At 50.8% G+C, this 42,101-nt stretch carries 31 protein-coding genes and 3 tRNA genes; 23 read left to right on the top strand and 11 right to left on the bottom strand.

The window, feature by feature from the left end:
* Window positions 1-233 precede the first annotated feature (233 nt).
* From CHL74_RS09145 to CHL74_RS09130, 4 genes are all read right to left on the bottom strand, one after another.
* Window positions 234-2,345: a M6 family metalloprotease domain-containing protein gene (locus CHL74_RS09145; RefSeq protein WP_094880858.1), complete on the bottom strand. Its 2,112-nt coding sequence runs from the start codon at window positions 2,343-2,345 to the stop codon at window positions 234-236.
* A gap of 183 nt (window positions 2,346-2,528) precedes the next feature.
* Entirely contained in the window at window positions 2,529-3,446 is a 918-nt protein-coding gene (locus CHL74_RS09140; RefSeq protein WP_094880857.1) for a Calx-beta domain-containing protein, read from the bottom strand.
* A 37-nt stretch (window positions 3,447-3,483) separates the two neighbouring features.
* Window positions 3,484-5,025, bottom strand: a complete 1,542-nt coding sequence (locus tag CHL74_RS09135; protein ID WP_094880856.1) for a RagB/SusD family nutrient uptake outer membrane protein — start codon at window positions 5,023-5,025, stop codon at window positions 3,484-3,486.
* Window positions 5,026-5,055: 30 nt separating this feature from the next.
* Window positions 5,056-8,040 (bottom strand): SusC/RagA family TonB-linked outer membrane protein, encoded by a 2,985-nt coding sequence (locus CHL74_RS09130; protein WP_094880855.1) that lies wholly within the window; start codon window positions 8,038-8,040, stop codon window positions 5,056-5,058.
* A 659-nt stretch (window positions 8,041-8,699) separates the two neighbouring features.
* Here CHL74_RS09130 and CHL74_RS09125 point away from each other — a divergent pair.
* The 9 genes from CHL74_RS09125 to CHL74_RS09090 all read left to right on the top strand — a co-directional run bounded on the left by CHL74_RS09125 (window position 8,700) and on the right by CHL74_RS09090 (window position 18,664).
* Window positions 8,700-10,508, top strand: coding sequence for an AMP-dependent synthetase/ligase (locus tag CHL74_RS09125; protein ID WP_094880854.1), 1,809 nt, complete (start codon window positions 8,700-8,702; stop codon window positions 10,506-10,508).
* Window positions 10,509-10,585: 77 nt separating this feature from the next.
* A complete protein-coding gene (gene prfB / locus CHL74_RS09120) occupies window positions 10,586-11,707 on the top strand; it encodes a peptide chain release factor 2 (protein ID WP_094880853.1) in 1,122 nt (373 codons plus the stop codon).
* Between the two features lie 40 nt (window positions 11,708-11,747).
* Window positions 11,748-11,888 (top strand): hypothetical protein, encoded by a 141-nt coding sequence (locus CHL74_RS15800; protein ID WP_176452212.1) that lies wholly within the window; start codon window positions 11,748-11,750, stop codon window positions 11,886-11,888.
* Window positions 11,889-11,928: 40 nt separating this feature from the next.
* Window positions 11,929-12,426 carry a CYTH domain-containing protein gene (locus CHL74_RS09115; RefSeq protein WP_094880852.1) on the top strand — a complete coding sequence of 166 codons (498 nt, stop codon included), beginning with the start codon at window positions 11,929-11,931 and terminating at the stop codon, window positions 12,424-12,426.
* A 7-nt stretch (window positions 12,427-12,433) separates the two neighbouring features.
* On the top strand, window positions 12,434-13,672 hold the full coding sequence (locus CHL74_RS09110) for a CobW family GTP-binding protein (RefSeq protein ID WP_094880851.1): 1,239 nt from the start codon (window positions 12,434-12,436) through the stop codon (window positions 13,670-13,672).
* Window positions 13,673-13,713: 41 nt separating this feature from the next.
* On the top strand, window positions 13,714-14,463 hold the full coding sequence (locus CHL74_RS09105; protein ID WP_094880850.1) for a DUF3822 family protein: 750 nt from the start codon (window positions 13,714-13,716) through the stop codon (window positions 14,461-14,463).
* Between the two features lie 38 nt (window positions 14,464-14,501).
* The gene (rsmD, locus tag CHL74_RS09100) at window positions 14,502-15,050 is read left to right on the top strand and encodes a 16S rRNA (guanine(966)-N(2))-methyltransferase RsmD (RefSeq protein ID WP_094880849.1); all 549 of its coding nucleotides are present in this window, start codon (window positions 14,502-14,504) and stop codon (window positions 15,048-15,050) included.
* A 307-nt stretch (window positions 15,051-15,357) separates the two neighbouring features.
* Window positions 15,358-17,148 (top strand): M6 family metalloprotease domain-containing protein, encoded by a 1,791-nt coding sequence (locus tag CHL74_RS09095; RefSeq protein WP_094880848.1) that lies wholly within the window; start codon window positions 15,358-15,360, stop codon window positions 17,146-17,148.
* Window positions 17,149-17,350: 202 nt separating this feature from the next.
* A complete protein-coding gene (locus CHL74_RS09090) occupies window positions 17,351-18,664 on the top strand; it encodes an ATP-binding protein (RefSeq protein WP_094880847.1) in 1,314 nt (437 codons plus the stop codon).
* Here CHL74_RS09090 and CHL74_RS09085 read toward each other — a convergent pair.
* Window positions 18,636-18,884 carry a hypothetical protein gene (locus tag CHL74_RS09085; RefSeq protein WP_094880846.1) on the bottom strand — a complete coding sequence of 83 codons (249 nt, stop codon included), beginning with the start codon at window positions 18,882-18,884 and terminating at the stop codon, window positions 18,636-18,638. The genes CHL74_RS09090 and CHL74_RS09085 overlap by 29 nt on opposite strands.
* Before the next feature lie 330 nt (window positions 18,885-19,214).
* Here CHL74_RS09085 and CHL74_RS09080 point away from each other — a divergent pair, with 330 nt between their 5' ends.
* From CHL74_RS09080 to CHL74_RS09050, 7 genes are read left to right on the top strand one after another with little or no spacing between them, the layout of a single operon-like run.
* On the top strand, window positions 19,215-21,176 hold the full coding sequence (locus CHL74_RS09080) for a caspase family protein (RefSeq protein WP_094880845.1): 1,962 nt from the start codon (window positions 19,215-19,217) through the stop codon (window positions 21,174-21,176).
* Between the two features lie 37 nt (window positions 21,177-21,213).
* Window positions 21,214-22,128 (top strand): hypothetical protein, encoded by a 915-nt coding sequence (locus tag CHL74_RS09075; protein ID WP_094880844.1) that lies wholly within the window; start codon window positions 21,214-21,216, stop codon window positions 22,126-22,128.
* 32 nt (window positions 22,129-22,160) lie between these two features.
* Complete coding sequence (locus tag CHL74_RS09070) at window positions 22,161-24,230, top strand: WD40 repeat domain-containing protein (protein ID WP_094880843.1); 2,070 nt, start codon at window positions 22,161-22,163, stop codon at window positions 24,228-24,230.
* Between the two features lie 33 nt (window positions 24,231-24,263).
* Entirely contained in the window at window positions 24,264-24,980 is a 717-nt protein-coding gene (locus CHL74_RS09065) for a carboxypeptidase regulatory-like domain-containing protein (protein ID WP_094880842.1), read from the top strand.
* An 11-nt stretch (window positions 24,981-24,991) separates the two neighbouring features.
* Window positions 24,992-25,711 (top strand): carboxypeptidase-like regulatory domain-containing protein, encoded by a 720-nt coding sequence (locus CHL74_RS09060; protein ID WP_094880841.1) that lies wholly within the window; start codon window positions 24,992-24,994, stop codon window positions 25,709-25,711.
* 17 nt (window positions 25,712-25,728) lie between these two features.
* On the top strand, window positions 25,729-26,355 hold the full coding sequence (locus tag CHL74_RS09055) for a hypothetical protein (protein ID WP_094880860.1): 627 nt from the start codon (window positions 25,729-25,731) through the stop codon (window positions 26,353-26,355).
* Between the two features lie 28 nt (window positions 26,356-26,383).
* Entirely contained in the window at window positions 26,384-27,844 is a 1,461-nt protein-coding gene (locus CHL74_RS09050) for a hypothetical protein (protein WP_141241281.1), read from the top strand.
* On the opposite strand, the gene CHL74_RS09045 is transcribed toward CHL74_RS09050, so the two are convergent.
* Together CHL74_RS09045 and CHL74_RS09040 are read right to left on the bottom strand one after the other, a co-directional pair.
* The gene (locus tag CHL74_RS09045; protein WP_094880839.1) at window positions 27,831-29,390 is read right to left on the bottom strand and encodes an ATP-binding protein; all 1,560 of its coding nucleotides are present in this window, start codon (window positions 29,388-29,390) and stop codon (window positions 27,831-27,833) included. The genes CHL74_RS09050 and CHL74_RS09045 overlap by 14 nt on opposite strands.
* Before the next feature lie 143 nt (window positions 29,391-29,533).
* Window positions 29,534-29,615, bottom strand: a tRNA-Leu gene (locus CHL74_RS09040).
* 221 nt (window positions 29,616-29,836) lie between these two features.
* Between CHL74_RS09040 and CHL74_RS09035 the strand changes: the two genes are divergently transcribed.
* On the top strand, window positions 29,837-30,925 hold the full coding sequence (locus CHL74_RS09035; RefSeq protein WP_094880838.1) for a mannose-1-phosphate guanylyltransferase: 1,089 nt from the start codon (window positions 29,837-29,839) through the stop codon (window positions 30,923-30,925).
* Between the two features lie 153 nt (window positions 30,926-31,078).
* Here CHL74_RS09035 and CHL74_RS09030 read toward each other — a convergent pair whose 3' ends face one another.
* Together CHL74_RS09030 and CHL74_RS09025 are read right to left on the bottom strand one after the other, a co-directional pair.
* Window positions 31,079-31,675, bottom strand: coding sequence for a GNAT family N-acetyltransferase (locus tag CHL74_RS09030; RefSeq protein WP_094880837.1), 597 nt, complete (start codon window positions 31,673-31,675; stop codon window positions 31,079-31,081).
* Window positions 31,676-31,728: 53 nt separating this feature from the next.
* On the bottom strand, window positions 31,729-32,211 hold the full coding sequence (locus tag CHL74_RS09025; protein WP_094880836.1) for a hypothetical protein: 483 nt from the start codon (window positions 32,209-32,211) through the stop codon (window positions 31,729-31,731).
* Window positions 32,212-33,093: 882 nt separating this feature from the next.
* Between CHL74_RS09025 and CHL74_RS09020 the strand changes: the two genes are divergently transcribed.
* The 5 genes from CHL74_RS09020 (at window position 33,094) to ribD (ending at window position 40,232) form a co-directional block, all read left to right on the top strand.
* Window positions 33,094-34,890: an aminopeptidase P family protein gene (locus CHL74_RS09020; protein ID WP_094880835.1), complete on the top strand. Its 1,797-nt coding sequence runs from the start codon at window positions 33,094-33,096 to the stop codon at window positions 34,888-34,890.
* A 1,278-nt stretch (window positions 34,891-36,168) separates the two neighbouring features.
* On the top strand, window positions 36,169-36,711 hold the full coding sequence (rbr, locus tag CHL74_RS09010; protein WP_094880833.1) for a rubrerythrin: 543 nt from the start codon (window positions 36,169-36,171) through the stop codon (window positions 36,709-36,711).
* A 138-nt stretch (window positions 36,712-36,849) separates the two neighbouring features.
* Window positions 36,850-38,349, top strand: coding sequence for an alkaline phosphatase family protein (locus CHL74_RS09005; protein ID WP_094880832.1), 1,500 nt, complete (start codon window positions 36,850-36,852; stop codon window positions 38,347-38,349).
* Between the two features lie 252 nt (window positions 38,350-38,601).
* A complete protein-coding gene (locus tag CHL74_RS09000) occupies window positions 38,602-39,261 on the top strand; it encodes a hypothetical protein (protein ID WP_094880831.1) in 660 nt (219 codons plus the stop codon).
* A gap of 17 nt (window positions 39,262-39,278) precedes the next feature.
* A complete protein-coding gene (gene ribD, locus CHL74_RS08995) occupies window positions 39,279-40,232 on the top strand; it encodes a bifunctional diaminohydroxyphosphoribosylaminopyrimidine deaminase/5-amino-6-(5-phosphoribosylamino)uracil reductase RibD (protein ID WP_094880859.1) in 954 nt (317 codons plus the stop codon).
* Between the two features lie 141 nt (window positions 40,233-40,373).
* On the opposite strand, the gene trpS is transcribed toward ribD, so the two are convergent.
* Both trpS and CHL74_RS08985 read right to left on the bottom strand, forming a co-directional pair.
* Window positions 40,374-41,459, bottom strand: coding sequence for a tryptophan--tRNA ligase (gene trpS, locus CHL74_RS08990; protein ID WP_094880830.1), 1,086 nt, complete (start codon window positions 41,457-41,459; stop codon window positions 40,374-40,376).
* Window positions 41,460-41,566: 107 nt separating this feature from the next.
* Window positions 41,567-41,639 (bottom strand) — tRNA-Pro (locus CHL74_RS08985).
* 193 nt (window positions 41,640-41,832) lie between these two features.
* Here CHL74_RS08985 and CHL74_RS08980 point away from each other — a divergent pair.
* Window positions 41,833-41,905 (top strand) — tRNA-Phe (locus tag CHL74_RS08980).
* The last annotated feature ends 196 nt before the right edge of the window (window positions 41,906-42,101 follow it).

Genomic DNA, 42,101 nt, shown 5'->3' with positions numbered 1-42,101 from the left:
GGCATCACTCATGATATCGTTTGGAGGATGGGTGTCGAGAGCAACGCTCTCGTAAATCCCATTCGCCAAACGATATCATGAACCCGTAGGGTGTGCCAACAAAAGGCATGTGGATAAAGGTTTTTGTCAAAGCCCTGCCTAAATTGATTCCAACAAAAAAGGAGAATGGGCTGTGAGAGTTGTGTCTCTCATACAGCCCATTCTCCTTTTATTATAATATATCCTTTGTGATATTACTTCACAACCTTCTTGCCGTTAACGACGTAAACGCCCTGCGGGAGAACGTCGAACTCTGTGCCTACGTACACACCAGAGGTGGTGTAGATGCGGCCCTTTACGTTTGGCTTGTCAGCAGTAACACCGCTGATGCCAGTAGTAGCAGGAACAACAAGAACGTCGTCAAGGAAGTAACGCTTCTCGCCCTGGATGACGAGGCGAACCTTACCCTTACCCTTCAGAGTGGTCTTGAACTCAGTCCACTGGTTGTAGGTCATCGTGAATTCCTTCTGTCCGAGCTCGCCGTCACCCTCAACAGTGATGGTCAGCTTGGTGCCGTCAGAACCGTAAGGTGCACCCTTGAATGTCAAGACAGCGTCGTTAGCCTCGTCGAGGTTGATAAGCGGAGTCTTGATCTGTGCCTGGGTTGCTGATGTGTTACCAACACGAGCACACATGTAAGCACCCTTCATGAATGTGCCTTCCCAACCCGGAGTGCTGGGCAAGAACTCACCCATAGCGAACTTTTGAGCCAACTTCGGCGGGATGAAACCCTTCTCATCGTTACCACCAGTACCAGCGCAGCGGTCGAAGTTATCGCTGAGGAGAGTTCCCGCTACAATAGGACCACCATTGTTGTAGTTAGAGAACTTGAACGAAGCCACACCGTCCTCAACAGCCATATTGGTGATGCCGATGTTCATCTTATTGAAGCCATTGTTATCGTTGAAAGCCTCGCAATAAGGAGAAGTGGCGTTGGTAAGATTCTTCTTGCTACCCCAAGGCCAAGCGTCGCCTGACTCAGAGCTTGATGTGCGGTTATTATCGGCAGGTATCAGAACCATACGCTCGTGATCGTTCACGCCGCTAACGATACTGTTAGGACAGTTGCTTGACCATACATACGGAGAATAGTCGACGTGATTGATGAGGATACCGGGAGCTGCGATGGTAGCGTCCCATCCCTTCTGCTGACGGTTCTCTATGATGTAATACTCGTCGTTGTAGCTGGGGTTGTGATAGATGTAAGCATTGCCACCGTCAATGAGCGGCTTCATGTCAGTAACATCGCAGTCTTCATCGAGAACGATGGGGTCAATCCATCCTGCTGCGTAGCGCTCGTAAGCAGTGTAGCCGACAGGCTGGAAACCGTCACCGTTGTAGTTACCAGAACACATGAGGTCCCATGTTCCCATACCGTACTTGCCGCCGTAGTTGATATCGTAGAAGTCAGGATAGCCAAGGCAGTGAGAGAACTCGTGGCAGATGGTACCGATACCAGCCACATTGCCCTTGCTGTCCTTCAACTCATTGGAGCAAGCATATACGTAAACTGTAGTGCCGTCCTTGCCGAAAGCTGTGGGCTTGGAGAGCTGCGACTTGTGAGGCCAGACGGTATCTGTGCTACCACCAGTAGCCTGACCCTCACCAGCGTAGATTACGTAAACCTCTTCCACCTGACCGTCACCATCCCAGTCGTACTGCTGGAAGTTTACACCTGCGGCAGCTGCTGAAGCACAAGCGGCAGAAATCATACCCTGAGGATTGACGTCATAACGCTGGCCATTAATGTAATCATCCTTTCCGTATGTGGCATAAGGACCAAGTGTGTAAGGACCGACTACGTCGAAAGTGATGTTGAGCTTGCCAAGACTTTGTGCAGAGAAGTAGTCGCTGACAGAACCCTTGAAGTTGCCCTCGCTAAATCCCTTCTCGTTAGCAACGCGATTATAGAAAGCCTTCGGGTCTGACATAGAGAAACTCTGGTCGGAGAACTGAACGAGAATGATAAGACAACGCTTGTCGCCCTCATAATTGTTCATTGCACGACCCTTTGCCATTGCGCGGCGGGCATTCGTGACTGAAGCGCCAGCCTCCTTGCGAAGCTGAACAGCTGCCTGCTGAAGTGCAGGGAATTCAGCGGGAACGATGAAGTCGTCCTGCTGAACATAACGATTGCCATTGGCGTCCTGCCAATAGCTCAGAAACTCGTCGCCCTTGAGCTCCACCATAAGTGTGGTGCCGTTCTGAAGCTTGAGTTGCTTCCAGATGCCCTTCTTTGCAGGTACAGCAACAGCGCTGAGACCGGCAAGAGCACAGAAGCCGAGAGTAAGTAATCCTTTCTTCATTTTGTTATTTGTTTTGTAAAGTTGTCTAAAAATAATTTAAGAACTCTTTATGCCATCCTTTAGAACACGAAAAAGGAGAGAGGTGTTCTACCATAGGGCAGAACAACCTTGCTCTCCTTTTATACGTTTTATCTCAAAATGAGAATCAATGGCATAGTGCCTTTTCCTTTATTCAGATAATTATTACTTTCTGGTGAGGACGATGCCAGTTGTCTTACCCATATAACCTTTCAACGAGTTGTCACTCTTATCGTATACAGCATAAAGAATACCACCGTTAGGTTGGAAGGTTACAGTGTCAAAGTCTGAATTCCAGTTACCCATTAAAGGACTGGTGCTGCCAATATTGTCATTGGCAATCTTGATGTAACCAGTGAAGTCACCGAAGTTAAGGTCAGAAGCCAAATTGGTCTCACCAAGACAGTCAAATGCAACATAACCCTGACCAGAACCTTCATCGTAGTAGAAGTTGAGTCTTGCGCTACTTGTGGGAATTTCCAAGAGACCGCTCATATATAGGTAGTAACCATACTCGTAGTCGTAAGAGGGATTGTCACTGCCATCAGCAAGCTTCTTCTGGGGCTCAGTGATGGTCACATTCCAACTTACAGTTTTACCGTCATTGTCATAACCAGTGAGCTTCCACTTACCCTGAAGACGATCATACGGGTCCTTGTCGTTGTCCTTGATAGTAACGATACAGCTATTCTGAGCACCGATAGTAGCGCCCTTAGCCTCTACGATTTCGAACTCGAAAGTACGGTCATCGTTAATCTCCTTATCATCAACGGCTCTGTACTCTGCATAACCAGTTCCGTCAGAGATAGTGATGGTCTTGTCAGTTACGTAGTAGTGAACATCCTCCTTTGCAGGGTTGTTGCCAACTTCCTTAACTGCCAATGTAACATACACGTTGCCGTTGGTCTTGCCAGTAACCTTGATAGGCACTTTCACAGCTCCAGCACCTTCCTTAGCAGAGAATGTGGGGGTTTCCATCTCCACCACAACATCCTTGTTTGTGTTCTGCGTCTCTTTGTCATCGCTGCAAGAACCGAAGAAGGCAACAGCAGCTACGAGCAAAAATAACTTGAAGTATTTCATATTTGTTTAATTGCTAATAGTTATTAATGAACATTTATTAGTAGCCAGGATTCTGCTGACCCTTCAGGTTCGGGTTAGCGTCAAGCTCGGTCTTCGGGATAGGCCATGTGAAGCGATGGTCACCTGCGTCATAAGAGAGACCGCGTCCTGCCTTAACGACGAACTTGTTGAGTTCCGCGTTATCCTCGTGGTTGGCATTACGCTTGAAGCCAAGTCCGAGACGACGGAGGTCAGACCAACGCATACCCTCGCCGAGGAATTCCTTCTCACGCTCTGCATAGATGTCAGCGAGAAGCTCTGTTGTGTTGGTGTAGGTCTTAGCCTCATAACCGTCGATACGGTTGGCGCAGAACTCATTCAGACGTGAACCGGAAGCGCTGCCCGTACGAGCGTCAGCCTCGGCAGAGATAAGATACATTTCAGAGAGACGAAGCGGCTTCATCATATTGACGAAGTTGTTCTTCTCAGAAGTCTGCAATTCCGGGTTGCCAGGGTACTTGCTGAATACAAAAGCCTCGTAACCTGTTCCGTGGATGGTCAGATTATCGTAAATAGTGAAGAATGCTTCGAAGCGAACGTCACCGTCACCATAGAGGCTAAGAGTGCCGTATGTCGGGATGTACCAAGCAGATGTCTGGTTGTCGCTGAGGAACACACCACCGATAGATCCACCAAGCTCAGATGGAGCTTTCATGATAGGACGGAAGATAGCCTCTGTGCAATCATCTTTTGACCACATTTCTGCATAGTTACGAAGGTTAGCGAGAGTGTAGTTACCGTTGTTGATAACGTCCTCAGCCTTTGCCTTAGCTGTATTCCAGTCAGCAGTGAGAAGAGCCACACGAGCCTGAAGAGCCTCTACTGCGAAGCTTGAAAGATAAGCTGCGTTAGGCTGAAGGAGGTCCTGAACGTCCTTGTTGTCTGTAGCCTCATAAGCCTTGAGAGCTGTGTAAGCCTCAGAAAGGTCCTTATTGATGAAGTCGAATGTCTCCTTCAATGTAGAACGGCTCGGGTACTTTGTTATGTCGCTGGTAGGAGAGAATGTAGTAACGATGGGCAGACCAGAAGCCTGTGCCTCAGGACCAGCCTTGATCTGTGTATAAGGCTGGCAGAAGTGGTCAGCAAGCCAGAGGTACATGTAAGCACGTGTGAACTTTGCCTCACCCTTATAGCGCTCTATCTGCTGCTTTTCACTATCAGTAACACCAGGCTTTGCAGCGAACTCATCACACTTAGCGAGGATGGCGTTGCAAGTAGCGATAGCGGAATATGAGCCTGACCAGAAGCTGGTGATGTCGCCGTCGCTCGGCATGATAGAACCCTTAGAGAACATACCAATCTGGTTACCGTTCGAGATAAGACCGTCGAAGTGGTCCATCTGAATGTCAGTGGTATAAACCCATGAACCAGAGGTAACACTGCGGAGATTTCCGTAAAGTTGAATACGGAAAGCGCTAAGGTCCTTGATTGTCTCGATTGCGGTGGTCTCGTCGAGTGCGCCATACGGGGCCTTGTCCATGTCGCATGACGTAAAGGTCAACGCTCCGAGAAGCATCAATGATAAATATATCTTCTTCATTATTGTATCCTTTTTTTAATTTGAATGAAATTAGAATGTCAGCTCTGCACCGAACATGAACTGGCGAGTATTAGGATAGTTGAACTGAACCACGTTGATATCTGGCTCCGGATCGTATCCCTCGAATGAAGTAATGGTGAAGAGGTTTCGTGCGATACCGAATACCTTCACACCCTTGATGTAGCGAGTAGGAGCAAGCCACTTCTTCGGCAGGTCATACTGCACAGTAAGGGTCTTCATACGGAGAAACGAAGCGTTCTGAATCATCTTGTCGTCGAACTGAATGTCATATCCGTAAGCGGGGATGTCTGTCACCTGACCCGGTTTGGTCCAGATATTGAGCATCTCTACGCGCTGGTTCCATGTGGTAGCGAAGTTAGCGTTCTGGATGAAGTAGTCGTCGTTCTGCATCATCCACTTGTCAGCTGCCCATGCGAAGTCAGCGATAACGCTCAAGCCCTTCCATGTGAAGTTTGTGCCGAAACCACCAATCCAAGGTGCATAGCGGTTCTTGCCTGTAAATACGGCGTCGCGCTCCTCGTTGAAGATCTTAGTGATGTTGCCATCCTTGTCAAGCCACTGGGGTTCACCAGTACGGGGGTCAACACCTGCGTTACGTACAGAATAGAACTCACCGTAAGCGTGTCCGATCTTGAGGTTAAGACCTGTGTTAGCGAGCAGATACTCGTCACGACCCTGGAACAGCTCTGTAATCTTGTTCTTGTTGTAGCCTACGTTAGCAGTGAATGTCCAGTTGATATCCTTTGTAGCGATAAGCTGTACAGTAGCGGAAACCTCGAAACCAGTGTTAGTCATACCACCGATGTTACCAGCTCCTGAACTCAAACCAGTTGTGTATGAGTAAGGAATAGACATAAGCATATCGCTTGTCTTGTTGCGGTAGAAGTTGAAGTCAAGATCAAGACGACGGAAGAGGCTCATGTTAAGACCTACGTTGAACTTGCTAACGGTCTCCCATGTAAGCTGGTAGTTAGAAGCCTGTGCGATGCCGATAGAGGTATGACCGTTGTACATGCCACCCAGGCCGTAAAGACCGAAGTAACCGTATGTGCTGGCACCAGCGTCGTTACCGGTAGTACCGTAGTTGACACTCAGAGTAAGGTTGTCAAGCCACTTGACGGGAGCGAGGAAGCTTTCCTTCTTAGCATTCCACTTAGCACCTGCTGACCAGAATGTACCCCAACGATGATCGGGAGCGAACTTAGAGCTACCGTCGCGACGGAGTGAACCGTAAACGAAGTACTTCTCCTTGAAGTTATACTCTACGTTACCGAAGATAGAGTTAGCGACTGCCTCTGAACGTGAGTCACCCATATCAGCGGGGTCTGCCTTTGTACCAGCAGAGAGAAGCATGATGCGATCGTCAGTCTGACCAGTTGTGTAAGCGCTGAATGAGCGTGAACGCTGGATGCGTGTCTCCTCACCGACGAGGAGGTTTACGTAGTGCTGTCCAAAGTTGTGCTTCCACTCACCAGTGTGAGTAAGAGTGTATGCATAGTAGCGTGAGAAGCCGTCAGCGAGCGAACCAGACTGGCTTTCGATAATCTGACCCATAGGAGTAACCATTTCCTCGTGAGGAATGTTACCTGTCTCAGATGTTGAGTCGTAACCATAGAGTGACTGCTGAGCTGTGAAGGTAAGACCCTCCATCGGAGTGAACACCTCATTGATACCGATGTTGAGAGTTACCTGCTCACCGTCCTGCTTACGATACTTATCGAAGAATTCAGGTGTAGGCATGTCAGTGTAGAGCAAGCCGTAAGCCTTGCCGTCCTTTACGATATTGCCATTCTCGTCATAGTGATAGAAGTAAGGAGCATCGAAAGGCATTGCCTGACGAGCGAATACGAGCGGGTTGGCAGAATAGATACCAGATGAGCTGTTCTGCTCACGGTTAACGACGTAGCGCTGGTCACCGAAGTTAGAGTTGAAACCAACCTTGAAGAAACGGTTCAGACGAGCGTTGATACGTGCTGCGAGAGTGTTACGCTGCATACCAGAGCTCTGGATAAGACCCTCCTGCTCGTGGTGGTTGAATGAAAGATAGTAGTTAACTGAGTTACCACCACCCTGCATTGTAGCGTTGATGTCCGATGTAGGAGCCGAGCTTGAGAGCATCTCGTCACGCCAGTTAGTGTTGATGTGCTGAGCAGCCTTGCGGATAGCATCGCTCACGGGCTGACCGATGATGTCGCGGAACTTAACATACTGCTGTGAGCTCATCATGGTAACACCGTCAGAAGTCGGTGTAGAAATACCATACTGAGCCTTTACAACTACCTGTGCTGACTCGTTGTACTTACCATTACGTGATGTAATAACGATTACACCGTTGGCAGCACGCGAACCATAGATGGCTGTAGAAGCGGCGTCCTTGAGGACGGTAATGTTAGCAATGTCAGACGGGTTAAGAGTCTGGAAGAAGCTTGAGCTGATAGGAGCACCGTCGAGGATGAACAAAGGCTCGTTAGAAGAGTTCATCGAGTTAACACCACGCAGACGGATGCTTGCTGCTGCAGACGGGTCACCGCTTGAGGTCAAAACCGAAAGACCAGACACCTGACCTGCAAGAGCGTCGGTAAAGTTAGGAGTAGCGACAGTCTTCATCTTCTCACCGCTCACTGTAGAAACGGCGCCGACAACCGATCCGAGCTTCTTGGCCGAACCGTAACCGGTGATGATGACGTTCTCGAGCATGTGGCTGTCAGCATCGAGGATGACGGTCATCTTCGCAGATGCCTTCACCTTCTTAGTTGTCATACCAATGTAAGAGAACTCCAATTCTGCATTGGCGTTCTTCAGTTCAAGTGAGAAGTTACCGTCGATGTCAGTGATTGTACCGACTGCGTTGTTACCAACAACCTTGACAGTCGCGCCCATGATGGGTTCGCCGTCTTCAGAAGAGGTGACCGTACCAGTAACTCTTGTCTGTGCCATCGCCAGTCCTATACTTAGGAAAAGGCAGGCAAGAAAGGTCATGAGTCTTTTTTTCATAGAATCTCTCTCTTAATTAATGAAAATAATATTAATGTTTATTTTTGTTTCTGATTCAGCCAAACTACGGCATAAACGCATCACACCCTTTAGGCGCGATGTCGTCGGTCGTCATTGTGTGATTTGTCCAGCGAGTTGCGATTTACGCATTATCCTGAGTAGTTATTATTTTGTGTCTTTAATGATCCTTCATTTATTCACATCTTTTACGAAACCGTGCAAAATGTTATACAATTTGAATATTGTTTTGCAAATTTAGATGTTTTTTAGAAGTTGGCAAAATATTTACATATAAAAAATTAGCTGTGTTGTCATTTTTCTTCTAAATCGTATGAATATGAATAATTTTTACTGAATTTTGCAATTATTCTTCTCTATTTGTATATAAACTGTAGTTTTTAGTTTGTTAACGTTCACAATATGTTGTGTGCCCACACCAACAAATAGCATCAGTATTGTAAGGAATAACTTTGTCACAAAACACACCCTCATTAGTCGATAATTCGCTTCCGGTCAACAATAAAATGCGGCATTTATTTTGTGTTCTGACGTTTTTAATGTATTTTTGCAAAAAATAGAGATTTACCGCTAATGTATACACTAATCATACTAACACCTTAATATATATACATCAGTACTGTCTCAGAAAATCTAAAGTTATGCAAACAAGATGTCACTTGTCAGTTCTCGCCCTTAAGCAGGCAGAGAAGTATGGAGAGCGCGAAGCCTTCACGTATAAGGATTTCGGCGGTTCGGTGTGGAAGACCATGAGCTATAGCCGCTTCGCCACTCTTGTGAAGGAGGCCAGCAATGCCCTCCTCAATCTCGGAGCTAAGCCTCAGGACGCCATCGGCGTGTTCTCGCAGAACTGCATCCAATACCTCATCACCGACTTCGGTGCCTACGGCGTGCGTGTCATGTCCGTACCGTTCTACGCGACCTCTTCCGAGCAGCAGATACAATATATGATTAACGATGCGCAGATTCGCTTCCTCTTTGTCGGCGAGCAGGAGCAGTACGACAAGGCACACCGCATATTCCCGCTCTGCCATTCGCTGGAGCGTATCATCGTCTTCGACCGCAGCGTGCGCATCAGCTCGCACGACCCTGCAGCCCTCTACTTTGACGACTTCCTTAAGCTCGGTCAGGGACTGCCGCGCCAGACAGAAGTGGAGGCGCTTTACAAGCAAGCCAACAATGAAGATATATGCAACATCCTCTACACGTCCGGCACAACCGGCGAGTCGAAGGGCGTGGTGCTGACATACGGACAGTATGACGCAGCCTTGATAGCCAATGACGAGGCTGTACCCATTCGCGACAAGGACCGCATCATACAGTTCCTGCCCGTTACGCACATCTTCGAGCGAGGATGGTCATACCTCTGCTTCTCGGAAGGATCGCACATCATCATCAATACCGACCCGCACGAGATACAGCAGTCAATGCGTGAGACCCATCCCACCTGCATGTCGTCAGTGCCACGCTTCTGGGAGAAAGTTTATCAGGCAGTGAAGGACAAGATTGACCGTTCGAGCTCCATGCAGCAGAAGCTCTTCCGCCACGCCCTTGAGGTGTGCCGCCGCTACAACATAGACTGCAAGAGCCAGGGCCGCCGCCCGTCTCCGATATTAGCGATGGAATACAAGCTCATGGACAAGCTTGTCCTTCGTCTCGTCCGCAAGCAGATTGGCCTTGAGAACTCACACATCTTCCCGACAGCAGGAGCCACGGTTTCGCCGGAGGTGGAACGCTTCGTTCATTCTGTAGGCATCAATATGGTTGTGGGCTACGGTCTGACAGAGAGTCTTGCCACCGTATCGTGCGACCGCGACAATATGCCTTACACCATCGGATCAGTGGGACGCCCCATCAAGGGCATCGAGGTTAAGATCGACGACAACGACGAGATTCTGCTCAAGGGTCCGACCATCACACGTGGCTACTACAAACGCGACGCTGCAAACGCAGCCGCCTTCACCGAGGACGGATTCTTCCGCACGGGCGATGCCGGCTACATGAAGAACGGCGAGCTGTTCCTCACGGACCGCATCAAGGACCTCTTCAAGACCAGCAACGGCAAGTATATCGCTCCGCAGATGATTGAGTCGCTCGTCCTTGTGGATAAGTTCGTTGACCAGATAGCCATCATCGCCAACGAGCGCAAGTTTGTTTCGGCACTCATCGTACCGGAGTTCCGTTTGCTCGAAGACTGGGCGAAGGACAACGGCGTAGAAGTGGAATCAAGAGAGCAGCTTTGCCAGAATCCGAAGATAATAAAGATGATGACAGAGCGCATCCACACACTGCAGCAGCAGCTTGCTCCCTACGAGCAGATAAAGCGCTTCACGCTCATTGCACACCACTTCTCTATGGAGAGCGGCGAGCTTACCAACACGCTCAAGATTCGCCGACCCGTAATCTACAAGAACTTCAAGGAAGTGATTGACAAGATGTATGAGTGTTAGGCGGCATTCTGCCGCAATTAGGAATTAGGAGTTAGGAATTAGGAATTGATAGATAATTCAAAAATCAAAACTCAGAAATGATAACAGCCGATCAGCTAAAGGATGTGATGGAGCGCACTGAAGCACTCCATCATTATCTTAATATCGACAAGAAACGCGTGGAGTTCGAGGAAGAACAGCTCCGCACACAGGCTCCAGACTTCTGGGAAGACCAGAAGTACGCAGAGGAGCAGATGAAGAAAGTGAAGACGCTCGAGAAATGGATAAAGGGATACGAGAACGTGAAGCGTCTTGCAGACGAACTGCAGCTCGCTTTCGACTTCCATAAGGACGAACTCGTCACGGAAGAAGAGGTAGACGACGATTACGCCAAGGCTGTGAGCGCCATCGAAGACCTCGAGCTTATGAATATGCTCCGACAGAAGGAGGACCCCATGGACTGCGTCATGAAAATCAATTCAGGTGCCGGCGGCACGGAGAGCCAGGACTGGGCGCAGATGCTCATGCGTATGTATATGCGCTGGGCGGAGGCTCACGGATATAAGGTGACCATCAGCAACATTCAGGAAGGCGACGAGGCTGGCATCAAGAGCGTCACCATGGAGATAGAGGGCGGCGAGTATGCCTACGGATTCCTCAAGAGCGAGAACGGCGTACACCGTCTCGTCCGCGTATCGCCATTCAATGCCCAGGGCAAGCGAATGACTTCCTTCGCTTCCGTATTCGTATCGCCACTCGTAGACGACACCATCGAAGTGTACGTCGATCCGTCCAAGGTGTCGTGGGACCTCTTCCGTTCAGGAGGAGCCGGTGGTCAGAACGTCAACAAGGTGGAGACTGGCGTACGACTCCGTTATCAGTATGTCGACCCCGACACTGGCGAGGAGGAGGAAATCCTCATCGAGAACACGGAGAGCCGCAAGCAGCTCGAAAACCGTAACAACGCCATGCGACTCCTCAAATCACAACTCTACGACCGCGCCATGAAGAAACGTCTTGAGGCGCAGGCTAAGATTGAGGCAGGCAAGAAGAAGATTGAATGGGGCAGCCAGATACGCTCCTACGTCTTTGACGACCGCCGCGTAAAGGACCACCGCACCAACTATCAGACCACAGACGTGGACGCTGTGATGGACGGCAAGATTGACGGATTCATAAAGGCATACCTCATGGAATTCCCGACAGTGGAAGACGCATAAGTCAGATATGTAAAAATCAAATCTTAAAAATCATACAACTATGAGCCAGCAAAGCAAAATCAAGCGTGAGAAATACGCTAAGGAACAGGAGAAGAAGGGAAAGAAAGTCGTGGAAAGCATTTTCTGGTTGCTCGTCCTCGGAGGAGCGGCTTTCGCCATCTGGACCTGCATGAACGCATAACAAAAAATGCAAGTAAACAAATAAAACATTAGGTAAGAAAATGAGCGGATTTGAAATAGAACGTAAATTCCTCATTCGGGAAGGCGGCAACTATAAGGATGCCGCCTTTTCGTGTAGTCGGATAAAGCAGGGATATATGCCCTGCGAAACAGCCACCGTACGTGTCCGCACCCGCGACGACAGCGCATGGCTGACCATCAAGAGCCACAGCGACGCAGCCGGACTCTCGCGCTACGAGTTTGAGAAAGAGATAACCATCGACGAAGCCGAGCACCTCTACCAGCTCTGCCGCGGAGGAGTGATCGACAAGAAACGATGGCTGGTGAAGAGTGCGGACGGACGACACACCTTCGAGATTGACGAGTTCTTCGGCGACAACGAGGGACTGACAGTTGCGGAGGTGGAGCTTGGCGCGGAGGACGAAACCTTCCAGCGTCCCGACTTCCTCGGCGAGGAGGTGACGGGCGACCGCCGCTACTATAATTCAGAACTTATAAAATCGCCATACAGTACATGGGCTCATAAAAAACAAAAGTAAGAAGATTATGGATAATAACACAACACCGGTGCTTCTGCTCACAGGATATCTTGGAAGCGGAAAGACAACACTCCTCAACCGTATACTTGCCAACAAGCAAGGCATCAAGTTCGCCGTCATCGTCAATGACATCGGCGAAGTGAACATCGACGCCACACTCATCGAGAAGGGTGGCATTGTGGGAGAGCAGGACGACAATCTCGTGGCTCTTCAGAACGGATGCATCTGCTGCACACTGAAGATGGACCTCGTACAGCAGCTCAGCGACATCGTGTCGCAGCAGCGCTTCGACTATATTGTCATCGAAGCAAGCGGCATCTGCGAGCCGGCTCCAATCGCACAGACCATCAGCGCCTATCCGCGCATCTATCCCAACCTCGCCACTAAAAGCATTGCCAAGCTCGACTCCATCGTCACCGTCGTTGACGCTCTGCGCCTCAAGGACGAGTTTGCCGGCGGCGACGACCTCACAAAGGACAACATCGGTGAGGAAGACCTCGCCAGCCTCGTAATCCAACAGGTGGAGTTCTGCAACAAGATTCTCCTCAACAAGGCTTCGGAGGTCACTCCCGAAGAGCTTGCCCGCATAAAGGCTATACTGCGCGAGCTTCAGCCGCACGCAGACATCATCACATGCGACTATTGCGACGTCAATCTTGACAAGCTGCTCAATACCGACGAATTCAACTTCCAGAAGGTTGCCACATCAGCAAGATGGATTGAGGGCATCGAAAGCCAAGAAGAGGAGGAGGAAGAACATCACCACCACCATCATCATGACCACGACGATGACCACGAGGAGCATGACCACGAGGAAGGACATTGCCACCACCATCACCATCACGGACTGGAGAACGAGGAAGAGGGCGAAGCTCTCGAATACGGCATCGGCACCTTCGTCTATAAGCGCCGCCGTCCGCTGGACATGAACAAGTTCGACTACGTTGTCACAAAGAAATGGCCTAAGAGCGTCATCCGCTGCAAGGGTCTCTGCTACTTCAAGGGCGAGGAGAACATCTGCTACGTATTCGAGCAGGCTGGCAAGCAGATAGAGATGCGCAACGCCGGACAGTGGTATGCCACAATGCCAGAGGAAGAGCTTCGCGAGATGATGAAGCAGAATCCGGGACTGGCACGCGACTGGGACGACACTTACGGCGACCGCATGCAGAAGATTGTATTCATCGGACAGAACATGAACCGTGAGGAGATAGAGAAAGACCTCGACTTCTGCCTCACCGACTAACATACACGAATAAAGACATTACATATATATAAGGTAACCAGATGAGACTCATCATTCGCATCACACGGACCACCATATCCTTCACGGCGCCCAACACCGTAATAGAGGGACAGACCGACTTCGAGCAGTACAGCATGAAGACGGGCATCTCCGTGGCTGCAAACATGAGGCAGGCGCTTGCCGACTGCCGACTGCTGCAGGTCCACACCTCGCCTACACAGAACGGACAGACCATGCCGTCGCAGTATCATCCCGTGTTCAGTCAGGTAAGGGTCTACGTCGATACGCCGCTCCTCCTCATACCCGCGGAGGAGTTCGACGCTGACGCCGCTCCCCTACTCTATCATCACGTCAACACCACCTGCGAGAACGACGACGTCGACACCGTACAGATCCCTGCCGCCAATGCCGTGGCAGCCTTCGCCGTGGGCAAGGACCTACGTTTCGTGCTCACGGAGCGTTTCCTGCACGTCGAGTTCCTCCATCTGCTCGGTCCCGTCATCACAGAGTTCAGCCGCTTCGCCTCGGGAGGATTCCAGGAGAAGATGTTCTGCTACTTCCACGACCGCCGCGTCGACATCTTCTCGTTCCGCAAGGGTCGTCTGCGCATAAGCACCTCCTTCGAGATCTCCACAACCGAAGATTCAGCCTACTACATCCTCAACACATGGCAACAGTTGGGCATGCGCAAGACGGACGTACTCTGTCTGTCGGGCAACATCACCGGACACGAGGCGCTGCTCAACATGCTGAAGCAGTTCGTGCGAAACATCAAGCACGTCAACATCTGATTACACATTATAATATATATATAGAAAAAAAGAACTATATGCGAATAATAACAGGAATATACAAGGGGCGCCACTTCGACATCCCGCGATCCTTCAAGGCACGACCCACCACCGACTTCGCCAAGGAGAACATATTCAACGTCATCGGCGGATACGTCGACCTTGACGGTGCCAACGCCCTCGACCTCTTTGCAGGCACGGGCAGCATATCGCTCGAGATGCTGTCGCGCGGTTGCTCGCCGGTGATAAGCGTGGAGGCAGACCGCGACCACGCCTCGTTCATCCGCGAGTGTATGAAGAAGATATCTGCCGACCGCGACAACATCCTCATCCGCGGCGACGTCTTCCGTTTCATCCGCACCTGCAAGCAGCAGTTCGACCTCATCTTCGCCGACCCACCCTACGCTCTCCCCGAGCTGCCGACCATCCCTAATCTCATCCTCGAAAAGAAGATGCTCAAGCCTGGTGGTCTCCTGGTCTTCGAGCATGGCAAGAAGAACGACTTCAGCTCCGTCCCCGGCTTCATCGAGCACAGAGCATACGGCAGCGTCAACTTCTCGCTGTTCAGAACACCAGAGGAGGAATGAGGAATTAGGAATTACGAGTTAGGAATTAGGAGTTAGGAATTGCTCTTGGCTTCGCCTACGATTTTAAATTTTACAGTAGCGGAGGTCTATGGTCTCCGCAGCATACAATCATACTAATACAATAAATATTTATAATGAGTATTAGGCTTGGTGCTGCGGAGGCCAGAGACCTCCGCTACTTGTTTATCCATATCTCCTTTTTTATATTCTTCATAAACTAATTCGTTGATTTAATTTGTTGTTTTGCTGAGATTTATGTAATTTTGCCGTCGTTACAAGCTAATCACAAAAAAATCAATATAGTTATATGAAGAAAATCATCGCAATGCTCTCATTGGCTCTTGCTGCAAGCACCACATTCGCAGTGCCCGCAAAGCAGGCCAAGAAGACACTGACGCTCGCTGACGGCACACAGGTTGTGGCAACACAGATGGGCGACGAGTACATGAACTGGTGGCAGGCCGACAACGGCATGCGCTACGTGGAAAGCCAGGACAAGGAAGGCGTTTACGAAGCTGCCAATATGGACGTAATGGCTGCTCATGCCCAGATGCGCCGCGCCATCATCGGCGAGAAGCGTGCCAAGCGCCTCAACTCTGTAGTTAAGCCCGTCAATATGTCATTCTCAAGCGGACAGCAGAGAGTACAGATCGGCGACGAGCACATCACTTACACAGGCAAGAAGAAGGGCATCATCATACTCGTACAGTTCCCCAACCAGAAGTTTGAGACTGGTCATGACAACGCATACTATAAGATGGTGGCTAACGAGAAGGGACTCACTCACGAGGACGGATACGTAGGATCTGTCACCGACTACTTCCTCTCACAGAGCAACGGTCAGTTCGAGCTCGACTTCGACATCGCAGGTCCGTACACACTCTCACATACCTCATCATACTACGGCAAGAACGACGGCGCTAACATCGACACAAAGGTGGGATATATGATTCAGGAAGGCTGTGACGCTGCCGTGGAAGACGGATTCAACTTCAACGACTACGACTGGGACGGCGACGGATATGCAGACCAGGTGTTCGTGCTCTACGCCGGTCTCGGCGAGGCTTCAGGCGGCGATGCCAAGACTGTATGGCCCCACGAATATCAGATCAGATGGACATGCGTGGGCAAGGTGCTCAACTATTCTGACCAGGGCAAGGGCAAGGTGGACACATACGCTTGCGCCAACGAGATGGAGCGTGTCATCAACAATGCAACCGGCACATACACCAACGAGCTCAAGCTCGCTGGTATCGGAACCATCTGCCACGAGTTCTCACACTGCCTCGGATTCGCCGATATGTACGACACCAGCTCTAACGGCGGCAACTACGGTATGGGCTTCTACGACGTAATGAGCGCCGGTTCATACAACGGCGGCGGCTTCACTCCATGTAACTACACCGCTTACGAGCGTATCTACGCAGGATGGACAGAGCCTATCGTCCTCGACGAGCCGGCTACCATCAAAGCCATGCAGAGCTCTGAGGACTATGGACGTCCCTTCATCCTCTATAACGACAAGCATCCAGACGAGTTCTACACCCTCGAGAACCGTCAGAAGAAGGGTTGGGACGCTGAGCTCTACGGCAGCGGTCTTATGATCACACACGTCGACTATGACCAGACCAAGTGGGGCATCAATCAGGTTAACGCTTCTGCATCTGACCACCAGCGCTGCACCATCTTCCATGCTGACAACGACGCTGACGGAACAGTACTGGAGAGCATCAAGAACGACCTCTATCCTTACATGTCAGGCGGCGTACCTCTCAACGACGAGCTTACTGACGACTCACGTCCTGCTGCAAAGCTCTACAACAAGAACGCGGACGGCACAAAGTATATGGGCAAGCCTATCACTGCCATCAAGAAGAACGTCAACGGCACCATCTCATTTGACGTTATGGGCGGCAACGAGGACAACATCCTCGACAACACCACATCAGAGACTGCCATCAAGGACATCAAGGCTGACACACGCAAGGCTGACAACCGCGTATACAGCATCGACGGACGCTACCTCGGTGACGACATCAACGCTCTCGGCAAGGGTCTCTACATCGTAGGCGGCAAGAAGGAGCTTAAGACTAAGTAATAAAGCCAAGGCATCATCACGTTAAGATGCTTTAAAGACCTATAAAGACAAAAAGAAGTCGGAAACAAAAGGGAGAGCATTCCCTAATGTTTCCGACTTTTTTATGCTCATAATTATAATAAAATCACTATCTTTGCGTCAGCTCACGCTATTGTAATGGCCATTAAATTAATGGCGGTTAAATTAAAATACACTTTTACTTATGAAGTTTTACGACAGAGAAAAAGAACTGCAGATATTACGACGCAATTGGGAGAAGAGCGAACAGAAGTCGTTCTTCACTGTGATGATGGGCAGACGGCGTATCGGCAAGACAGCCTTGTTGCTGCGTACCCAGAAAGAGCAGCGTATGCTTTATCTGTATGTATCGAAGGACAATGAGCATGTGCTTGTAGAGAAGTTTCAGCGTATGGCGGCAGAAGCTCTCGGACTGCAGATATATGGTCGTATGGAATCGTTCGCACAGTTTTTCGAGACATTGATGCAGTACGGTCGCGACAATCACTTCACTCTTGTGCTTGACGAGTTTCAGAATTTGCTGAAGGTCAATCCTGCCATTCCCAGCCACATACAGGATATATGGGACCGTTATCATACGTCCACTCACGTGAATCTTATAGCCTGCGGCAGCATCTTCAGCATGATGCACAAGATTTTCGATAACGACGACGAGCCGCTTTACGGTCGCAAGGACTGTGAGATACGGTTGCGTCCGTTCCGCATTGCTGTCATAAAGGAGATATTGCGCGACTACAATCCTGACTACACATCAGAGGACTTGCTGTGTCTGTATATGCTCACCGGTGGTGTGGCAAAGTATATTGGTCAGTTGATGGATGCAGGAGCGACCACCAAGGACCAGATGCTCGAATGGGTGACAGCCACGGGCAGCCCCTTCCTCAGCGAAGGCATAGAGCTGATAATGGCAGAGTTTGGCAGAGACTATTCCAATTATCTCAGCATACTGCAGCTGATTGCAGGAGGCATGACCGTGCAGAATCAGATAGACAATATCATCGGCAAGAATACCGGCACGTACCTGAAGAATCTCCATGAGGACTACAACTACATAAACCGTCTGCTGCCGATGTTCAGCAAGCCTGGCAACCGAAATATCCGCTGGACTATGGACGACTGCTTCTTCCGTTTCTGGTTTCGCTTCATACTGCCCAACCAGAACATCATAGAGATGGAGCGAAACGACCTGTTGCTCGAAATCGTACAGCGCGACTATTGTGACTATACCGGCTTGGTGCTTGAGCAGTACTTCCGTCAGCGCATAGCAGAGGAGGAACGCGTAACGGCAGTCGGCAATTATTGGGATCGTCAAGGCAACAACGAGATAGACCTCATCGCCCTAAACGACATAGACCGTACGGCTCTTGTGGCTGAGGTGAAGCGCAATCCAGAGAGATATAAGGAGCATGTCCTGAAAGAAAAGTTCGAGACCATACGCCGCGAATTTGCCAAATACAAAGAGGTGAAACTCATCGGGCTGTCAATGAAGGATATGTAGCCCACGACTCTATGTTCCTTCTGTCTGCCGAGAAGTTTATTCCGACCTTATATATCTTCCTGCCATCCCCGGCAAAGGCTGCGGCGTAATCCTTCTTGTTGATTGGAAGAATTTCGGAAAGATTGTTGAAGAATAATAGAAGCCTCTTCTGCCTTTCCAGATAGCCAGTATAAGGGTGGTGAAGAGGCTTTATGGTTTGGTTGAGGTCGGTAGATGCCATAAAAAGACTACGAAAACGGCTCTCTGATTCTCTAAAATCAATTTTTATTTTGTAACAACATTTTACCGCTTGTGCGATATTTGCATTTTGCTGAAATGCCGTTTGGATTAAACTGCATAATATCGGTTTATCTTGTCAATATCGTGGCTTAAACGGTAAAATATGTGGATTGAATAAAAAAATACAAATATTCGTCTATCTTATATGCTGCGTTTTTTGTTAGAAAAACCCCTTGTTATGTCGTTTATTTTCCATATATTTGCAAAACATTAATGGGTGAATAAAAGCTCAAAGACTTAATCAAGTGTAATATTTGTAATGTAATAACGTATGAAAAAATATAATGTCATTCTTTTGTCTGCTTTCATCTCTCTTGCCGTCTGCGGTAATGTGCCTGCATCAGCCATGAGCATGCCGGACAAGTATACGGAGTATCAGGAGTTGCGACAGACTCAGGGTGAGAGCGTAGCCACGTATGACGCACTCCTTGCCGCCTACAATGAAAGCGAACGACTGATTAACAGCATTGATTCCACCTCCTCGCAGTTCCACAGCTGCAAGGCGCGTCTGCTTGAGATGTTTCCGCGCCTCGAAGATGCTGTCTACTTCTATGCCGGACGAAACAATCAGCCGATGACCGTAAAGTTTGCCAAGGCGTACGTCGATCTTTCGCTCATTTACGCTTTCGCACACGACAACATCACGGCGCGTGAGAACTATCCGCTTATCACCATCTTCGTGGCCACCAAGCTTTTCAATCAGAAGGCATACGCGGATGCCCTCGCATATTATCGCGCCTATCTCTCTACGTCAGACACGCAGCACCGCAAGGAGGCGTTCGAGAATCTAACCTTCTCGTATTATTCTCTCAAAAACTATAACGATGCCATCTTCATTGCCTCGCAGGCGCTGAAGCTCTATCCTACAGACTGGACGCTTGTAGCAGCCGGACTGCAGGCGGCAGGATATGCCGGCGATGACGCCAAGCTACAGCACTTCCTCGACATTGCCTTCCGCATACGCCCCAACGACGAGTCGCTGCTCCTCAATCAGGCACGACTCTATCAGCGTCAGCGCAACTATAAGAACGCCGTCGGCACATACGAGAAGCTTTACAGCACCCATCCCAATGACATCAACGTAGCTTGCGGCCTTGCCTTCAACAACTATAACGCCGGCGTGACCATCGTGCGTGACGCCCGTGCCATGAAGAACAAGAAGGACGGCGAGAGGGCAGAGCTTGAGGCACGGCGCTATTTCACGGCTGCCGCCCCAATACTCGAAGACCTTCTCGAAGCCAATCCCTACGCCACCAACATAGCCCGTGCGCGTGCTTTCTGCTACAGCATGCTCGGTGACGGCGGCAAGTTGCAGCAAGCCAACACCACGCTGGCTGCCATGAAGACAGCCACCGTGCAGAAGGGAGCGGTGCCCGTGCTCGAGACTTTCTTCAAGCCCACCACCGAAGTGAGCCATGTGGAGGTGGCTGAAGCTGAACCGGCATTCGTGTCGGACATCGACATCGATGTCCCGGTCAACAACATCTCGCGCCCCAACACTTACGCCATTGTCTTCGGCAATGAGAATTATGACAGCTTCTCGGACGTTGACTATGCCGCCAACGACGCCACCTCGTTTGCCAACTACTGCAACAAGGTGCTCGGTCTGCCCAAGGACAACATACGCATCCGCAAGAACGCCACATTCTCACAGATGAAGGAGCAGATCAATTATCTGGAGAAGAAAGCCAAGATGAATCCCGGCGAACTGGACTTCATCATCTATTATGCCGGACATGGCATCCCGGACGTAGCCACCAATGAGGCTTATCTCCTGCCTTGCGACGCTTCAGGCACAGACTTCGAGTTCTGCTATCAGCTGAGCAAGCTCTATGCACAGCTCGACGGCATGAACATCCGACGCGCCACCGTCTTCCTCGACGCCTGCTTCAGCGGCGGAACCGGAAAGGGCGACATGCTCTTCAAGGAGCGTTACGTGTATGTGAAGCCCAAGGAGGCTGAGACTAAGGCCAAGACCATCGTCTTCAGCGCAGCATCGGGAGAACAGACCGCCATGCAGTATGCCGACCAGCATCATGGCTACTTCACTTACTTCCTACTCAAGAACCTCAAAGCCACGAAGGGCGACATCACTCTTGCTGACCTTGCCGCGAAGGTGACGAAGCAGGTGTCGAACATGGCGCTCGACAAGAACAACAAGATGCAGACACCGAAGCTCAACACGCCGTCGGCGCTTGGCGACAAATGGAAGACCATGACGCTGCTCAAGTAGCGGACATAAACCGTACAAATAAAAGACAGGACTGATTATGCGAAAACAGATATTTACGATTCTTCTCCTTGCCGTATGTTCTCTGCTACATGCCCAGAAGACCGTAACGGTGGAAGCCTCTGCCACGTTTGAGGCTCCGCTCACCATGTCGCCCATAGAGGCTGAGTATGAGACCGTACGCCGTGCACAGTCGGAGGCTATAGCCCGCGAGTTCGGCACCATCGTGACGCAGCAGAGCCAGAACTATATGCGCGAGAACCAGACCGTCTCTTACGATGACTTCTTCTCCTACGGCGAGACCGACGTGCGCGGCATCTGGATAGAGACGGTGGGCGACACCATCTGGAGTCCGACGCGGCGCTCCGGCGGAAGCATCGTCTACGGAGTGAGGCTGAAGGGCAAGATACGCGAGATAGTGTCCACCCCTCCCGACGTAAGCTACACGTTCATGTATAACGGCACCGACCCAAAGAAGAACTCCCTGCGCAACCACTCGTTCTATGAAGGCGACCAGCTCTTCTTCCGATTCGTCTCGCCCGTGGACGGATATCTCGCCCTCTACCTCGTCGACCATAACAACGAGATGACCACACAGCGCCTGCTCCCTTACCCCGACCAGTCGGATGGCGCTTACCCCGTCAAGGCAGACTCCGCCTACACCTTCTTCTCGCTGCCCGATGCCGAGCCGTATGTCAGAGACAACGTCATAGAGCTGATGTTGGGATGCGCTTCCGAGCATGACTACAATCAGTTTTACGTCATCTTCTCGCCGCATCCCTTCACGCGTGCCGTGGACCGCCGCACAGCCGATACAGACTCGCGCCAGCTGCCGCCGTCCACCGACTATAAGACCTTCCAGCGCTGGCTGTCGAAGTGTCGGCGTCATGATGCGGACATGTTCGTGGAGAAGCTTCTCGTGGACATCATAAAGCCGGATGGCAGCAGTTTGTGAAACTAACCTATACTTATATTATATATTGCGATATGATAACATTCAGACCACTTCTCATCGCTGCAGCCCTCGTAAGCATCGAGGCGTCTGCGCAGAGCCGTGTAGAGATAGCCAAGAATCTCACGTACCGTCAGAGCAACACGCCGCAGGGTATGGACAACTATCTCTTCTCCACATATTACTTTAACGGCAAGAACACGTACAATCTGAAGAACTTCGAGATGAGTTCGGCTTCCGGTCAGGTGGTGAGCCTCAAGGTCAATCCTGCCGGAGCTTCATACGCCGTGCTCTCTGCCGACAAGAAGCATTCGTACCTGAACGTCTACGACATCACGAGCGTTAAGCATGTGATCCATTCCTTCGACCGCTCGCTCGACGCACGTGCCATCTGCTATTCTGCGGACAGTAAGACGCTGCTCGTAGCCGACGGCGGCGGCACGCTCCACTTCTTCTCCACGCGCGACTATGCATCTTCCGCCGCCGACGTAAGCCTTGGCTTCGTGCCCTCACAGCTCGTGGCAAGCAGCAACGGATATTATGTGGCAGCCGTGACGGAGGGTGAGGTGGTGATATTCAATCTTGAGAACCGCACGGTGCGCACCCGTCTGCAGGCAGGAGGAAAGGTGGACGCCGTGGCTTTCTCAGACGATGCCTCCAACCTCGGCATTCTGGCTTCGGGAAAGCTCGGCGTGTATAACACCATCGACTTCCGTCAGGAGCACAGTGTGGACAATCTTGCCGGTGCCACCTCCTTCACGTTCCATCCCGACGGCAAGTACGTGGGAGTGGCGCATGGCAGCGGTCGCATCACATTCCATAACGTCTTCGATCCTGTAGACCAGGCAGAGATAACGGAGCCGCGAGGCGGTGTCACCGACGTCAAGTTCGTAAACGACGCCAAGCATCAGCTCTATCTCTCGTACAATGCGGAAAAGGCGGTATGCTATAAGGTGATAACAGGCTTCAAGCCCAACTACGGACGTGAAATGCGCGACGAGCTTAACCGCCGTATGATGGAATGGTGTAAGCGCGGCGAGAACGAGACCGACGAGGAGTATGGCAAGCGTGTGAACGAGGAGACGAAGAAACGGCAGAAGCGCGTTTTCGCCAATGAGATATCCACGAGTCTTGCAGGCGACATCATCTCGCACACCACGGTGACGCTCGGACGATACAACACGTCAAACGGTACGCTTGAGCTTAACATGGGCGAAATGCCCGCCATCTATCTGAAGGTGCCGCAGAACGAGATTCCCGACTTCGCCGATATGACCAACGTAGAGTTTTATGACGTGAAGTACGGACTGACAGCCAACGACTCTTTTGAGGTGATATATGCCAAGGTGCGCAATAAGGCGTCTGGCAAGGAGTATGTCTTCGACAATCTGGAGCGACAGTCGCTCGACTTCCTCGCCACCGACGACAGCTTCGTGTCGCTGGAGCTCATCCAGCTTGCCAACCGTGAAGACATCGCCCTGCAGCGTATCAAGCAGGACGTGGTGGAGCAGGCGAAGAGCGACAGGCTCATCTCTGACCATACCAACATCAACGTGAACGCCACCGTGGTGTCTGACGTAAACGCCAACGGAGAGCGCATCAACAACTACCGCGTGGAATTCGATTATTCTGTGGACGCGCAGTATTCTGCCAAGGAAGACTTCGCGCCGGGCAAGTATCGCATAGAGGAATCGAATGCTGCCAAGTCTACTCTCGACATCGTCACCAAGGCATTCGCTCAAGACTTCGCACAGTATATCGTGCCGGGCAAGAAGGTGGTGGTGAGCATCACTGGAGCTGCCGACGCCATCCCCGTGGTGGGCACCATCGGATACGACGGATGTTACGGCGACTTCAACAACGAGCCTTACTGGCTGGACGGCAATCTCAGCAACATCACCGTTACGCGAACGGGTGGCATCCGCACCAACGAGCAGCTCGCCTTTATGCGTGCTCAGGCTGTGGGCGCTTACCTGAAGGAACATCTGAAGAGCATGTCTGCCATGCAGGTGGAGCCGCGTTACAACATAGTCCTCTCTGATGGCAAGGGCAGCAAGTATCGCCGAATAAAGGTTTGCTTCACATTCGTGGATGCAATGAAATAATGATAATCAAATACAATTTAAAAAAATAACAATATGAAGAAGTCTATATTAATGTTTGCCCTTTGCTTGTCTGGAATGGCAGCGATGGCACAGTCTACGCGTACCATCAAGGGCGCTGTTGTTGATAAGGACGGCAATCCTTTGCCGGGAGCTACGGTTGAGGCCACCAATGGTGCAGAGAGCGCAGTTGTGGATGCCGACGGAACGTTCACCCTTGAAGTGCCCCGTTGGCTCAATACGGCTACGGCGAAGTATGCCGGTATGAAGAATAAGAAGATGAAGGTGCAGGACGGCGACATGATTTTCCGTATGAAGCCTAAGCAGGACCGCACGTGGATGATAAACGGTGTCGGTGGATATATAGGTGGTGGAGACCTTGACGGAACCATTGTTTTTGGAGCGATGGGTGCTTATCTTAATGATTGGGGCGGCTATCTGAAGTTGCTGTTCTGTGTGAACGAAGACTTTGCTGAACGTCCTGCGGTACCGACTGTTACTGCCGGTGTAACAAAGCGGTTGACCGATTTTATGTATGCTTATGCTGGTGCTGGTTATACGTCGGTGAATTATGATGAATATGAGTATGGTCCATCGTATGGTCCATATTCTTGTGATGGCGCAGCTTTTGATGTTGGTGTTATCTTCCGACCTTACAAGCATTTGTCTGTCAATGTCGGCTTTACTTGTAACACTGACTTAGAGGATTGTACCAACTATATTGGACAGCTTGGTGTCGGTTATATATTCTAATATTCAAGACTATGAAGAAGATATTATTAATGTTTGCCCTTTGCTTGTCCGGAATGGCAGCGATGGCACAGTCTACACGCACCATCAAGGGCGCTGTTGTTGATAAGGACGGCAATCCTCTGCCGGGAGCTACGGTTGAGGCCACCAACGGTGCAGAGAGCACAGTTGTGGATGCCGACGGAACGTTCAGTATGGAAGTGCCGCGTTGGCTCAATACAGCTACGGCGAAGTATGCCGGCATGTATAATAAGAAGATGAAGGTGCAGGCAGGAGACATGATTTTCCGTATGACACCGAAAAAGGAGCGTGTGTGGATGGTGAATGCCATTGGCGGATACGGTATGGGCGGAAATCTTGACGGTGGCTTCACCTTCGGTGCTATGGGCGCCAACCTTGGTAAGTGGGGTGGTTACTTGAAGTTGTTGTTCTGCGTGGATGATAACTTTAATGATATGTTAGGTGTTCCGACCGTAACCGCTGGTGTTACGAAAAGCGTGTTTGATTTTATGCACGTTTATGCTGGTGCAGGTTATTCTCCCGTTAATGTTTCTGAAGGTTGGACTTATTACGACGAAGACTGGACAAACGGATCAAGTGGTGCTGCCTTTGATTTAGGCTTCATCTTCCTTCCCGTAAGACACATGTCCGTAAATCTTGGCTACACCTTGGCTTATGACTTTGACGGAGGTTACAACTCGTTCGTACAGCTTGGTGTCGGCTATACATTTTAACTAAAAAAACGATGATCATGAAACAGAGATTTTTTGATTTGCTCCTCATCATTGCTGTGTTGTTTGGAGCAACAGCTACTGCCAATGCGCAGTCGAAAGAACTGGAGAAGAATGTGAAGAAGACTGTGAAGGAATGGAAAAAGGACGGATGGTCAATGCTTGCATCGTCCACCACCATGGAGTATGCTCTTCTGAAATACCGCACATACATCGAGGCTGATGAGGATAACCACGTGGAGATAACAGGCGTGGCTGTAAGCAGCAATCCTAAGATTGGTCGTGAGAGTGCCGTGATGAACGGCATTACCAACTATGCCAGCCGGGCAAAGGCTCAGGTGATCGGTAAGATGAAGAGTGTGATGTCGTCTGACGAGAGCACGATGTCGGAGGACGAGATTGACAAGTTCGGCGCTGCCTACGAGGTGGGTGTCAACTCGAAGCTCTCCGGTATGGTGAAGGTACACTTCGTAACCGTCCGTGAGAAGAACGGCAAGAAGGAGTTTACGGCTTATATGTCTCTTGACGAGACCATAGCGCGTAAGGCACGTGAGGCTGCAGCTCGCGAGGCAAAGAAGAAGGCTGCCCTCGAAAACCTTTCACAGGAGGTGGAAGACTTTATCGGACAGCCGGTTCCGGCAGAATAACAGAATAACGAATAAATAACTGAACAATATGAAGAGATGCTGCATCTTACTGCTCGCTGCCATGTCTGCGTTTGCTGTGCAGGCGCAGGACATCGACGCAAGAGCTTCGCTTATGGGCTCGGAGATGAACGACTTTGACAGTTTCATCAATGATGCCGACCGTGAGTTTACGAGCTTTCTTCGCAATCCGTGGAAGCAGTTCGATGCAGCACCTCCCGTGGAGGCTCGCGTAAAGCCCGAACCTCCCAAACCGCCGGTGTATGACGGAACGGGAGACGGTAAGCCCGTGGAGATCAACGTGAGCGTGAAGCCCGAACCGATGCCCCGTCTGGAGCCGGAAGGCGTATCGCTTGACGACATGGGTGAGCCGGATAGGGTAGGCGATGTGCAGTCGCAGCCGTCAGTAGTGTCGCGTAAGCCGGGAAGCACCGTTTCTCTCTCTCTCTTCGGTGTGGAGGTAAGCGTAGACAACAGACTGAAGGGCAAGTGTAGGCTGCGCTCTCTCGATCCCGACGGCGTGGCAGATGCCTATGAGGAGTTGAGCCGCACCGACTTTGCCCCGCTCCTTGCTGACATGTCGGCAGCCCGTACAGCCATGCACCTTAACGACTGGGGCATGGTGGTGCTTGTGAGAAAAGTGGCGAAGGCTTTCTGTGAAGACCATAACACGGAAGTGGTGATGTCACAGTTCTTGCTCAATCAGCTCGGACTCAGCGCACGTATGGCACGTCGTGCCGACAACGGCAGGATGATGCTCTTCGTTGCCACGGGGTGTCAGGTGTACGGCAAGCCTTATACCACTCGTGACGGCATCAACTATTACGACCTTGACGACAATGCTGCGTGCCGTTTCTTCATGTTTGACGGCGATTATGGCGACAAGGTACGTCCCGTATCGATGAGTCTGAAGCAGATTCCACGTCTGGTTTCTGGCTATAAGACCTGCACACGCAGCAACAGCAAGGGCGACATCAGCGTGACGGTGAATGTCAATGAGTCGCTAATGCAGTATTATGCCTCAATGCCACAATGCGACTATCGCATTTACACCACGGCAGCCACGGACAGCGTCACATCCAAAGCATTGTTGAAGGCGTTGTCGGCTGCCATAGAGGGGATGGAAGAGGCAGAGGCAGCCAATCGGCTTATCGACTTCGTACAGACCGCATTCCATTATGCCACCGATGAGGAACAGTTCGGCTATGAGAAGCCTTTCTTCATGGAAGAGACCTTCTTTTATCCCTCTTGCGACTGTGAAGACCGTGCCGTCCTTTATTCTTTCCTCGTGCGTAATCTGCTCGGTCTCGACGTCGTGCTCCTTGACTATCCCGAGCATATAGCCACAGCCGTGGCTTTCCACGGCGATGTCCGCGGCGACTACGTTATGTACAAGGGACGCCGTTACACCGTCTGCGACCCCACATACATAGGAGCGTCCATAGGCACATGTATGCCGCAGTTCAGAAATGTTGAAGCTAAAGTGATGTAGTCCACGACTCTATGTTCCTTCGGTCTGCTGAAAAGTTTATTCCGACCTTATATATCTTCCTGCCATCCCCGGCAAAGGCTGCGGCGTAATCCTTTTTATTGATTTGCTCCATTGCCACATCAGCGCTTTGCTCGTATTTCAGTTCCAGAATATAGATACTGGTCTTAGTGTAGACCACCATGTCTATACGGCCATCGGCTGTTGGCACTTCAGCACGAACATCCGCACCAACCATAAGCAGACAAGTGTAGAGTACGGCTTGATAATGGCGCTCGTTATTGTTTACCAATGTGTATGGGAATTTCTTGTAGAAAGTCTGTAAGTGAGAGATAAAGGCGTCCATATCGTCATGCTCTACAAGGCAATTGTAGTAAGCAGCATACAAGGCATCCTTGTCCCCCATGTTGTCTGGTGCATAATAGCGGAACAGACTGTTGGAGAAGCCTTGCTTTACCTCCGAATTCGGGAAGCCGAGCTTGAATATCTTGCTTTTGCGGTTATATCCCTTAATGGTGAGATATCCGCTTTGATAGAGCACAGGCACGGGGTCGGTGATGTTCTCCGTTGGAGTGTCAAAGCGGTCAGCTGTGGCTATGATATCGTCCAGGTCGAGCATGTCCAGATGCTTCTCCTGCAACAGCTCGATGAGGAAGGTCGGTGTGCCGGTGGAGAACCAATAGTCGCCGAAGTCATTGCTGTCTAAAGTGCAGAACAGGCTGTACGGATTGTATATGTCCTCGCCGTTTCCACTGAAATGATAGCCATCATAATGGTGCTTAAGCTCTGCCAGAGCCTCATCGTACGTCATATCGTTGTTTTCAGCCAAATCACGTATATCGTCCTTGAACAAGCTGAGGAGTTCGTTCTCGCTGACACCGCAAATGGCGCTATACTTGTCCTGCATGCTGATGTTCGTGATATTGTTCAGTTCGCTGAAGATGCTAAGCTGGCTGAACTTGGAGATGCCCGTCAGAAATACGAAGCGCAAGTATTTCTCCTCACCCTTCAACGGACTGATGAAGTTGCGCATGATATCCCTTATCTGACGCTGCAGGTCCTTGTCTTTCATCGAGTCGTGCATTGGCGCATCATATTCGTCAATGAGCACCACCACCTCTTTGCCAGTTTGGGCATAGGCAGCCTCGATGATGTTTTGCAGTCTGACGTTATACGCTTTCTCATATATCACATTGACCGAATACTTCGTCTCGTATTCCACCAGCATACTGTTGAGTGTGGCATGTAAGGATGTCAGATCATAGAACTTGCCTTTACTTATGTCGAGGTGTATGACGGGATGTTCGTTCCATTCCGTTTCCAGTTTTTCCATTGCCAATCCTCCGAACAGTTCTTTTCTTCCTTCGAAATAAGCCTGAAGCGTAGTGACAAGCAAAGACTTTCCGAATCGTCTCGGTCGACTCAGAAAGCAATATTTGTTCTCATTCGCCAGTTCATAAGCCAGCGCCGTCTTGTCCACGTACACATACTGTCCCTTTATGATGTTTTCGAAGGTCTGTATTCCAAGAGGATATTTCCTGTTCTTCATAAGCGTCTTTTGTTCTATAATCCAACGGTGTAAAGATAAAACAAATTACTGATATAGCCAAAATATTTCTCGCTATTTGCTATCTCATGGATATACATAAACAAAAAAACGACTGAAACTCACTGAGTTTCAGTCGTCCTTAGTACCCAGACCCGGGCTCGAACCGGGATGGGTTGCCCCACTGGTGTTTGAGACCAGCGCGTCTACCGATTCCGCCATCTGGGCATTGGCGATTTGCGTCTGCAAAGGTATAACAAATAATTGGGTTGTGCAAGACTTTTGTGACGAAATTATTTCGTAAAATCATAATAATTGTTCAATAAGGATAAATAGGCTTTAAAAAAATAATAACCTTACAATAACCTCGTTATATAAATAGCATCCGCTATTTAATTCTGACGTTATGGCGGACAGCACACAAAGAAAGAACATTAAATGATAATGGCATGAAAGAACAAAACCTTAACTACTGCGTCATACTTGCCGGCGGCAAGGGACGTCGTCTGTGGCCTTGCTCACGCGATCAGTGGCCCAAGCAGTTCATCGACTTCTTCGGAATGGGTCGTACATTGCTGCAGTACACCTATGATCGTTTTGCACGCCTGCTGCCAAAAGAAAATATATATGTGGTCACGAATGAGGACTACGAGAGCATTGTTCGCGAGCAGTTGCCCGAACTGACGGACGAGCGGTTGCTCTCCGAGCCTATCCACCGCGGCACGGCACCAAGCATGATATGGGCTTCGCACCGCATATTCAACAAGTGCCGTGACGCACGCATCCTCGTCACGCCTTCTGACCTTACGATTGTGAGGGAAGACCGGTTTGAGGCTTGCCTTGAACGCGCCTTCGAATTTGTGGCTGCCAACGACTATATGCTCACCATGGGCGTCAAGCCAACGCGTCCCGAACCGGGATACGGATACATACAGCTTGGCGAGGAATGTCAGGAGGGTGTGCATAAGGTGAAGTCGTTCACGGAGAAGCCGGAGCGCGAGTTTGCACGTATGTTCATGGAGATGGGCGAGTTTTACTGGAACACCGGTATGTTCCTCGCCAATGCGCGTTGCGCTCTCGACACGCTCTACAAGCTGGTGCCCTCCGTACTGCGCACCTTCGACGCCGAGCATCCCGAGTACGACTATGTGGAGGAGAACAAGTACGTAAAGAAGAACTTCCCGTCTTATCCAAACCTCTCCATCGACTTCGGCGTGCTGGAACGTTCTGACAACGTCTGCGTGATGCGCTGCGACTTCGGATGGGCTGACCTCGGCACATGGCACAGCATGTACGAGGCACTGAGTAAGGGTGAGGGCGACAACGTGGCTGTCGACACGGACGTGGTGCTCGACAATGCGCACGGCAACATCATCAAGCTGCCGAAGGGCAGACTGGCGGTCATCAGCAATCTGGACGGTTATATAATAGCCGAGGAAGGCAACGTGCTCTTCATCGGAAAGAAGGAAGACTCGTCTGCAGACATTCGCCGTATTGTCAATGACATACAGATAAAGAAGGGCAACGAGTTTATATAAAGTTGAGAGTTGAGAGTTGAAAGTTGAGAGTTATGATTAGTTGAGAGTTGGGAGTTATTGCTAAGGCATGCGGCAAAGCCGAGCGATGATTAGTATTTGTGATTGATTAAAAAAGGTAATCATAACTCTCAACTCTCAATTCCCAACTCTCAACTAATCATAACTCTCAACTACAAGATGCTTCATCTCGTGTCCTCCCCACATTGCGTCGTTCTGATATCTGAAACCTAACGAGGTGTAGAGGCGTTCTGCGTTAGGATTGTTCTTGTCCACGAGCAGAGCGGCGGGGAGATTAAGGCTGGCGGCATGCCGTATCATGCGGTCCAACAGCATCGAGGCGATGCCCTGACGGCGGTATGCGCTGTATACGGCGAGTGAGTCAAGATAGAACTCGCCCTCCTGCGTCTCGTCGTCCATCTGCGAATAGTCCATCTCGAGGTGCTTCTTTGCAGCCTCCTGGAAGCGCAGACGCAGACGATGAAGGTCCTTGCCGTCATATCCCACGATGGCACCAGCCACCGGAGCCTTGTCAATGTCGCCGTCCGTGGCTTTCTCGTCCACAGCCACGAAAGCGTTTCGCCAGCTATACTGCGAGTCGTCCATGCGGACCAGCTCGAGCATCATCTTATGGAAATCGTCGATGTTGTGTTTTTCGCCGGCAATGTTCTGGCAGCATTCATCAGTCATGGCGGTCATGATAAGCCGTGCGATGTCTTCGCAATGTTGGGGTTGGGCTTTAATGATAATCATTTTCTTTTAGGTTGTTAATTTTGTTTTTGCAATGTTATTCGTTGACATTCCTGTCAATATCTGTCCAGTATTTTCTTTATCTTCTCACACCTCTCCGCACTCTTCGCCTTCTTCGTAGGCACGAGCATCTGCACAATGCCGAGCAGATTGAATCCCTGCGCAGGATTGGGCAGGGCGGCGTTCTCCTTTACGCTTCGCAGCGCCTTCTGCGTATTGAAGCTGAATCCGGGCGCCGTCACCACCACGTCGTTGAGCACCACCTCCTGCGGGATGAGGAAGATGGTGTCCTGGCGAAGCTCTGTGTCCGACACGCGGCGCTGCATGTAGTGCTTCTTCGAGATGGTGGCGCTCTTGATGGGCAGCGCCGAACCGAAGCGTCCCGTATAGTCCGTGGTAAGGCGTTTGCCTCCTGCGGTGCTGACCACAGCTCCAGCAATGGGCAGTCGTGTGTCCATGTCTGCCACGACAGTCTGACGTTGTGCCATGCTGTCAAGGCAAAGAAGCGATATATATATGGTTGTGAACAGCTTTTTCATAACGCAAAGATAGCCAATCGGCAGTAAAACGCAAAATCCGTTACGCATTGTTAGCACCTTTTTGGCTTTATTTTAGGTTGGTGTCAGGCAGGGCTTTGACAAAAACCTTACTCCACAATCCGCTTATGGGCGCAAATCCTATCGGATTTAAATAAAAGGCTTTACATTAGGTCTTACGAGAACCAGTTCTCGACAACCTAATGTAAAGCCTTTTATTTGTGCACAGCACGCGCCCATAATCGGAAAAAACAAAGAAAAACACAACGGTTACACAGTAGAGGAGGTCTCCGGCCTTTGGTCAAAAGTTAAGTATTACAGCCTCCGCAAGCAAGTCTGATACAAACATAGGAGGCTATGGCGTCTCGCCGTAGCCACGCACCCACGAACGACCAGTAGATTGAGTATGAGCTGCGGTTCCGCGGAGCGGGACCTATATCGTGAAACCCACTGCAAGCTGCGAAGCAGCGCAGCTGTGGGTACGTGCGATACTTCCACCCCATATAGTTCCCCGAAGGGGGACTGACGCTTCCCCTATGATGTTGAGAAAAATAGCCGGTCCCGCTTCGCGGAACCAAGAGAGGGTGAGAGGGAGTCTGCTCGTCCCACAGCTGCGCTCCTTCGGAGCTTGCAGTGGGTTTCTGATAGATACGTGTCCCCTCGGGACACGGCGCTGATTGATAATCTGCCATAGAAGGCTGCGTGGCTACGGCGGGACGCCATAGCCTCCTATGTTAGCCTTGTCTGTTGTAATTCAAAATTCGGTGCAACGCACCGCTAAATTTCTGCCGCTTTTATCCTTTCATAGCGGAATCTTTTGTAAATTTGCGTCATCCGACCTTCGTTCGGAAGTTAACATGTACGACTAATACACATTATTATATTATGAGACCTGACAACAAGACCATAGAGACGCGACTCCAGCAGTTGCGTGAGGAGATGCGCCGCGAGCATCTCTCAGCGTTTATCTTCCCCAGTGCCGACCCACACATGAGCGAATACGTTCCCGAGAGATGGGAGGGCAGAAAGTGGATTTCGGGCTTCGACGGAAGTGCAGGAACGGCAGTGGTGACGCTTCATGGCGCAGCGCTATGGACCGACTCACGCTACTTCCTCGCTGCCGAGGAACAGCTTGACGGCACCGAGTTTACGCTGATGCGTGAGCGGGTGGAGGGCACGCCGAGCATTGCGGAATGGATAGGTTCGCAGACTGAGGACGCTGACGACAAGGAGGTGGGCGTCGACGGTATGTGCATCTCGCTCGGCGAGGCGGAAGCGCTGAAGGACGAGCTGAAGCACAACGGAGGAATCTGCCTGCGCACCAACCTCGACATACTCTCGCGTATATGGACCGACCGTCCTTCCGTACCGCTCAATCCCGTGGAGATACAGCCACTCGAATATGCCGGCGAGACTGCTGCCGACAAGCTCTCACGCATCCGTCACGAACTGCTCCGCAAGGGCGCTTCCGGCATGCTCCTCACGCAGCTTGACGACATCGCCTGGACTCTTAACCTCCGCGGCACCGACGTGCATTGCACTCCAGTGTTCGTGGCTTGGCTCATCATCGCCGAGGAGACGGCAGTGCTCTACGTCAAGGACGACAAGCTGTCCGTGGAGGTGATGGCGTATCTCAGAGAGCAGGGTGTGATGGTGGACGATTATGACAACATCATCGAGGGCCTCAACAGCTATGACGCATACACGCTCCTCATCGACCCCGCTACGGTGAACTGCACGCTTGCCAAGGCACGCGGCAACTTCAATCCCGTCTTCGCCCCGTCGCCCGTTCCTGCCATGAAGGCTGTGAAGAACGAGACGGAGCGCAATGGATTCCGTCATGCCATGGAGCGTGACGGCGTGGCAATGGTGCGTTTCCTCAAGTGGCTGGAGCAGGCGGTTCCGGCAGGTGGCGAGACAGAACTTTCGGTCAGCCGCAAGCTGGAGGATCTGCGCCGTGAGCAGCCTCTCTTCCGCGACATCTCGTTTGACACCATAGCCGGATATGAGGCGCACGGCGCAATAGTGCATTACGAGCCTACGCCGGAGAGCGACGTGGCGCTGCGCCCTGAGGGACTGCTCCTCCTCGACAGCGGAGCACAATATCAGGACGGCACAACGGACATAACGCGTACCATTCAGCTCGGTCCGGTTACTGACCTTCAGCGCCGCGTCTACACTCTCGTGCTGAAAGGTCATCTCGCTCTTCAGAACCTCTGCTTCCCCCGTTCGGCTTCGGGCACGCAGCTCGACGCCGTAGCACGCACGGCAATGTGGCGCGAAGGCATGAACTTCATGCACGGCACGGGTCATGGCGTCGGTTCGTACCTCAGCGTACATGAGGGCCCTCACCAGATTCGTCAGGAATATCGCCCGGCTCCGATGGTGGAGGGAATGACAGTGACTGACGAACCGGGACTCTATCTTGCCGGCAAGTTCGGCGTGCGCATCGAGAACACACTCCTCGTGGTGCCCTACGTTACCACCGAGTTCGGACGTTTCCTCCGCTTCGAGCCTCTCACTCTCTGCCCCATCGACACGGCTCCCATCATCACCTCCATGCTGACCGACGAGGAACGCCAGTGCCTCAACGCTTACCACCAGATGGTCTACGATCGTCTCTCGCCGATGCTGGATGAGGAGGAGAAGAAATGGCTGGAGGAGAAGACGAAGAGAATATAAATTGCAGTTTATCTGTGAATCTGCTGCGGTAGGCTGTGCTTTAACAAAAACCTTTATCCACAGTCCGTTTATGGGCGCAAATCCTATCGGATTTAAATAAAAGGCTTTACATTAGGTCTTACGAGAACCAGTTCTCGACAACCTAATGTAAAGCCTTTTATTTGTGCACAGCACGCGCCCACAAGCGGAAAAAACAAGGAAAAACACAACGGTTACACAGTAGAGGAGGTCTCCGGCCTTTGGTCAAAAGTTAAGTATTACAGCCTCCACAAGCAAGTCTGATACAAACATAGGAGGCTATGGCGTCTCGCCGTAGCCACGCACCCACGAACGCAAGCAGATTGAGTACTGAGCTGCGGGTTCCGCGGAGCGGGACCTATGTCATGAAACCCACTGCAAGCTGCAAAGCAGCGCAGCTGTGGGTTAAGCTCTCCCATCTCTCCCTCAAATGTTCCCCGAAGGGGGACTTACACTTCCCCGATAATGTTGATGATGGTTGGTCCCGCTTCGCGGAACCAAGAGAAGGTAATGAGTGTTTATCCCACAGCTGCGCTCCTTCGGAGCTTGCAGTGGGTTTCTGATAGATACGTGTCCCATCGGGACACGGCGCTGATTGGTGTTCTGCTATGGGAGGCTGCGGGGCTACGGCGAGACGCCATAGCCTCCTAAGTTTGTCTGCCTACCGTCTAAAAGCATGTCTTCCTGTCTAAAAAATCATGCTCTTCATGTCTCATGCAAATATCACGCAAAGAGTAAAAACATGTTACAAAATAAAAATCGGTTTTAGAGATTTTGCTTGCCGTTTTTGAGCTATTTTGCTTCGATATTACCACTATAATATATAGAAAAGCTACTTTTACACTCCAATAGTACCACTATTAGACACTTAAAGTGGCACTATTGCATGGTAAAAGTGGCACTATTAGAGTGTAAAAGTGGCGCTATTGCATGCCTATTGTGCTTGTATTGCTTCCTCATTCATTGCACACTTCTTTTCTTAGCCGTATAATCAACTGCGTGACAACACGTTATCGCTGCACGCTCAAAACTCACGAATTTCGCATCAAGGATTTCTTAGTGTGCTGAACGAGGAGTATTGAGCGTCAGGAATGCAAATATTGTATCGGCGGACAGCTGTATTGATATACAGAATGAAGACTGTACGTAAAATAACTTTGTAATAATTACAATTTTGCTTGGTGGTTTCAAAAATTATGTGTATCTTTGCAAACGTAAAGGAAACAAACATAGCAATAACAATAAAAAAGACAATACATTATGAAGGAACTGAAAGGAACTAAGACCGAGCGCAACCTCCAGGAGGCATTCGCCGGTGAGTCACAGGCACGCAATAAGTATACATTCTTCGCTTCTAAGGCACGCAAGGAGGGTTATGAGCAGATAGCAGCTCTCTTCGAGGAGACTGCACAGAACGAGAAGGAGCACGCCAAGATGTGGTTTAAGTATCTTGAGGGCGGCGCCATCAAGGACACCATCTCTAACCTCAAGGCAGCTGCCGAGGGCGAGAACTTCGAGTGGACCGACATGTACGAGCGCATGGCTCGCGAGGCTGACGAGGAAGGATTCGCAGAGATTGCCGCTGCAATGCGCGGCGTAGGTGCCATCGAGAAGCACCACGAGGAGCGTTATCGCAAGCTGCTCAAGAACGTGGAGGACGGCGTGGTGTTCTCACGTGAGGGCGACTGCATCTGGCAGTGCCGCAACTGTGGTCATATCGTAGTGGGCAAGAAGGCTCCCGAACTGTGCCCCGTATGCAAGCACCCAAAAGCATACTTCGAGCTGAAGGCAGAAAACTATTAAGAATTTAAACTTGAGAGTTTAGAGTTGAAAGTTATAAAAATCCCAAACGTCTTTTGTTTGGGATTTTTTTTATTCTTACCTTTGCAACATGTAATCCGTCTTTTGCTTACATAACTCATTAAATATCAGAATCAGACTATGAAGAAAATCTTAATGTCAGTCTTTATGTGCTTCATGGCTTTTGCAGCATGGGCACAAGTGGAACGTCCGCGTCTTGTGGTCGGAATCGTCATCGACCAGATGCGTTGGGACTATCTCTATTATTATCAGGACAAGTATGGTGACGGCGGTCTGAAGCGTCTGCTCCGCGAGGGTTTCTCTTGCGAGAACCAGATGATCAACTACGTGCCCACCGTAACCGCCGTGGGACACTCCAGCCTCTACACCGGTTCGGCTCCCTCGGCACACGGCATCGCCAGCAACGACTTCTATCTTGACGGAAAGCGCATCTACTGCTGCGACGACCCCAACGTGAAGGGAGTCGGCACAACATCAAAGGCAGGCAACATGTCGCCCAAGAATATGCTCGGCACCACCATCGGCGACCAGCTCCGCATTGCCACCGACTTCAAGTCGAAGGTCATCGGCGTGGCTCTGAAAGACCGCGCTTCCATCCTGCCCGCAGGTCACTCTGCCAACGCTGCCTACTGGTATGACAAGGAAGTGGGCGGATTTATCACCAGCACATGGTATATGAACGAGCTGCCGGAATGGGTGAAGAAGTTCGACAAGAAGGAATGCCCGAAGCCGGGTTACGACCCTAAGGTTCATCCCGACGGCGTGACGCTGACATTCAAGATGGCAGAGGCAGCCCTCAAGAACGAGCAGATGGGTAAGACAGAGGGCGGATGCGACATGCTCTGCATCAGCGTATCGTCAACGGACGCCATCAGCCACCGCACCGGCACATGGTTCTCGCCGGGTAAGGAGAACGAGGAAGTGTATATGACTCTCGACCGCGACCTCACCGCTTTCCTTAACACCCTCGACGCTGAGGTGGGCAAGGGCAACTACCTGCTCTTCCTTTCAGCTGACCACGGCGGCACACACAATCCCAACACAGCCAAGGCACATCGTCTGCCCGGTGGCGGATGGGACAGCGCTGCCACTCTGAAGAACGTCAACTCGGCTCTCTGCGCACAGTTCGGCGTGGAAGGCAAGTTCATCAAGGACGCCATCGGCGCCAGCCTCTATCTGGACCACGAACTCATCAATCAGAACAAGCTCTGCTATGAGAAGGTGAAGGAGGCTGCCATCAAAGAGCTTCGCAAGGACCACACGTTGCAATGGGTGGTTGACTATGAGAAGGCTGCCTATGCTCCTATACCCGAGTGGGTGCGCGAGCGCATCATCAACGGATATTACTATGGTCGCTCAGGCGACATCATGGCAATAACACATCCGGGCTTCTTCGACTGGAAAGTAGGACCGAACGACTTCGGCGCACAGCACGGAGCATGGACACCTGCCGACACACACATTCCTCTCGTGTTCATGGGATGGCACGTAAAGCACGGTTACACAAACCGCAAGACGTTCATGACAGACGCTGCCCCGACCGTCTGCTCTATGCTCCACGTGGAAATGCCGACCGCATGCCTCGGCAACCCTATCGTAGAGATTACTGACCAGAAGTAACGCTTGGTTAATTGAGTTGAGAGTGGAAAGTTGAGAGTTGAGAGCGATGATTTGTATTGTAGCTATAATCTTAATCTTGAATGATTAAAAAAGCAAATCATAACTCTCAACTCTCAATTCTCCACTCTCAACTATTTTTGCTTTCAATAAAAATCATTCCATTTTGTTTGATATTCCAATTATTTGTCGTACTTTTGGCATTATCATAACCAGAAACCAAATCGTACGAACCGATAAAACCAAGATAACACTATGGAAAAGAAGATAACACAAGAGAATTTTGAAGACACTTACGTCGACAGCATCGAAATGGAACGCATCGACAAGTTTGTCTGCGACGAGATGGCACGCCAGATTCATCGCTACATCAAGGCGATGAAGGGATCGAAGGCTATTATGCTGAAGTTTGAGGAGCAGCTCGCCACACTCTCCGTAGTGGAGAAGGAAAAGGCGATTGCTCGCTACATCGACCTGAACCGAAAGGTGCTCAGCGGACTCGACTTCAAGATTGTCCTGGCTCGAGCCATGGCAAATTATTCAGACACGTTCTCGTATCTCGTGGAACTGGTGAACAACAAGCGCAAGATGGTGTTCTATCTGAACCGTATGCGCGAGAAGTATCAGCAGTATCATGAGGTGTATGAGGAGGACGGCAAGTTCGGCATCAAGGACCATCAGGGCAACGTGCTCGTGCCGGCTCACTACGACTTCCTCCGCACACCGTATGTATACGTGGACGACCTCCGCTCGCTTCCCGTCATCGCACAGCGCGACGGCAAGATGGGACTGGTGATGCCCGACGGCAAGGAGACCATCGTGGCTCCGTTCATTTATGACGACATCTCGCTGCGTGACGAGCCGCCGTACTTCGAGGCATGGACCGGTGAGGACAGCACGCTCATCGAAGCGTAATATAAAAACTCTGAATGATGACGACAGACCAACTTTACATGCGCCGTTGCCTGCAGCTTGCAAGCAACGGACGACAGAACGCCAAGCCTAATCCGATGGTGGGAGCCGTGATAGTGGCTGCCGACGGACGCATTATAGGCGAGGGCTATCATGTGCGCTGCGGAGAGGGACATGCCGAGGTGAACGCTTTTGCCTCCGTACGCCCCGAGGACGAGCCGCTGCTTAAGGACGCCACCATATACGTAAGCCTTGAACCGTGCTCGCATTACGGCAAGACGCCACCCTGTGCCGACCTTATTGTCAGAAAGGGCGTGAAGCGCTGCGTTGTGGGATGCGTGGATCCCTTCGCCAAGGTGCACGGACGCGGCATACAGAAGTTGCGTGACGCCGGCATAGAAGTGACGGTTGGCGTGCTGGAGGAGGAATGCCGAAGGCTGAACCACCGCTTCATCACCTTCAACGAGAAGCGCCGCCCGTTCGTCACTCTCAAATGGGCACAGACCGCAGACGGATATATGGACGACCACTTCCGTCCGCTTGCCATCTCCACGCCCTATACGCGAATGCTCGTACATAAGCTTCGCGCAGAGGCTGACGCCATACTGGTGGGCAGAGTGACCGCCGAACGCGACCAGCCACGACTGGACGTGCGCCATTGGTCGGGTCCGTCGCCGCGCCGAATCGTCCTCGACTGCAACCGTCCCGCCTTCGAAGGAATGGACTTTGACCGTCCCGTCATTCCGCAACTCATGGAATGGCTGCACGCGGAGAAGTGTCAGTCGCTCATCGTGGAGGGTGGAGCAGAGACGCTGCGCCGCTTCATCGCTGCCGACTGCTGGGACGAGATACGCGTGGAGACAGCTTGCGCTACGGTCGGAGGAGGCACCCGCGCTCCGCAACTGCCCGACGGACTGAAGCTGACGGAGCAGAAGGTATGTGACGGAAACGTCATCAGAGTGTACGAGCGATAAGAGAACATAGCCCCTAATCAACAAATAGAGCCAACATTAACAACGCAAAAAGCCTCTTTTGCATTCCTTGATAGGATGCAAAAGAGGCTTTTATAATTTTATCTTACTGAACTTGCGAGAGTTCAGATCATTCTGATTTTCTTACTTCTTGAACTTCTCAGAAAGCTGCTCGATGAGCGCTGTGTCGTTGAAGTAGTCGATACGCATTGCCTTGCGAACCTCGTCCATGGTCTGAGCGGCTGTTGCACGAGCCTCCTCTGTACCCTTGCGCAGGATGTTGAAGATTTCGGGGATGTCCTTCTCAAACTCCTGACGACGCTGACGCATCGGTTCCATGAAGCGGTTGAGGACGTTATTGAGGAACTTCTTGCAGGTGCCATCACCGATGCCGCCATGCACGTAATGCTCCTTCAGCTCGTCGAGAGAATGAAACTCCGGCCAGAAATCGGCGAAGTCCTGCGGTGTGCTGAACGCATCGAGATATGTGAATACGGCGTTGCCCTCGAGGTTGCCCGGCTCGTCCATGCTCATACGCGGCGCACCGTTAGACATCTTCTTCACCTTCTTCCATACGTCTGCAGCCGAGTCAGAGAGATAGATGCAGTTGCCGAGCGACTTCGACATCTTCTCCTTGCCGTCCGTTCCCGGAAGGCGGCGTGCCGTAGCGTTCTCCGGCAGCATGATGTTAGGCTCGACGAGCACCTCGCCATATACGGTATTGAAGCGGCGAACCAGCTCGCGTGCCACCTCAATCATCGGCTCCTGGTCCTCTCCTGCGGGCACCGTAGTGGCCTTGAAGAGCGTGATGTCGGCAGCCTGGCTGACGGGATAGCAGAAGAAGCCAAGCGGAATGTTGGCCTCAAAGTTGCGCATCTTTATCTCAGTCTTCACGGTCGGGTTGCGCTGCACACGCGACACGGTGATGAGGTTCATGAGGTATGTGGTGAGTTCGGCGAGCTCAGGAATCTGACTCTGGATGAAGAGAGTGCACTTCGAAGGATCAAGACCCGCAGAGAGATAGTCGAGAGCCACCTCAATGATGTTCTGACGGATTTTCTCAGGATTGTCAGCATTGTCGGTCAGGGCCTGAACGTCAGCCATGAACACGAACATACGGTCGAAGTCGCCAGCGTTCTGAAGTTCCACGCGGCGGCGCAATGAGCCAACATAGTGGCCAAGATGGAGCTTACCGGTAGGACGGTCGCCCGTAAGGATTACTTTTCCCATATCTTATTCTTTAGATTTAGTCTTATGATTGATGCCGGTTTTTCGCCGGGTATATTAACGACAAAGGGGTTAAAACACTGTCATCCAGCATCTTAACCCCTTAACTGTCGGGATGACAAGATTCGAACTTGCGACCCCTACGTCCCGAACGTAGTGCGCTACCAACTGCGCTACATCCCGATTGCTTGACGAAACGTGTTATGTCTCAAAAGCGAGTGCAAAGGTACGAGTTTTTTTTGACATACAATAATGTTTAAGCAAAAAAATCACAGAAAAGAAATTATTTGAAAAAAGTTGCCGAAATATTTGGCAGAACGAAATAATAGTACTACCTTTGCACTCGCTAAGAAGAAATCAAGCTTCTTTAACAGTTGGTGCCATAGCTCAGATGGTAGAGCAAAGGACTGAAAATCCTTGTGTCCCCGGTTCGATTCCTGGTGGCACCACAAGAAAAAGAGTTACTCATTTGAGTGACTCTTTTTTTTTGCTTTATACGCAGCATTAGCTAAAACTTTGAATCAAATAATATTGTTGTGTTTTTAACAATTCAATATTATTGTTTATCTTTGCGTCATGAATAGAACTCAGCCCATAGATTACAAATCCGTATTGTCCTTATTTCTTCCGGCAGGACTCCTTGAC

Origin of the sequence: Prevotella sp. 885, assembly GCF_002265625.1 — a bacterium.
Lineage (GTDB): Bacteria > Bacteroidota > Bacteroidia > Bacteroidales > Bacteroidaceae > Prevotella.
Note: the sequence above shows the minus strand (reverse complement) of the source record. Positions and strands in the feature narration are given on the sequence as shown.

What these genes read in the sequence shown, in the direction of transcription:
- CHL74_RS09145 (WP_094880858.1), bottom strand. Translation starts at nt 2,345, where the DNA reads ATGAAGAAAGGATTACTTACTCTCGGCTTCTGTGCTCTTGCCGGTCTC.
- CHL74_RS09140 (WP_094880857.1), bottom strand. Translation starts at nt 3,446, where the DNA reads ATGAAATACTTCAAGTTATTTTTGCTCGTAGCTGCTGTTGCCTTCTTC.
- CHL74_RS09135 (WP_094880856.1), bottom strand. Translation starts at nt 5,025, where the DNA reads ATGAAGAAGATATATTTATCATTGATGCTTCTCGGAGCGTTGACCTTT.
- CHL74_RS09130 (WP_094880855.1), bottom strand. Translation starts at nt 8,040, where the DNA reads ATGAAAAAAAGACTCATGACCTTTCTTGCCTGCCTTTTCCTAAGTATA.
- CHL74_RS09125 (WP_094880854.1), top strand. Translation starts at nt 8,700, where the DNA reads ATGCAAACAAGATGTCACTTGTCAGTTCTCGCCCTTAAGCAGGCAGAG.
- prfB (WP_094880853.1), top strand. Translation starts at nt 10,586, where the DNA reads ATGATAACAGCCGATCAGCTAAAGGATGTGATGGAGCGCACTGAAGCA.
- CHL74_RS15800 (WP_176452212.1), top strand. Translation starts at nt 11,748, where the DNA reads ATGAGCCAGCAAAGCAAAATCAAGCGTGAGAAATACGCTAAGGAACAG.
- CHL74_RS09115 (WP_094880852.1), top strand. Translation starts at nt 11,929, where the DNA reads ATGAGCGGATTTGAAATAGAACGTAAATTCCTCATTCGGGAAGGCGGC.
- CHL74_RS09110 (WP_094880851.1), top strand. Translation starts at nt 12,434, where the DNA reads ATGGATAATAACACAACACCGGTGCTTCTGCTCACAGGATATCTTGGA.
- CHL74_RS09105 (WP_094880850.1), top strand. Translation starts at nt 13,714, where the DNA reads ATGAGACTCATCATTCGCATCACACGGACCACCATATCCTTCACGGCG.
- rsmD (WP_094880849.1), top strand. Translation starts at nt 14,502, where the DNA reads ATGCGAATAATAACAGGAATATACAAGGGGCGCCACTTCGACATCCCG.
- CHL74_RS09095 (WP_094880848.1), top strand. Translation starts at nt 15,358, where the DNA reads ATGAAGAAAATCATCGCAATGCTCTCATTGGCTCTTGCTGCAAGCACC.
- CHL74_RS09090 (WP_094880847.1), top strand. Translation starts at nt 17,351, where the DNA reads ATGAAGTTTTACGACAGAGAAAAAGAACTGCAGATATTACGACGCAAT.
- CHL74_RS09085 (WP_094880846.1), bottom strand. Translation starts at nt 18,884, where the DNA reads ATGGCATCTACCGACCTCAACCAAACCATAAAGCCTCTTCACCACCCT.
- CHL74_RS09080 (WP_094880845.1), top strand. Translation starts at nt 19,215, where the DNA reads ATGAAAAAATATAATGTCATTCTTTTGTCTGCTTTCATCTCTCTTGCC.
- CHL74_RS09075 (WP_094880844.1), top strand. Translation starts at nt 21,214, where the DNA reads ATGCGAAAACAGATATTTACGATTCTTCTCCTTGCCGTATGTTCTCTG.
- CHL74_RS09070 (WP_094880843.1), top strand. Translation starts at nt 22,161, where the DNA reads ATGATAACATTCAGACCACTTCTCATCGCTGCAGCCCTCGTAAGCATC.
- CHL74_RS09065 (WP_094880842.1), top strand. Translation starts at nt 24,264, where the DNA reads ATGAAGAAGTCTATATTAATGTTTGCCCTTTGCTTGTCTGGAATGGCA.
- CHL74_RS09060 (WP_094880841.1), top strand. Translation starts at nt 24,992, where the DNA reads ATGAAGAAGATATTATTAATGTTTGCCCTTTGCTTGTCCGGAATGGCA.
- CHL74_RS09055 (WP_094880860.1), top strand. Translation starts at nt 25,729, where the DNA reads ATGAAACAGAGATTTTTTGATTTGCTCCTCATCATTGCTGTGTTGTTT.
- CHL74_RS09050 (WP_141241281.1), top strand. Translation starts at nt 26,384, where the DNA reads ATGAAGAGATGCTGCATCTTACTGCTCGCTGCCATGTCTGCGTTTGCT.
- CHL74_RS09045 (WP_094880839.1), bottom strand. Translation starts at nt 29,390, where the DNA reads ATGAAGAACAGGAAATATCCTCTTGGAATACAGACCTTCGAAAACATC.
- CHL74_RS09035 (WP_094880838.1), top strand. Translation starts at nt 29,837, where the DNA reads ATGAAAGAACAAAACCTTAACTACTGCGTCATACTTGCCGGCGGCAAG.
- CHL74_RS09030 (WP_094880837.1), bottom strand. Translation starts at nt 31,675, where the DNA reads ATGATTATCATTAAAGCCCAACCCCAACATTGCGAAGACATCGCACGG.
- CHL74_RS09025 (WP_094880836.1), bottom strand. Translation starts at nt 32,211, where the DNA reads ATGAAAAAGCTGTTCACAACCATATATATATCGCTTCTTTGCCTTGAC.
- CHL74_RS09020 (WP_094880835.1), top strand. Translation starts at nt 33,094, where the DNA reads ATGAGACCTGACAACAAGACCATAGAGACGCGACTCCAGCAGTTGCGT.
- rbr (WP_094880833.1), top strand. Translation starts at nt 36,169, where the DNA reads ATGAAGGAACTGAAAGGAACTAAGACCGAGCGCAACCTCCAGGAGGCA.
- CHL74_RS09005 (WP_094880832.1), top strand. Translation starts at nt 36,850, where the DNA reads ATGAAGAAAATCTTAATGTCAGTCTTTATGTGCTTCATGGCTTTTGCA.
- CHL74_RS09000 (WP_094880831.1), top strand. Translation starts at nt 38,602, where the DNA reads ATGGAAAAGAAGATAACACAAGAGAATTTTGAAGACACTTACGTCGAC.
- ribD (WP_094880859.1), top strand. Translation starts at nt 39,279, where the DNA reads ATGACGACAGACCAACTTTACATGCGCCGTTGCCTGCAGCTTGCAAGC.
- trpS (WP_094880830.1), bottom strand. Translation starts at nt 41,459, where the DNA reads ATGGGAAAAGTAATCCTTACGGGCGACCGTCCTACCGGTAAGCTCCAT.